Source organism: Collinsella sp. BG-O-102, assembly GCF_023656745.1.
In the GTDB taxonomy this organism is placed as follows: Bacteria; Actinomycetota; Coriobacteriia; order Coriobacteriales; family Coriobacteriaceae; genus Collinsella.
Window position 1 is genome coordinate 1 of record NZ_JAMOKO010000017.1, and the last position, 43,930, is coordinate 43,930.

General features: G+C 60.3%; 30 protein-coding genes and 1 CRISPR repeat array. Of the genes, 15 read left to right on the forward strand and 15 right to left on the reverse strand.

What is annotated here, in order from left to right; translation table 11 throughout:
• Window positions 1-306 precede the first annotated feature (306 nt).
• Window positions 307-2,010 (forward strand): OPT/YSL family transporter, encoded by a 1,704-nt coding sequence (locus tag NBH09_RS08400; protein WP_250787690.1) that lies wholly within the window; start codon window positions 307-309, stop codon window positions 2,008-2,010.
• Window positions 2,011-2,211: 201 nt separating this feature from the next.
• Here NBH09_RS08400 and NBH09_RS08405 read toward each other — a convergent pair whose 3' ends face one another.
• Window positions 2,212-5,721 (reverse strand): CAP domain-containing protein, encoded by a 3,510-nt coding sequence (locus tag NBH09_RS08405; RefSeq protein WP_250787691.1) that lies wholly within the window; start codon window positions 5,719-5,721, stop codon window positions 2,212-2,214.
• A gap of 307 nt (window positions 5,722-6,028) precedes the next feature.
• On the opposite strand from NBH09_RS08405, the gene NBH09_RS08410 reads away from it, so the two are divergent.
• Complete coding sequence (locus NBH09_RS08410; RefSeq protein ID WP_250787692.1) at window positions 6,029-7,168, forward strand: DUF389 domain-containing protein; 1,140 nt, start codon at window positions 6,029-6,031, stop codon at window positions 7,166-7,168.
• A 125-nt stretch (window positions 7,169-7,293) separates the two neighbouring features.
• On the opposite strand, the gene NBH09_RS08415 is transcribed toward NBH09_RS08410, so the two are convergent.
• From NBH09_RS08415 to NBH09_RS08445, 6 genes are all read right to left on the reverse strand, one after another.
• Window positions 7,294-7,743 carry a hypothetical protein gene (locus tag NBH09_RS08415; RefSeq protein WP_250787693.1) on the reverse strand — a complete coding sequence of 150 codons (450 nt, stop codon included), beginning with the start codon at window positions 7,741-7,743 and terminating at the stop codon, window positions 7,294-7,296.
• Between the two features lie 496 nt (window positions 7,744-8,239).
• Entirely contained in the window at window positions 8,240-13,030 is a 4,791-nt protein-coding gene (locus tag NBH09_RS08420; RefSeq protein WP_250787694.1) for a 2-hydroxyacyl-CoA dehydratase, read from the reverse strand.
• An 11-nt stretch (window positions 13,031-13,041) separates the two neighbouring features.
• Window positions 13,042-13,752 carry a TetR/AcrR family transcriptional regulator gene (locus NBH09_RS08425; protein ID WP_250787695.1) on the reverse strand — a complete coding sequence of 237 codons (711 nt, stop codon included), beginning with the start codon at window positions 13,750-13,752 and terminating at the stop codon, window positions 13,042-13,044.
• A gap of 121 nt (window positions 13,753-13,873) precedes the next feature.
• Window positions 13,874-14,731 (reverse strand): HAD-IIB family hydrolase, encoded by an 858-nt coding sequence (locus tag NBH09_RS08430; protein WP_250787696.1) that lies wholly within the window; start codon window positions 14,729-14,731, stop codon window positions 13,874-13,876.
• A gap of 260 nt (window positions 14,732-14,991) precedes the next feature.
• Complete coding sequence (locus NBH09_RS08440) at window positions 14,992-16,011, reverse strand: putative ABC transporter permease (protein WP_250787697.1); 1,020 nt, start codon at window positions 16,009-16,011, stop codon at window positions 14,992-14,994.
• Between the two features lie 3 nt (window positions 16,012-16,014).
• Complete coding sequence (locus tag NBH09_RS08445; protein ID WP_250787698.1) at window positions 16,015-16,572, reverse strand: HD domain-containing protein; 558 nt, start codon at window positions 16,570-16,572, stop codon at window positions 16,015-16,017.
• A 228-nt stretch (window positions 16,573-16,800) separates the two neighbouring features.
• Between NBH09_RS08445 and NBH09_RS08450 the strand changes: the two genes are divergently transcribed.
• The 6 genes from NBH09_RS08450 to NBH09_RS08475 all read left to right on the forward strand — a co-directional run bounded on the left by NBH09_RS08450 (window position 16,801) and on the right by NBH09_RS08475 (window position 23,396).
• Window positions 16,801-18,582, forward strand: coding sequence for a 1-deoxy-D-xylulose-5-phosphate synthase (locus NBH09_RS08450; protein WP_250787699.1), 1,782 nt, complete (start codon window positions 16,801-16,803; stop codon window positions 18,580-18,582).
• A 492-nt stretch (window positions 18,583-19,074) separates the two neighbouring features.
• Complete coding sequence (locus tag NBH09_RS08455; protein WP_250787700.1) at window positions 19,075-20,070, forward strand: glutamate ABC transporter substrate-binding protein; 996 nt, start codon at window positions 19,075-19,077, stop codon at window positions 20,068-20,070.
• A gap of 138 nt (window positions 20,071-20,208) precedes the next feature.
• Window positions 20,209-20,868, forward strand: coding sequence for an amino acid ABC transporter permease (locus NBH09_RS08460; RefSeq protein ID WP_022094657.1), 660 nt, complete (start codon window positions 20,209-20,211; stop codon window positions 20,866-20,868).
• On the forward strand, window positions 20,865-21,698 hold the full coding sequence (locus tag NBH09_RS08465) for an amino acid ABC transporter permease (protein WP_117629933.1): 834 nt from the start codon (window positions 20,865-20,867) through the stop codon (window positions 21,696-21,698). The genes NBH09_RS08460 and NBH09_RS08465 overlap by 4 nt, the downstream gene beginning before the upstream one ends.
• Window positions 21,699-21,734: 36 nt before the next feature.
• The gene (locus NBH09_RS08470; RefSeq protein WP_284703140.1) at window positions 21,735-22,499 is read left to right on the forward strand and encodes an amino acid ABC transporter ATP-binding protein; all 765 of its coding nucleotides are present in this window, start codon (window positions 21,735-21,737) and stop codon (window positions 22,497-22,499) included.
• An 87-nt stretch (window positions 22,500-22,586) separates the two neighbouring features.
• Window positions 22,587-23,396 carry a gamma-glutamyl-gamma-aminobutyrate hydrolase family protein gene (locus NBH09_RS08475; RefSeq protein ID WP_250787701.1) on the forward strand — a complete coding sequence of 270 codons (810 nt, stop codon included), beginning with the start codon at window positions 22,587-22,589 and terminating at the stop codon, window positions 23,394-23,396.
• 105 nt (window positions 23,397-23,501) lie between these two features.
• Here the strand turns inward: NBH09_RS08475 and NBH09_RS08480 are convergent, their stop codons facing one another.
• The 3 genes from NBH09_RS08480 to NBH09_RS08490 form a co-directional block, all read right to left on the reverse strand.
• Window positions 23,502-23,858, reverse strand: a complete 357-nt coding sequence (locus NBH09_RS08480) for an Hpt domain-containing protein (protein ID WP_238022585.1) — start codon at window positions 23,856-23,858, stop codon at window positions 23,502-23,504.
• Between the two features lie 23 nt (window positions 23,859-23,881).
• A complete protein-coding gene (locus NBH09_RS08485) occupies window positions 23,882-25,762 on the reverse strand; it encodes a diguanylate cyclase (protein WP_250787702.1) in 1,881 nt (626 codons plus the stop codon).
• 211 nt (window positions 25,763-25,973) lie between these two features.
• Window positions 25,974-26,771 (reverse strand): alpha/beta fold hydrolase, encoded by a 798-nt coding sequence (locus tag NBH09_RS08490; protein WP_250787703.1) that lies wholly within the window; start codon window positions 26,769-26,771, stop codon window positions 25,974-25,976.
• A 225-nt stretch (window positions 26,772-26,996) separates the two neighbouring features.
• Between NBH09_RS08490 and NBH09_RS08495 the strand changes: the two genes are divergently transcribed.
• The 3 genes from NBH09_RS08495 (at window position 26,997) to NBH09_RS08505 (ending at window position 29,886) form a co-directional block, all read left to right on the forward strand.
• Window positions 26,997-27,773 carry a radical SAM protein gene (locus tag NBH09_RS08495; protein ID WP_250787704.1) on the forward strand — a complete coding sequence of 259 codons (777 nt, stop codon included), beginning with the start codon at window positions 26,997-26,999 and terminating at the stop codon, window positions 27,771-27,773.
• Between the two features lie 160 nt (window positions 27,774-27,933).
• Window positions 27,934-28,821 carry a type I methionyl aminopeptidase gene (gene map / locus NBH09_RS08500; RefSeq protein WP_055286839.1) on the forward strand — a complete coding sequence of 296 codons (888 nt, stop codon included), beginning with the start codon at window positions 27,934-27,936 and terminating at the stop codon, window positions 28,819-28,821.
• Window positions 28,822-28,950: 129 nt separating this feature from the next.
• Window positions 28,951-29,886 carry a D-2-hydroxyacid dehydrogenase gene (locus NBH09_RS08505; RefSeq protein WP_250787705.1) on the forward strand — a complete coding sequence of 312 codons (936 nt, stop codon included), beginning with the start codon at window positions 28,951-28,953 and terminating at the stop codon, window positions 29,884-29,886.
• A 235-nt stretch (window positions 29,887-30,121) separates the two neighbouring features.
• Here the strand turns inward: NBH09_RS08505 and NBH09_RS08510 are convergent, their stop codons facing one another.
• The 3 genes from NBH09_RS08510 to NBH09_RS08520 all read right to left on the reverse strand — a co-directional run bounded on the left by NBH09_RS08510 (window position 30,122) and on the right by NBH09_RS08520 (window position 32,588).
• Window positions 30,122-30,589 (reverse strand): type II toxin-antitoxin system VapC family toxin, encoded by a 468-nt coding sequence (locus tag NBH09_RS08510; protein WP_195624967.1) that lies wholly within the window; start codon window positions 30,587-30,589, stop codon window positions 30,122-30,124.
• Between the two features lie 16 nt (window positions 30,590-30,605).
• A complete protein-coding gene (locus NBH09_RS08515; protein ID WP_195624968.1) occupies window positions 30,606-30,986 on the reverse strand; it encodes a translation repressor RelB in 381 nt (126 codons plus the stop codon).
• A gap of 216 nt (window positions 30,987-31,202) precedes the next feature.
• Window positions 31,203-32,588, reverse strand: coding sequence for a M18 family aminopeptidase (locus NBH09_RS08520; RefSeq protein WP_250787706.1), 1,386 nt, complete (start codon window positions 32,586-32,588; stop codon window positions 31,203-31,205).
• Window positions 32,589-32,749: 161 nt separating this feature from the next.
• Here NBH09_RS08520 and NBH09_RS08525 point away from each other — a divergent pair, with 161 nt between their 5' ends.
• Both NBH09_RS08525 and NBH09_RS08530 read left to right on the forward strand, forming a co-directional pair.
• On the forward strand, window positions 32,750-33,832 hold the full coding sequence (locus tag NBH09_RS08525) for a carcinine hydrolase/isopenicillin-N N-acyltransferase family protein (RefSeq protein WP_250787707.1): 1,083 nt from the start codon (window positions 32,750-32,752) through the stop codon (window positions 33,830-33,832).
• A gap of 139 nt (window positions 33,833-33,971) precedes the next feature.
• Window positions 33,972-35,051 (forward strand): 6-phosphofructokinase, encoded by a 1,080-nt coding sequence (locus NBH09_RS08530; protein ID WP_089572334.1) that lies wholly within the window; start codon window positions 33,972-33,974, stop codon window positions 35,049-35,051.
• Window positions 35,052-35,590: 539 nt separating this feature from the next.
• Here NBH09_RS08530 and NBH09_RS08535 read toward each other — a convergent pair.
• Entirely contained in the window at window positions 35,591-38,356 is a 2,766-nt protein-coding gene (locus tag NBH09_RS08535) for an ABC transporter permease (RefSeq protein ID WP_250787708.1), read from the reverse strand.
• A 5-nt stretch (window positions 38,357-38,361) separates the two neighbouring features.
• A complete protein-coding gene (locus NBH09_RS08540) occupies window positions 38,362-39,063 on the reverse strand; it encodes an ABC transporter ATP-binding protein (RefSeq protein WP_117743716.1) in 702 nt (233 codons plus the stop codon).
• A gap of 271 nt (window positions 39,064-39,334) precedes the next feature.
• On the opposite strand from NBH09_RS08540, the gene NBH09_RS08545 reads away from it, so the two are divergent.
• Complete coding sequence (locus tag NBH09_RS08545) at window positions 39,335-39,973, forward strand: GyrI-like domain-containing protein (protein WP_250787709.1); 639 nt, start codon at window positions 39,335-39,337, stop codon at window positions 39,971-39,973.
• Between the two features lie 196 nt (window positions 39,974-40,169).
• Entirely contained in the window at window positions 40,170-43,181 is a 3,012-nt protein-coding gene (gene cas9, locus NBH09_RS08550; protein WP_250787710.1) for a type II CRISPR RNA-guided endonuclease Cas9, read from the forward strand.
• 121 nt (window positions 43,182-43,302) lie between these two features.
• A CRISPR array of direct repeats spans window positions 43,303-43,866; the repeat unit is 36 nt; unit sequence GTCTTGAGCACGCGCCCTTCCCCAAGGTGATACGCT.
• Window positions 43,867-43,930: the final 64 nt, after the last annotated feature.

The following is a 43,930-nucleotide window of genomic DNA, read 5'->3' on the forward strand; positions in this document are numbered from 1 at the left end:
CGGCCTAGCGGGCGGCGGGATCAACCGAAGAGGAAACCAAGCGGGGGCGCCAGGCGCCCGGATGCGTCATGCCGAAATGGCGCGAAGCACGCGGTTGACAAAACTATAGAGACACGTCCCAGAATAATCATCCTTTGGCCGAGCCTGGGTCAGCTAAAAAAGCCCCGTCCCAAATGAGCTGCCTTGCGGCTATACTGGTGCGCGGTCGCGCGCGAGCTCACGCGGCGGCCCTTGGTAACCCGACTTCCCGCGCCGTATCCGTAGCGGCGCTCCCGGGGGAAGCGGATATACGCAAAGGAGTTCTATATGAGCAATCCCTCGAACCGCGCTTCGATGCGCGGGCAACTCACGCTGCGCGGCGTCGTCATCGGCGTCCTTGGCTGCGTGATTATCACGGCAAGCTCGGCCTACACCGCCCTCAAGATGGGCGCACTCCCCTGGCCGATCGTCTTCGCTGCCGTCATCTCGCTGTTCTTCCTTAAGCTCATGGGCAATGCCAGCCTCAACGAGGCCAACGTCACCCACACCATCATGTCCGCGGGCGCCATGGTCGCCGGCGGCCTGGCGTTTACCATCCCGGGCGCCTGGATGCTGGGCTATGCCGACCAGATCAGCTGGCTCGACATGTTTATCGTGGCACTCGCCGGCACCATCCTGGGCCTGCTGGCCACGGCACTCATCCACCGTCACTTTATCGTGGACGCCGCGCTTGAGTTCCCCACCGGCAACGCCGCGGCTCAGACCTTGCGCGCGACCGAGGCTGGCGGCAAAACCGGCAAGCAGCTCTTTGGTTCCATGGCCATCGCCGGCATCTATAGCGTGCTGCGCGACGCCCTGGGCGTGGTGCCCAGCATGCTGTGCACGCTCAACATCCCCGGCGTGACCTTTGGCATCTACAACTCGCCCATGCTGCTCTCCGTCGGCTTCCTCGTGGGCTTCGCCCCGGTCGCCTTCTGGTTTGCCGGCGCGCTGCTGGGCAATTTTGGCATCATTGTCGGCGGCACCGCTGCCGGTCTGTTTGACGTTGTGACTGCGCAGGGCATCGTCAAGTCCCTGGGCATGGGCCTCATGATGGGCTTTGGCGTCGCTGTCGTCCTCAAGGACATCCTGCCACAGGTCGCCGGCATCGTCCGCGGTCTAGCCGCCGACAGCTCCACCGACACCGACGAGCAGTCGCTCATCTCGGGCTCCCTTAAGCTCGACGCCGGCATCATCGGCCTAGGCGCTGCCGCCATCGCCGTGATCATCGCCATCGTGCTCGACCTTGGCCCCGTTCCGGCCGTCATCGTGACGCTGTTCACCTTTGTCACCACCATCATGAGCGCGCAGAGCTGCGGCCAGACGGGCATCGACCCCATGGAGATCTTCGGCCTCATCGTCATGCTCATCGTTGCCGCCTTCGCGCAGCTCGCTCAGGTCAAGCTGTTCTTTATCGCCGGCATCGTAGCCGTGGCGTGCGGCCTTGCGGGCGACGTCATGAACGACTTTAAGGCCGGTGCCGTGCTGGGCACCAACCCGCGCGCACAGTGGATCGGCCAGGCCATCGGCGGCATCGTGGGCGCCTTGGTCGCCGCCGCCGTCATGGTCGCGCTCGTCACCGCCTATGGTCCGGACGCCTTTGGTCCCGACAAGAGCTTCGTTGCCGCGCAGGCAAGTGTGGTCGCCACCATGGTCTCGGGTATCCCGAGCGTGCCGTGGTTCGCAGGCGGCTTTATCGCCGGCATCGTCATGTACTGGCTCGGCATTCCGGCCATGATGATCGGCCTGGGCGTGTACCTGCCGTTCTACATGTCACTCACGGCATTCCTGGGCTCCTGCGTCAAGCTCGCCTACGACAAGTGGTCTGCCCACCGCGACGCCACCGCTGGTCTTTCTGACGAGGAGAGGGCTGCCAAGGACGCCGCCTTCCAGGAACAGGGCCTGGTTGTCGCCAGCGGCCTGCTCGGCGGCGAGTCCATCGTCGGCGTTATCCTGGCGTTTGTCTCCGTGGGTCTGAGCCTGCTGGGCTAAGTCGAGCAGCTGCTCGACAGCAACCATATTGCCTACGATTTGCCCGGTCGGTAGCTTTCGCGGCTACCGACCGGGCTTTTTGATATCGAAACAAAGAAAGGCCGGCGCGCTGCGTTTAACAGCGAGCCGGCCTTATCGGTTAAGCTATCGAAGCGTTCCTGCTATGAACTGAAGTTCGTTGCAGAATCTACGCTCGAAACGCTACATCTGCTTGCGACGACGATCGCTCAGCGTCACACCAGCGGCCACGAGGGTGATACCGCCGATGACGAACACCTCGCCCGCAAGAGCGGAGTCATCACCGGTCTGGGCGAGCGCGGCAGGCGCAGCCTGTTTCTTGGCAACGGGGGCCTTTGCAGCAGCCTGCGCAACCTGAGGCTTGGCCTGCGGCTCAGCCTTGGGATGATACTTGTCGTACTCGGCCTGCGCGGCAGCCAAGGCATCCTTGGCATCGTCAAGCTCGGCAAGCGCGTCGGCATAGGCGTCGTTGGCGTCGGACAGCTTGGCATCGGCATCGCTCAGGGCAGCCTTGAGACCAGCGGCAGCATCGACGGCAGCCTTGTAGCGAGCGTAGGCAGCGTTCAGCTTGACCAGCTTCTCGTTGCCCGTCGTGCCCGCGGCAAGGGATGCCTTGTGGTCGACAGCCTCAAGATCGGCCTTGAGTGCCTCATCGTTGGCAAGCTCGGCCTTGGCCTTGAAGATATCGAGGTTCGCATCGACGACGGCTTCGTTGGCGGCCTCGAGCTGCTTCTGGGCATCGGCGACACCGGCGACGGCAGCGTCATAGGCGGCCTTGGCGTCGTCGACCGCCTTCTGGGCACCGGCGAAGCGCTCGAAGGCCTTGTTTGCGGTGGCAAGCTCGTCCTCGGCGGCCTTGGCCTTCGCCTGTGCGTCGGACAGGGTCTGCGTCTTGGCGGCAACTGCCTGCTTGGCGCCCGAAAGAGCGGTCGCGGCGTGCACATCTGCGGCCTGAGCCTTGTCAACGCCAGCCTGGGCAGTGTCGTCGGCCTTCTTGGCATCGTCAAGCGTGCCCTGCTTGTTCGCAAGATCCGTCTTGGCGGCATCGCACTTGGCGGCAAGGTCCTTGACCGAAGCGGTAGCGTTGTCATACGCCTCGTTGGCCTGATCGGACTTTACCTTGGCGGCGTCGCGGGCGCTGCGAGCCTTCGCCTTGTGAGCAGCGGCCTCGGCTGCCTTCGTCTTGCTGTCAGCAAGCGTGGCGTTTGCCTTATCGAGAGCTGCCTGGGCAGTAGCGGCCTCGCCCTTGGCGGCGTCGAGCTTGGTCTGGGGCGTCTTGACGTCGACACCCTTGAGTTTGGCTTCGGCGGCGTCGTATGCCGTCTTCGCGGCGGCGGTGCCGGACTTAGCCTTCTCGTACTCGCCCTTGGCGGTGTTCACGTTCGTGTCAGCCGCGGTATAGGCGTCTTGTGCGTCTTTCTGATTATTGAGAGCAGCGAGATATGCCGTATCGGCCGTGCCCAGCGTCTTCTGCGCCTCTGCCAGCTTGTTCTGAAGCTGCTTCAGCTGCTCCTTCTGCTCCTGCGTGCCGCCTGCATTGTAGGCGGAATCGATGTAGTCGTTCAGGAGCTTCTTGAACTCGGAGACTGTGAAATCAGCCTGAGTGTCATCAGCGCTGTAATCGAAGATGGTTACCTCGGAATCGGTGTTTTTACCGCTACCCGTCGCGATGCCGATAGCCACCGTAGCGGAATCGATAATGTTGAGATAGTGCCCGCAGCCGTCTCCTCTTTCCTTACCGTTCTCATCTTTTGTACCGGAATAGACATCGCGATAGTTTTGGTAGATATAGTACGAATCATAGCGATGAGCCATGAGATCTTTGCCAACCTCGCTATCCGCACCGTTCTTTTTAATCCAATTCTCGTAATTAACCTTCTCCTGAGTGTAGAGACCAGTATAGGGCCAGCCTAGGGTGTCCTCAGTCTCGCCGCCGGTATATGCACCGCCACCGCCAGCAAGATTTTCACCGTTATCCGAGTAGCAGTTCGAGTGTCCCCAGTGGTTCGACGAATATGATGCATTAAGGGCGGCGGCCACAGTCATGCGGAGGCTGACGCTGAGCGCCGACTGGCCGTTCGCCTTGCGGAGGTTGTTCTGGGTGTCGAGATATGTCAGGGCGTTTCGCATCTGCTCCAAGGAAAGCGGGTTGGTGTCGCGAGACATGTCCTGATCGACGTAATCGTCATACCACTCGGCCTTGTCATCGGCGCCGGTCAACGTCGATACGGCATCCTGGGCGTTCTTTTTCTGCGTGGCTGTGAACTGGCTGCCGCCGATGATGTAGTTCATGAAGCCGAACATACCCTGACTGATGACTTCCTGGTCAACGGTCATGTTGGACTTTAGGTCTGCAATCTGCTGCTCAAGAGCCTCAACCTGGGCATTAGCAGCGTCATAAGCCTTTTCCGCGGCGTTCGAAGCGGCGCATGCCGTCTCCCACTCGCCGCGTTTCTGCTTGCGAACTTCGACAAGCTTATCGTACGCGGTCTTCTTGTCTGCTTCGGTCTGCTGCGCCTTCTCGTATGCGGCCTTGGCGGCGTCGCGCTCGCTGGCGGCGGCGTTGTACTCCTTGTTTGCCGCATCGTATGCGGACTGGGCAGATGCCACGGCAGCGTTGGCGGCGTTGGCCTTCTCCTGCGCGGCGGTGGCGGTATTCTGGGCCGCCAGCAGGTTCGCCTGGGCGGTAGCGTCGGCATCCGTCGCGGCGTTGAGCTCCGTCTGCGCGGTCTTGAGCTCACCAGCAGCAGCGTTCATGGCGGCCTCAAGCGCACTCAGGTCAACACCCGTACCCGAGACGGCAGCATTTAGCGCGGCCTGCGCCTGGTTGAACTTCTGCTGGGCGTTATCGCGCGCGGTGGTTGCGGCTGCGAGAGCAGCGGCAGTCTCCTGCTTCTTGGCCTGGGCAGTCGTCAAAGCTGCCTCGGTATTCTGCTTTTCCTGCTGGGCGCTGGCCTCGGCAGCCTTGGCCTGGTCCAGATTGGCCTGTGCAGTAGTAACGGCCTTATTGGCGTCATCGAGCTTTGTCTGCGCGTCCTCGACGGCCTTCTTGGCGGCCTCGTACTCGTCCATACCCATGGCCTCGAGCTTGGCCTGTGCATCGTCGAGGGCCTTCTTGGCCTCATCCTGCTTTGCCTTGGCGTCCTTGAGCGCCTGGGTCTTATCCTCGACACTCTTGTTGGCCTGATCGAGCTGATCGTTGAGGTCGCCCAGCTTCTTCTGCTGCTGCTCGGTCTTTTCGACGGCCGCCTTGAGCTCGTCGATCTTCTCCTGGAGCGCGGCGACTTCTGCTGCGTTCTGCTCGATTTCGTTGTCGCTTACTGCCTGCGAGGCCTGATCCTTTTGCTGCTGCGCCTGCTTTTGAGACTGGCCCGCCGCGTCGGCCTTCTTCTGGGCGGCATCGTAGGCGGCCTGAGCGTCCTTGAGCTGCTTTGCCGACTCCTCGGCCAGCTGGGCAGCCGTCTTTACGACCGCTTGGTTACCGGCGGCAACGGTATTCTCTACAGAACTACCCCCCCCCTGAACAGAATCGCCGTTATCGGTTGACGGTGCGGCGATTGCCGCCAGCGGCGACATGAGCGGCTGAGCGATGAGGCCCGCCGTCAAAACGGTTGCGACGGCGCGGTTGGCAACGCCCTTGACGTTGACGGCCTTGGCCCTAGGCTCAAAGTGTTGTGGACTGTAGTTTGCCATGGCTTTCTCCCTTTGACACGGATGTATCCATACGCTTCAAAATGTAAGAGCTGATTTTTGAATTCTGTTGCGCAACATTGGTCACCGGCGGATTTTTTGAAATTCACGCTCTCGTGCTTCACAATTTCGTCACATATGTAGGAGCTGGTGCATCATATTTTCGCGGGATGGAATTGAGCCTGTGATTTGCATTTGCTCCCGCGTCATCCGTCCTATCGGATCCCGCGTCCAACAGGCACCCCGCCCGCCACGGTGTAGAGTTAGAACAACGGGTGCGTTGCGCGGACCGCCCTGGAACGAGGTGGACATGGAACTCGACAAACAACAGATCAAGCGACTACGCGAACGCCATCACCGGCGCCACGGCATCCGCCCTGCCCATAGCGAGGCAGCTGAGCAGGCAGGTCGCTTTCTAAAGAGGGCGTTCAACATTCGCGAGGGTCGCGCGCCCTACCACGTGATCCGCAAGCGTTTTGTAAACGGGGCGCGTCTGACTGGCTCCCACCTATGCATCCTCATCATCGCCATGCTCATCGCGAGCATCGGCCTCGATATCGACTCGGATATCGCCATTGTAGGCGCCATGCTCATCTGCCCGCTCATGGGCTCGGTCCTTGCCATGGCATACGGCATCGCCACGCTCGACCGCGAGATTACCGTCGAGGCCATCGCGAGCTTGGCTCTACAGATGGCCTTTTGCCTGGTCACGTCCACGTTGTACTTTAAGCTCTCACCCCTTGGCACCACCACGGCCGCCATCATCGACAATTCGACACCGACCGTGTGGGACCTTGCCGTCGCGCTCGCGGGCGGCTTTGCGGGTGGCCTGGGCAACTCGCGCGACCAGGAACCCGCCACGCTTATCGCCGGCGTGGCCGTTGCGACCGCGCTCATGCCGCCCCTGTGCGCGGCGGGCTATGGCATCGCCATCGCAAGCGGGCCACTGTTTCTCTCGGCGCTCTACGAGTTTGGCATCAACGTCGTCTTTATCGCGCTGGCTGCCGAAGCTGTGCTGCTTCTTTTGCGCGTACCGCTCAAGCGCGACCTCAACGGCGACGGTATTGTGACTGCAGAAGAAAACGCCGAGGTCGACGAGCTATCGCGCAAGGTGCGCCGCCGCATCATCGTGGGCACGGTAGTCTTTGCTATCCCCTGCATCGTTATGACGGCGGGGTCTATTGGCTCGGCGCAGGCCGGCGTGCAGGACGGCTACGGCGTCACCGAAACCACGCGCGAGCTTGCGGCGGTGCTGCCAGGCTTTAAGGATTACACCGTCGCCGTCGAGACCTCGGCCACCGAAGGCGACGAGGAGGGTATCGTCGAGCGCGAGATTGTCGCCCATGTGACGACAAGCGAGGCGCTTGGGGCGCACGACCGTCACGTCGCCCGCAAGCTCATCGACCTCAATGTGCCCGAACTCGATCGCGTGGAGTTTGACGTGAAGTGATGCCGGCGCGGGATGAACGCTCGCACGGATGCAAGCTACGACGAGGCGCAGACGCGATACGGACACGAGCAAATAGCGGGGTGCAGTTCACACCCGCGCCCCGCTCGCTGTTTTATTGCCGTGAATCAACTGTCCAGATCGACATCGCCCGACTCCACCGTAAACGCAGGTTTGGTGCTCACCAGATAAAATCGGGTCACTTTGCTATTTCTAAATAGATAGAGCTGGCCCTGCTCGCGTCGGCGTGACACATACGCCACGTGGACCGTACCGAATTCTTCGCCGTTTTCCTTCTTTAATATCAGGATGTTGGGGTCATCCGTACGCTTAAACTGCCCGTCTACGCAGCTGCCGTCTTTGTCGACCAGTTGCCACCGATGGTTATCCTCTTCAAGAAAGGCCAGGGTTTCCAGACTCGTCTTGTCGTCCCGATAGTAACCGTCAATGGCAAACCCTTCGGAAGCGCATTCCTGCATATAGGACGTTTCTCGACTTATAGCAAACAGCCCTGTAGCGCCCAGGAGCACAGCCAGGCAGACCACTGCAAGGGTTATCGAAATAGTACGGCGACCCATGTTAGCCCAACCGATAGTTGTTTAACGGAGCGTGAAACATACCTGGAACCTCCGATATCAGGGGGAACGTCGCCAGCAGGCTGGCGACAACTATATGTTTCTGACATCAAACCATATGGCTGCCACTCGCGGAGGGGGCATCGGCGAACGGCGTGTTTTCATACTCCATTGGTCAAACCTAAGCGCAGCGCTACAGCTCGTACTTGTACACGCGGTAGATGTACTTCTCGGCTTCCATCTCGTAGGTGGCGATGGGCAGTCCATAGCGATCGTCTCGTCGTTTGGCAGATAGGTCACACCGTGCTGGCCTGCGTTGAGCGAAAAATCGCCTTGGGCCTGCAGTAACTTGTCCTCAAAGCCCAAACCGGCCCAGAAATCGGGCGAGCCCACGGAAGGCTGTAGCAAGGTCATTTGCGCAACATATGTCCAGCAAAAACGGGTGGTAGCCGGTACGGCCACCACCCGTTTGTCTCATATCTAGCCCATAGCAGGCAAGCTACTTCTTAATGCCGCGTCCCAGACGCTTGGCGACCGATGCAACGGCCTCCTCGCTGGCCGGCCCGCAGCTCACGCAGCCATCATGGGCACGCATCTGGCCGGTGACCTCGTCCATTGCGAGCGGCGCCACCTTCTCGAGCTTAAAGCCCTTGCCGGCGCGCATGTTCTCCTTCGCCACGCTAATCATAAGCTTAATCCGGTTGAGCTGGTTGACCTCGGACGCGCCAGGGTCGTAGTCCACCGCGACAATGTTGCTCTCGGGATGCTGGCGGCGCAGCTCCTTGATCACGGCCTTGCCCACCACGTGGTTAGGCAGGCACGCGAAGGGCTGCGTGCAGATGATGTTGGGCGCACCATGGTCGATCAGGTCGAGCATCTCGGCCGTGAGCAGCCAGCCCTCGCCCATGTTGTTGCACACCGAAAGCACCGTGCGGGCCTTGTCGGCCATGGTGCCGATGCGCTCGGGCGCCTCAAAGCGGCGGGACTTTTCGAGCATCTCCTCCACCGGCGTACGCATCCAGTCCACCAGCTTAATGAGTGCCTGCATGCTAGCGCGCGCCGTGGCAGAGCTTCCCAGCTCGTCTTTTTGCAGCTCGGCATTGCTCATGGAGTACAGGAAGAAATCGAGCAGGCCCGGCACCACAGCCTCGCAGCCCTCGCGCTCGATGACATCGACCACGTGGTTGTTGGCTGTGGGGTGGAACTTGACCAAGATCTCGCCGACCACGCCCACGCGCGGCTTGGCGCCCTCGCCCACAAGCGGCATGGTGTCGAACGCGCGGATGGCTTCGCGGCACAGCTTGGTGTAGTTATGCCTGTTGAACTTGGGCGCCAGCTTGCGAGCGCGCGCCATGTACTCCTCGTAGAGTGCGTTGGCAGCGCCGGGAGTGGCCTCGTACGGACGGCAACGATAGAGCATCTGCATCATCACGTCGCCAAAGAGCACCGCGTAGACCGCCTGCTTGAGCAGCGCCGGCGTAATCTTAAAGCCGGGGTTGTCCTCGCCGAGCGCCACAGCAGAAAGCGAGATCACCGGGATCTCGGGGTGGCCACTCTCGCGCAGGGCCTTGCGGATAAGTGCGATGTAGTTGGTGGCACGGCAGCCGCCGCCGGTCTGGCTGATAACCACGGCCGTCTTGGACAGGTCGTACCGACCGCTCTCGATGGCCTCCATGATCTGGCCCGTTACCAGGATCGACGGATAGCAAATGTCATTGTTCACATAGCGCAGGCCGGCCTCGACGGCGTCGTGGTCGGTCGAGGGCAGCAGCTCCAAGTTGTAGCCGGCACCACGGAATACCTCTTTGACCAGGTCAAAGTGGATCGGCGCCATCTGCGGGCACAGGATGGTGTAGCCCTCCTCGCGCATCTGCTCGGTAAAGGGGACCTTGGGCCACGCGGTCGAAGCACTCTCGCGCTGCGCCTCGAACGTGTACTTGCGGCTCGCGAATGCGGGGGCATCCGTGGAGGGCGCCACCGGCGCGGCATCGCCCTGCTCGTAGGCCTCGCCCGCGGCCGTGGCCTCGGCCAGGCGCTCGGCCTCCTGGTCCTTAAGCGCGGCCATGAGCGAGCGGATGCGAATGCGCGCGGCACCCAGGTTGGACACCTCGTCGATCTTGAGCACGGTGTAGATCTTGCCGCTGGCCTCTAGGATTTCCTGTACCTGATCGGTGGTCAGGGCATCCAGGCCGCAGCCGAAGGAGTTGAGCTGGATCAGGTCCAGATCGTTGCGCATCGTCACAAAACGGGCGACGGCGTACAGGCGGCTGTGGTACATCCACTGGTCGACGACGCGGATGGGGCGCTCGGGCTTCACGAGATGCGCGAGCGAATCCTCGGTAAAGACCGCAAAGCCAAAGCTCGAAATAAGCTCGGGCAGGGCGTGGTTGATCTCGGGGTCGTTATGGTAAGGACGGCCGGCGAGTACGATGCCATGGCCGCCGTGGTCCTCGACCCACTTAAGAGCCTCCTCGCCCATAGTCTGGATGTCCTCGTGGAAACGCGCATCGGCCTCAAAGGCAGCGTTGACGGCGGCATCGACCTCGGAGCGCGTGATTTTAGGACCGCGCACGCGACCGCGACCGGCCTCAGCATCGGCCACACGGTCGACGGCGAGCACCTGGTACAGGCGGCGCTTGAGCTCGGTCTTGTCGTGATACGGCACAAACGGATACAGGAACTCGATGTTCTGCTCGCGGATCTCGTCAATATTGAGCGCCAGCGCCGTGGGGTAGCTCATGACGATGGGGCAGTTATAGCAGTTGCCAGCCGTCGGATCCTCCTTGCGCTCCCAACGCACGCACGGCATCCAGATGAAGTCGACATCGCGGTCGATAAGGTTCATCACATGGCCGTGGCTCATCTTTGCCGGGTAGCACACGCTCTCGGACGGCATGGACTCGATGCCCGCCTGGTAGGTCTTTTTGCTCGACTGGTCGGACAGCTGCACGCTAAAGCCCAGGCGCGTAAAGAATGCATGCCAGAAGGGGTAGTTCTCGTACATGTTGAGCGCGCGCGGGATGCCGACGGTGCCGCGCGGGGCCTCGTCGGGGCTCAGCACCTCGCGGTTAAACAGCAACTCGTTTTTCTTTTTGAAGAGGTTGGGGGCCTCGGTCTTTTGCTTTTTGTGGCCGGCGCCCTTCTCGCAGCGGTTGCCGGTAATGAAGCGCCTGCCGCCGCCAAAGTCGTTGACGGTAAGCTGGCAGTTGTTAGAGCAACGGCCGCAGCGGACATGCTTTTGCGTCACGGTGAGGTGTGCGATGTCCTCGGCCGAGAGGATGGTCGAGGTGCCGTCGGCGCCGGCGCGATCGCGGGCGAGCAAGGCCGCACCGTAGGCGCCCATGCAGCCGGCGATGTCGGGACGCACGGCATGAACGCCGGTGAGCTGCTCAAACGCGCGCAGCGTCGCATCGGACATAAAGGTGCCGCCCTGGACGATCACCTGGCTGCCGATCTCCTTGGGGTCGCGTAGCTTAATGACCTTGAACAGGGCATTCTTGATGACGGAATAGGACAGGCCGGCCGCGATGTCGCCCACCGTGGCGCCTTCCTTTTGCGCCTGCTTGACGCGCGAGTTCATAAAGACCGTGCAGCGGCTGCCCAGGTCGACCGGGGCCTTGGCATGGATGGCGGCGTCGGCGAACGCGCACACGTCCATGTTCATAGAGACGGCGAAGCTCTCGATAAAGCTACCGCAACCCGACGAGCAGGCCTCGTTGAGCATGATGTGCTCGATGACGCCGTCCTTGACGCGCAGACACTTCATGTCCTGGCCGCCAATGTCCAGAATGAACTCGACGCCGGGCAGGAACGCCTTGGCGCCGCGCAGGTGCGCGACGGTCTCGATCTCGCCGGAGTCGGCCTTGAGGGCCTCGATGAGCAGCGCCTCGCCGTAGCCCGTGGTGGTCACGTGGCCGATGGTGCAGCCGGCGGGGATGTGGTTGTAGAAATCGGCCATGATGACCTTGGCCGTGCCCAGGATGTCACCGTTGTTGTTGCCGTACCAGGTGTGCAACAGCTGGCCGTCCTCGCCCACGAGTGCGGCTTTCATGGTGGTGGAGCCGGCGTCGATGCCGATGAACACGCGGCCGGCATAGCCGTCGAGCTTGCCCTTGGGGACGACCTCGGTGTCGTGGCGGGTCTTGAACTCGGCAAAGTCCTCGTCGGTGGCAAAGAGCGGGTCCAGGCGCTCGACCTCGGCACCCTGCGTGTCACCCAGGGCATCAATGGCCTCGATGAGCTGCGGGAACGTGCTGAGCTTGTTGGACTCGTGCGCCATGGCGGCGCCGCTCGCCACAAACAGGTGAGCGTTTTGGGGCACGATACGGTGCTCCTCGTCCAGGCTGAGCGTGAGGTAGAAGCGGTGGCGCAGCTCGAAGAGATACTGCAGCGGGCCGCCCAGGAAGGCGACGTTGCCGCGGATGGGACGGCCGCACGCCAGACCCGAGATGGTCTGGGTCACGACGGCCTGGAAGATGGAGGCGGCCACGTCCTCGGGGCGGGCGCCCTCGTTGAGCAGCGGCTGCACGTCGGTCTTGGCAAAGACGCCGCAGCGGCTGGCGATGGGATAGATGGTGGTGGCGTTGGCCGCGAGCTCGTTGAGGCCGCTGGCATCGGTGTGCAGCAGGGTGGCCATCTGATCGATGAACGCGCCCGTGCCGCCGGCGCAGGTGCCGTTCATGCGCTGCTCGATGCCGTTGTCGAAGTAGATGATCTTGGCATCCTCGCCGCCCAGCTCAATGGCGACATCGGTTGCCGGGATGAGGGTCTCGACGGCGCGTTTGCTGGCGATGACCTCCTGGACAAACTCCAGGTCGAGCCACTGGGACAGCAGCAGGCCGCCCGAACCGGTGATGGCGCAGGTCATTTGGGCAGCCGGCAGCACGGTCGCAGCGCCCTCGAACAGGTCGCGGGCGCAGGCACGGACGTCGGTGTGGTGGCGCTGGTACTTGGCGTAGACGATCTGGTTGTCGTCGTTGAGCACGGCGAGCTTAACGGTGGTGGAGCCCACGTCGATGCCCAGGTGCAGGTTGCCGTGGGCGTTGCCGGGGTTGAAGATCGCGCCTTCGGGGGCGTGGGCGGCGGTGGCGGCTACGGGCTCGGCGACGACGGACGTGGCTGCGTCGGCGGCAAGCGTCTCTCCCGCCGCATTCTTGGCCTCGGCAACAGCCTCGGCAACCTTTTCGGCAGCCGCGGTCGCTGCCTTCTGCGCGGCGTCCACCACAGCGGGCGCGGCCTCGCGTGCGGCAGCGACCATGCGATCCTTGATGCCCTCGACGAGTTTGCTCATTGTCTCTCCTCTTACTTGTTGGACTCGACGGTTGCGGCGGTGTCGACCGCATCCTCGAGCTGCAAATTCAATAACTTCATGCCGTATTCCGGCACGTTGATATCGATGGGTTGGCCATACAGGTCACCGGGGCGCACAAAAGCGAGCACCGTCATAATGCGCGCCATGGCCTCGGGCGATTCGGTGAGCCCACGCTCAAACCAGCGCTGAATCATGCCGACCTCGGCACTCACGACGTAGGTGACGTAGTAGTCAAAGAACGTGCCCAGCGCCAGGCCCAAAATGCCCGTCTGTGCACGCGGCACCACAGCCTCACGTGCGGTGTCGATAATCCTTTTAATGAAGGCCTGGTCGCCGCCCGGACCCAGCAGCGCACCGATTAAGTCGCGGTTGGCCGCAAGATAACGCAGCAGCTCAACCGAACCGGGCGCCGGCTCGAGCTCATCGATGTTGTGATAGAGATCGGGCAGCTGAGCTGCAGTGATGAGCTCAATGCGCTCACGAATCTCGGCCAGCAAGCCGTCCTCGATTTGATTGATAAAGTCGGGGATATCGCGGTAGTGCGAATAGAACGTGCGACGCGTAAGGCCAGCGCGCTCGGTGAGCGACGCGACATTAATGCGCGAAAGGTCGCCGCTTTCGGCAAGCTCGCTGGCAAGTGCCTGGCGAAGGGCACGCTGCGAGCGAAGGGACCGGCGATCGCATTTCTCGAGCTGGGACAAGCGTCCTCCTTGTTACTCAGCCTGTGCGCTATTGCACAGTGCGAGTATTATTGCACACCGTGTGCATCAACACGTAAAGGCAATATTTGGGATGTGACGAAGGGGCAATCCTTTTGTCGCATTATTCGATGATGGTGCAGGAGTTCTGCTTATGCATGGTGGCGAGCATGTGTTTGGGGACGGCGTGAACCATGCAACTGCCGATGGTCGCACTAGCGGCGGCCTTAGCTGCATCGCTTGCGTTTTTGGTCGCGTAGCTGTGGCGGAAGCGCTTGAGCATGGCAATGTCGTTGCCGCCGTCGCCGTAAACCGCGACCTCGTCCTCGGCAATACCGTAGTAGCCCGCCAGCCAGGCCACGCTCTCGCCCTTGTTGCACGCCACGTCCGTGATCTCAAACATCACCGGATCGAACGGTGCGTTGACCACGCGGTCCGATCGCTCGGCCAGATATGCCTTAAGGTCGCGCTCCAGCTCGGACGAGATCACGCGACAGTTAATCTTGCACACGTCATGGCGCAGGATGTCACCGATCGACTGATCGAAATATTGCTCCTCGTGATACCCCCCACGTGCACGCATGCCGCGCATCACGATGCGCTTGATAGGACTGTCCTTTTTAAAGCCCGCCTGGTGCATCTCGAACGAACCGCTCGAGAACATGCCATCGGGCGTGGAGCAATCAAAGCAAATGTCCGGGAACGCCTTGAGCAGCTCCTCGGTAATCTGCGGATCGATGGTCCAGGTCTTGAGCACCTCGCCATGGCTGTCGCGCACGATGGACCCGTTGGAGCAGCAGGCGTCAAGCGCCAGGCCCGTAAAGCCATGCTCGCCGATCGGCAGCGTCGAGCGTCCGGTCGCGGGAACCACATGCAAGCCAGCCTCGGTCAGCTCGCGAATGGCACGGCGGATGGTCCCATCCGCCTCATGCAGGGCGTTCAGCAGCGTTCCGTCTAAGTCACTCGCAAACATCTTGATCATGGGCATGCCTCTCCTTCGTCTGCACGATATTGTAGACGAGAACGGGCGCGCCCCAAGAGAGGCACGCCCGTCAGGCGAAAGATTGTCCTACACCGCAGAGGGGCCATGTTCGCCGGTGCGGATGCGGATAACCTCCTCGACCGGCTCGACCCAAATCTTGCCGTCTCCAACGGCACCGCAATCTTGGAAACGGCGCGGCAACGGGCGCGAAACCAACGGGAAATACGCGAGCAAGGAAGCCGCGAGCGCGCCCGTCCCGGCTAGCGCCGGAACAGCTCGCGGGCTCGGTCGCGGAGGTCGGTAGCTCGGATGACGCCCTCGTAGCGGTTGATACGCAAGCGCGGGAAGGCATTGAAGAAGCGCAGGTCGCGGCGGCTGAGTGACACGCTCGGCACCGGACGGCTTATGCCCTTGCCGGCAAGGCGACGACTGAGCGACGGACGCGGCATGCTCGGCGCGGCATCGGCCACGCGGCGGGCAGCAAGTGCCAGGCCGCGAGCACCATCCGCGATAAACGTCGGCATCGAAGCCTTCTCGCACAGGGCATCGAGCGCGGCGTCACCCAGCTCGGCCAGCCACGCGTTAACGGCACGGCTGCGGATATGCGTCTGCGCCACCGAGTCGATCGCCGAATCGGGAATACGTTCAAGCATGGAATCAGACGCATCGGCAAGCGACTCGTTGATGCGGTCGGCAAGGTCGGCCCGGACGCGCTCCAACTGATCAGACAGGCGGCGCCAGCTGGCCAAAGAGCACACTGCGTCGACCATCATCGCGACCGCGACGATAAAGGCGGACAGCCGCACAATCAGCACCGGCAGATGGCCAAGCAGCCCCAGCAATGCCGGCTCCACTAAACGGCAAATGCACAACGCACCCAAGCCAAACGCGCAGGCCCAGTACAGACAGATGCGTCCGTGCAGGTTAAACGGCAGGTGCGAATAGTCCCAAAAGCGAGCGCCCGTTGTTTTTTCCAGCAGCACGCCTACGCTGTACTCAATCACGCTGCATACGAGCGCTGCAGCGACAAACTGGCTCGGGGCATCCGGAATCCCGCGCAACAGCAGCCAGCAGGCAATGCCGCCCACACCATAGATAGGACAACACGGCCCCAGCAAAAAGCCGCTGTTGGCAAATCGTCCGTGATTGAGCATGGCGCAGACCGTCGACTCCCACGCCCAGCCGCAAAACCCGTAAAAGGCAAACGAGAGCACCAGTGCCGAAAGCGGGCAGACGGCAAGCGTCGCGCCGCCAAACGCCATGTCAATCGCGGTCCCCACCGTCTACTCTCTCCTCTTTTCGCTCGAATCTTTGCTCGAGCCGTCACTCGAGCCCTCGTTCGAATCGTTCGCGCCGCCTTTGCGCGGTAGACGGCAGGCGACCGTCTCGCGCAGAGCACACCATTTATCCGCCAGGCACACAATCCATGCCTCACGACACGTCGGCGGCACTGGCACCAGCGGAAACATATGGCGCACGATAATATTCCGCTCGCGCGACGTCAGTTCAAAATCTTCCTCGGCACGCGCCAGGGCAAAAAACGGGTGGCGAAAGCCATGCAGCCGATGGCTTGGATCGGGATCGTGCCAGTCATAGAGAAAGTAATCGTGCAGCAGGGCTCCGCGCAGCAACGAAGCACGGTCGACCGAAATGCCAGCACGGCCCAAGCACTCGGCAAAGGACAGGCTCGCCCGCGCTACCGAAGTCACATGTGCATAGACCGTCACGTCGCCATGTTGGATAAACTCGCGCGTCAAGTCCAGACGGCCCGCCTGTGCCAGTTGACGGGCAGCATGGTCTACTTCGCACGCGATGTTCTCGGCACGAACGACATCGGACATGCTGCCTCCTTCCAGCGACTCACAGCGGCAAGCCACGGCTTGTGCACAATCGATAAAAACATCATGGAACACATCAGTATGGCATCGGACAAAACGTTTTGCCCCGCCAGTTGGCGAATTACCGCGCCGCCGTCACATATCAAACGCCAAAATGTGCGAGACTGTCTTGTGCAATTGTGTCGGCCGAGGGAGCGCCGGCGCTCGATTCGCATGGAGTAACCCACAACGATGCTGCTTACGCAAACGACAACGCCCGAGGACGTCAAGGCTCTTAATCGCGCCGAGCTCCCGCAGCTCTGCGGCGAGATCCGCCAGGCAATCCTCGAAAGCTCCGCCGCCGTCGGCGGGCACGTTGCCCCCAACCTGGGCGTCGTTGAGCTTACGGTTGCGCTTCATCGCGTGTTTAACTCTCCCACCGACAAGATTGTCTTTGACGTGTCGCACCAGACCTACGCTCACAAGGCGCTGACCGGGCGCGCGTACACCTATATCGATCCGGAACGTTATGGTGAGGCTTCTGGCTTTGCCAATCCCGACGAGTCCGAGCACGACCTGTTCGCCATGGGCCATACCTCGACCTCGGTGAGCCTGGGCTGCGGCCTGGCGCACGCTCGCGACCTGGCGGGCGATACGTACAACGTCATTACCGTTATTGGCGACGGCTCGCTTTCGGGCGGCCTGGCGTTTGAGGGCTTTAACAATGCCGCCGAACTCGATAGCAACCTGATCATCATCGTCAATGACAACGACCAGTCCATTGCCGAGAACCATGGCGGCCTGTATCGCAATCTGGCCGAGCTGCGCGCCAGCAACGGCACCTGCGAGCGCAACGTTTTCCGCGCGATGGGGCTCGACTACCGCTATCTGGACGCCGGTAACGATGTGTTGGCCCTCGTCGACGCGCTGCAGGAACTGCGCAATATCGATCATCCCATCGTGCTGCACGTCTCCACCGCCAAGGGCAAGGGCTTTGAGCCAGCCCAAAGCGACCCCGAGCGCTGGCACCACGTGGGTCCGTTTGACATGGCGACCGGGCGCAAGCTCTGCCCGGGCCATCCGAGCGAGCCCGCGCCGCGCACCTATGCTGACATTACGGGCGAGGCGCTCAGCGCCGCCATCGAGCGCGATCCACAGGTCGTTGGCATCACGGCCGCCACGCCCTACATTATGGGCTTTACACCCGAGCTTCGCGCTGCCGCCGGCAAACAGTTCGTCGATGTGGGCATTGCCGAGGAGCACGCCGTGACCTTTGCCACCGCGCTTGCGCGCTCGGGCGCCAAGCCAGTCTTTGGTGTGTACGGCACGTTTTTGCAGCGCGCCTACGACGAGCTGTGGCACGACCTGTGCCTCAACGACGCCCCCGCAACCATTTTGGTGTTTGGTGCGTCAATCTTTGGCACCACGTCCGAGACGCACCTCTCGTTCTTTGATATTTCCATGCTGGGCGGTCTTCCCAACATGCACTACTTGGCGCCGGCCTGCATGGAGGAATATCTGTCCATGCTGAGCTGGTCGCTCGACCACCGCGAGCATCCCGTGGCAATCCGCGTACCGGGCATCGGCCTGGTGAGCCGTCCCGACCTTGCGCCCGCCGAAGACACCGACTACAGCGCCGTTCGCTATAACGTGGTGCGTCAGGGCCGCGACGTTGCCGTGCTTGCGCTCGGCGACTTCTTTGAGTTGGGCGAGCGCGTGGCAAACCGCTTGGCCGCCGAGTACGGCATCGAGGCCACGCTCGTCAACCCGCGCTTTGCAACCGAGCTCGATCGCGAGTTCCTCGACAGCCTTGTCGCCGAGCATCGCGTTGTCGTCACCCTCGAGGACGGCATCTTGGACGGCGGCTGGGGCGAGCGCGTGGCGTGCTACCTGGCCTGCACGCCCGTGCGCACGCGCACCTTCGGCATCGCCAAGGGCTTCCCCGACCGCTACGACCCCAACGAACTGCTCGCGCAGAACGGCATGACGGTCGAGAACATGGCCGCCGAAGCCGCAAGACTACTCAACGAGTAAGAAAACCTCCGCAAGGAAAGCACCCCCCTGCGGAGGTTTTTGTTTTCGCGACGCGATTATCTCAATCTGTAACATCTAGGGCCCGAATTCCCGTCTAACTGTTACAGATCTAGACAAGACGTCTTAGTCCCTGACCTTTGTCTCAATCTGTAACAGATAGAGACCTTTTGTCCGTCCAGATGTTACAGATCGAGACATTCGAATTCCCCTGAAGAGAAAATCTCGATCTGCAACAGTTAGAACCCATTTCCTCGTCTACCTGTTACTGATTGAGACAAAACAGCGAGGCGGGCCGTCCGAAAAGCACTATCTCAGCAGCAACAACCGACGTTTGCCCAGATAAAACCTGCCAAAATAAACCTGTCCCTTTTTGGTAGGTAGAATAACCCATAAGACAAGTATGTTTCTGAGTTATTTCGTGTTGACCCATTTGAGCGCAATAGGGTATAACTCTACTCAACCACTAGGATTTTTTGAGAAAGGTGTTCTCCTATGAGCAAGAACCTCTCCCAGCAGGTCGTTCTCGACCGCCGCGGCTTCGTTGCCGCCACCTTCGCAACCGTCGCCGGCCTTGGTCTTGCCGGCTGCTCCGACACCAGCGCCGAGGCCGACAAGGGTTCCGCCGCCGGCTCCTCCAAGGGCTCCGAGGATACCGAGGTTTCCGCTACGCTCGATGCCAAGGCATTCGACAAGCTCGTCGACAACGGCCCCAAAGCCGACGACGATGCCATCGCCGCCAGCACCTGGGCCACGGCCGTCAAGGACGCCGGCGTCTTTAAGATCGGTGGCGTTCAGACCTCCACGCTCTTCTCCCTCCTCAACGAGAAAGACGGTCAGACCCGCGGCTTCGATGCCGGTATCGCACAGCTCCTGTCCAACTACATTCTGGGCGAGAACAAGGTCGAGATCACCCAGGTGACCTCGGACACGCGCGAGTCTGTCCTGCAGAACGGCCAGGTCGACGCCGTCTTTGCCACCTACACCATCACTGACGAGCGCAAGAAGCTCGTCTCCTTCGCCGGCCCCTACTACTACACGCAGCAGGCCATCCTGGTGCTCGCCGATAACGACGACATCAAGAGCGTCGACGACCTGGCCGACAAGAACGTCGCCGTCCAGTCCGGCTCCAACGGCCCCGCCATCCTGGAGGAGTTCGTTCCCAAGGCCAGCCAGCAGGAGTTCAAGACCGACGAGGAGGCCCGCCAGGCACTCCAGCAGGGTCGCGTTGACGCCTATGTCATCGACAACAACATGCAGCAAAGCGCCCTGGTCCGCGAGCCCGGTAAGTACAAGATCGCCGGCAAGCCCTTCGGCAGCAAGGAGCCCTACGGCATCGGCCTGCCGCTCGATTCCGACGGCGTCGCCTTTGTCAACGACTTCCTTAAGAAGATTGAGGACGACGGCACCTGGACCGAGCTGTGGCAGATCTGCATCGGTGACCGCACGGGTGACACCAATGTTCCCGAGCTGCCCGAGATCGGCGCCTAGGCAACGCGCCTAGTAACGGCCGCAACGAAACCATACGGAAACGCACGGTGCGCTTTATTGCGCTAAACTGTTTCCTTACTGAGTTGTCGGGGCTTCCGTACACACGGGAGCCCCTTTCCTTATCGGCGGGAGGTCCGCATGAGTCTCTCCGAGCTCTGGTCGCTCTATGGCCAGAACTACATTGACGCGCTGCTAGCAACCTGGGGCATGACGCTTGAGTCGTTTGCCATCGCCATGGTGCTGGCCGTCGCCGTCACCGTGATGCGCGTGTCGCCGCTCAAGCCGCTGCGCGTCTTTGGCGACCTGTATGTCCAGGTCTTCCGTAACATCCCCGGCATCGCGCTGCTCATTATCGTCGTCTACGCATTGCCGCCGCTCAAGGTCGTCCTGCCCTACCGCACCTGCGTTATCGTCGCCACGGTGTTGCTGGGCTCGGCCTTTGGCTCCGAGAACTTTATGAGCGGCATCAACACCGTCGGCGTCGGCCAGGTGGAAGCCGCCCGCTCGCTGGGCATGAGCTTCAGCCGTATCCTCGCCAAGATCGTGATTCCGCAGGCGCTGCGCTCGAGCGTGCTGCCCATGACCAACCTCTTTATCGCCGTCATGCTCACCACCGCGCTCGGCAGTCAGGTGCCGCTTAAACCGCAGGAGCTCACCGGCGTGGTGAGCTACATCAACACACGCTCGCTCGGCGGCGTCGCCGCGTTCTTTATCTCGGCGCTCGGCTACCTGGGCACGGCCTTTGTGGTGAGCCACATTGGCAACTATATCGATAAGAAGGTGAGGATCCTCCGATGAGCAAGCACTCCACCTCCGCGCTCACCATGCGCGATGCGCTCTACGAGGCTCCCGGCCCCAAGATGCGCGCCAAGATTCGCGTCGGCACCGCCATCTCACTTGTTGCCGTGGCCGCGCTCATCGCTCTGGTACTGCAGCGCTTTTATGTGACCGGCCAGCTTTCGGTCCATTACTGGTACTTCTTTACGCACCTCACCACCTGGAAGTTCCTGCTTGCCGGTTTTGAGGGCACGGTAAAGGTCGCGCTCACCGCCGGCGCCATCGCGCTGGTACTGGGCTTAGCCCTCATGCTCGGCCGTACCAGCGACATCAAGCCGCTGCAGCTGGTCTGCCGCGTGCTCACCGATTTCTTCCGTGGCGTGCCGAGCCTGCTGTTCATCTACTTCTTCTTTTTGGTGCTGCCTCAGTACAAGATTTCACTGCCGTCGTTTTGGATGCTCACGCTTCCCGTCGCGCTCGCCGCGGCCGGCGTACTCGCCGAGATCTTCCGCGCCGGCGTCAATGCCGTGCCGCGCGGCCAGGTCGAGGCCGCCCAGGCACTCGGTCTCTCCAAGGCTAAAATCACTTTTAAAATCGTGCTGCCGCAGGCCATTCGGTTTATCATTCCGTCGTTGATTTCGCAGCTTGTGGTCGTCGTCAAAGACACCACCGTCGCCTACGTGGTGAGCTACCCCGACCTTATGCAAAACGCCCGCGTGCTCATTACCAACTACGACGCCCTCGTGTCGGTCTACCTGGTGATCGCGGTCATCTATATCCTCATCAACGTCGCGATCAACAAGGCCGCTGTCTACGTTTCGCACAAGACCGGCGCGACCATCATTCGCTAACGCTTTACCATTTCGAGTCATAAGGAGCCGAGCACCATGGCACAGAGCACTTCTCCTACCGGCAATCAGCCGCTGATCGAGCTCAAGCACGTCGATAAGCACTATGGCGATCTGCACGTCCTCAACGACATCAATCTCTCGGTCGACCGCGGCGAAGTCGTCGTCGTGATCGGCCCCTCGGGCTCGGGCAAGTCGACCATGTGCCGAACCATCAACCGCCTGGAAACCATCGACTCGGGCGAGATCCTCATCGAGGGCGAGCCTCTGCCGCAGGAAGGCAAGGATCTTGCCCGCATGCGCGCCGAACTGGGCATGGTGTTTCAGCAGTTCAACCTGTTCGCACATATGACCGTGCTGCAGAACGTCATGCTGGGGCCGGTCGACGTGCTGGGCGTGTCCAAGGAGGAAGCTCGTGAGCGCGCCATGGACCTGCTGAGCCGCGTGGGCGTTGCCGAACAGGCCGACAAGGTGCCCGCTCAGCTCTCGGGCGGCCAGCAGCAGCGCGTGGCCATTGCCCGCTCGCTCGCCATGCAGCCCAAGGCCATGCTCTTCGACGAGCCCACGAGTGCCCTTGACCCCGAGATGATCAACGAGGTGCTCGAGGTCATGGTCCGCCTGGCCCAGCAGGGCATGACGATGATTGTCATTACGCACGAGATGAACTTCGCCCGCCGCGTTGCCGACCGCGTCGTGTTTATGGCCGACGGCCAGATCGTGGAAACCGGCACGCCCGACGAGTTCTTCGACCACCCCCAGACCAAGCGCGCCCAGGACTTCCTCAACTCCATCAAGGGCCACTAACCCAATTGCCACGCGGGCAAATTCATCAGTAACGTTTGCCCCGCGCCACCCATGCACCATGTCCACCCGGATTCGAAAGCAACACCTATGATCGGAACCCATACCTCCTCGTCCTATACCCCGCACGTCGACGTTGCCCCCGCCGACCGTCCACTCATCCTGGTGGCGCCGCGTTGGGAAGGGGCAAAGCCGTTTTTAAGCGAAACGCTCTCCCCCAACGAAGAAATCGCAAGTGTCTTTGTCGATGCCATCCTTGCCGCCGGCGGCCTGCCGCTGCAGATGTCCATCACCGAGGACATTGAGGTCATCCGTCATTACGTCGATATCGCCGACGGCATCGCCATTCCCGGTGGCCCGGATGTCAATCCCAAACGTTGGGGCGATGATCGACCCTACGACCCCACCCTCTGCTGCGAGATCCGTGATAGTTTTGAGTTCAAGCTGGTCGACGAGGTGCTCCGCGCCAAAAAGCCGCTCTTTACCACCTGCCGCGGCACGCAGCTGCTCAACGTCGCCACCGGCGGCACCCTGTGCATGGACGTGCCGAGCCTGGGCGCTCGCGAGGGCCGCACGCAGTGGCGCCATACCCACGTGCTCAACGACCCTGTGCATCCCGTCGAGGTCGTGCCGGGCTCGCTGCTGGAGCGCGCGGTTGGCGGGCACAGGCTGATCCAGACCAACTCGGCACATCACTGCTGCGTCGATCGTCTGGGTAAAAGCACGCGCTTGGTCGCCAAGGCAACCGACGGCGTTCCCGAGTGCATCGAAGTCGAAGGCCAGCCTTTCTGCCTGGGCGTGCAATGGCACCCTGAGTACACGTGGAAGACGCTCGAGACCGACTTTAACCTGTGGAAGTCGTTTGTCGAGGCAGCGGCCAAGGTAAAGCAGGCCCGCTAGCTCGCGAACCGCATAACAGATAAGGGCGCCCCGCCGGCCACATGGTCCGGCGGGGCGCCCTATTACCTATATGCTGCCGGCACACAGTCCAAGGCTCGCAAGCTCTTATTCAGCCGCCTCGCGCAGGGCCGACATCGTAGCCGCATATTGCTGCTGCAGTGCATGCATTCCCTCGCGTGCGCCGTCAACGGCATCGGCGCCGCGCAGCGCATCGGTCACCACAACCGCCGGCTCGTACAGATTATCGAATCCCAGGTTCTGGCTCACGCCCTTGAGCGTATGCACTGCCATAAACGCACCTTCGGCGTCTCCTGCCGCCATGGCGGCCTCCAGTTTGTCCATGCTCTCGTCATCCAAAAACTTGAGGGCAAAGCGAGCAAGCATTTCCTCGCCCATCAGCCGAGCGCACGCGTCATCATAATTAGCGCCGATCTTCTCATACGCCTCACGCATGGAAATCATGGATTAAAACTCCTTTGGTCAAACTAAATCGTGGGAAACGCAACAACGTCGGCGGGGCGTGCCAACGTCTCAGCAATACGGTCTTGCACCTCGAGCAGGCAGTCGAGCAACAGTGGGTTAAAGGTGCCGCACTTACCGTCCAGAATCATCTGGATCGCCTCCTTGTGCGGGATAGCGTCCTTGTACACGCGCACGCTCGTCAGCGCATCATACACGTCGGCCACCGAGACCACCTGCGCGGCAATGGGAATCTCGGCGCCCTTAAGGCCATCGGGATAGCCCTTGCCGTCCCAGCGCTCGTGATGCCAACGCGCAATCTGGTACGCATATTCCATAAGCGCATTGCCAACGTGATGGCTACCCAGCTCACGCAGCATGTCGGCGCCCATCGTGGTATGCGTCTTCATAATCTCGAACTCCTCGGGCGTAAGGCGCCCGGGTTTGTTGAGAATCGCATCGTCAATCGACATCTTGCCGATATCGTGCAGCGCCGAAGCCAGGGCAATCGTGGAGCGTTCCTCATTGTCGAGGGAGATCGTGTCGCTACGCTGGACCAGACAGTCAAGCAGCAGCTCGGTCAGCTTCTCGATGTTCGTAACGTGCCTGCCGCTCTCACCATTGCGAAGCTCCATGACACCGGCCATGATGTCGATGAGCATGCGACTGTTCTTGACGCGCTCGTTGTACTGCTGGGACAGCAGACTCGTCAGGCGGCGCTGTTTGGCGTATAGGCGGATGGTGTTGCTTACACGGCGGCGCACGACACGGGAGTCAAACGGGCGGTTGATATAGTCCGAGGCGCCCAGCTCGTACGCGCGCAGAACCATATCATCGGAATCTTCGCTCGAAATCATGATGAAAGGCAGATTGTCGATACCCGATCGGCGTGACAGATCGGCCAGCACCTCAAAGCCGCTTATGCCCGGCATGACAATATCCAGCAGCACGAGCGACAACTCATCGCCATAGCGGTCGACCATGTCGAGCGCCGTACGACCGTTGGCGGCCTCGAGGATGCAATACTCGTCCTTGAGCATCTCGTTGAGAATGGCTCGGTTCATCTCGGAGTCATCGACAATAAGCACCAAAGGCTTTTCGCTTTGGAAGGCTTCGATGGAATCGGCATCGGTCACGACCGTACCGGCTTTTGCCTTAGCGCGGCTCAATAACTGGACAGCGCGGCCAACGCCCTCATCGACCGTCTCGCCATGAATGCGAACGCCACCAACACATGCCGTCAAGCTCACGTACTCATGGCCCGGAACAATCGTGGCATGAACGGCATCGGACACCTGATGCAGGCGACGGGTGAAGTCATCGGAGGGAATATTGGGCATGACGACCACAAACTTGTCGCAGCCGTAGCGCACAAGCTCGTCAGTCGAACGAATTCCGCTGCGTATGGCCGTCGCCACAGCACCGAGCGCAAGGTCGCCGGCATGACGGCCACACGTATCGTTAAAGACCCTAAAATCATCAAGGTCGATCACCGCAACGCCGGCATTCATGCGGGCGCTACGGAGCTTTTCCTCGTAATATCGGCGATTGCGCACACCCGTCAGCACGTCGGTGTAGACGAGGTCCTCTTCTGCAGCCTCTTGCTCATCGATCGGACGCACCATCAGCAGGACGTGAGGCTCGCCCTCGACCTTCAGAGGGCGCAGGCGAGCGCGGTACTCGGTACCATCATTGAGCAGCTGCTCCGATACATCATCGGAACCTGCCAAGGCCTCAAGACTTGACTGACGCAGACAAGGGCACCGATTGCCGGCGAGCAGGCAGTTAGGCTCGTTCTTAATCTGATCGGCCGACAGCAAACGCACCACGGGGTAGGTCTTCGCGACGCGGGCGACCTCGGCGGCAGCCTCCTCGTCGGTTAGATTGACCTCGTGATTATTGAGCATATGGGGCCCTTTCTATCGTTACGCACGGCAACGGTGCATATCAATTGGTACAAGGGTAACATCTAACAGCTGAAGGCAAACGCGCGATTATCGTTGCATTTTTATGACCTGGCAAACGGCGGTAATGGAGCCGCGGGCGCGCGGTTATGGGCGCATTCGTTAACAATGACGAAACGCTAACAGCCCCTCTCCCCGCAGGTCATCGAGCGTGCTAACGCTCCAAGACATCGCGAACGGCGTTTGCCGCCGTAACGGGGCGATCGCGCAGACCGTTATGCGCGCCCGGGATCGTCACAAGGGGGCAATCGAGATATTCGGCAGCCGCTCGCGTGCCAGCCTCGCGGGGTGTATCGACCGAAAGCTCGCCCAAAAACACGGCCGGCACCGCCTTTGACGCGCGGACGCGCTCCCAGTCGGGAGCATATGTCATATTTGTTCCGTATTCATTAGCCATAAAGCAACGACCATTGCGCAGGGCATGTTTGGCTTCCGCTTCGGTCGTCCCGGGAGCTTCGGGGTCCAAGTCGCCGAGGGCTCCCAAGAAAAGCCGGAGCGCCCTTGAAACCTTTCCAGCCGCAATCATATCGAGCAAAACCGGAGCTGCGCCCATGCCGACGCCTTCGGCCGACACAGCCGGCTCATGCAGAATCGCACGGGCGACGAGATGGGGTTCGGCGCGAAGAAGCTCCAGCGCCACCAACGTACCGGCGCTATGCGCAAGCACATTTGTCGGAGCGCCAACGTGTTCGATCACGGCTTGCAGGTCGGCGGCCTGAGCGGCAAGATCATAGCTGCCGTCTGCCGCATCGCTGCTGCCACCGCAGCCGCGGCGGTCGTAGGCAATTACGCGGTAGTTGCGGCTGAGCTCACAAGCGATACCGTCGAAAAATGTGCCGTCGACACAAGCGCCGTGCACGCACACCAAGGCAGGAGCATCAGGCGACACATCTGGGCCGGCATATTCGCGACAGGCAATCGTGGTGCCCGCATTCTCGACCGTAAAATTCATGTTGTGCCCCCATCATCAATGCTCATCCAGTTGCACGTCAGCGCGGTTGGATGGACCCACATTGCCTTACACCTTGTTAACAGATTAACTTTACCCGACCCGAGGCTTTTCATGGCGCGGCATCATGGGCGACGTGAAAAAACGAAACTTGTAAAGCAAGAGCCCGCACCTTGCTTTGGAGCCGATGCTATGCTTAGGCACAATTGTCTTGAGGAGCATATGCCTATGTCTACGTTTTTGAATGCCAGCCCCATCTTTGGGCCCGTTCGCAGCCGTCGCCTTGGTCTCTCGCTCGGCGTCAACATGATGCCGGCCAGCGGCAAAATCTGCACGTTCGACTGCATTTACTGCGAAAACGGCCTCAACGCCGAGCGCCCCTGCCATGAGCCGTACAACACAGCTGCCGTGGTACTCGACGCGCTCGAGGCAAAGCTGCGCGAGATGGCAGCCGAGGGCGAGCTCCCCGATGTGATCACCTTCGCAGGAAACGGCGAGCCCACCGCCGCACCGGAGTTTCCCCAGGCGATTGCCGGCGCCGTCGCGCTGCGCGATCAGCTGGCCCCAAACTCCAAAATCGCCGTGCTCTCCAACGGTACGCGCGCCGACCGCCCCGAGGTGCACGATGCGCTCATGATGGTCGACGACAACATCCTCAAGCTCGATACGGTCGACCCGGCGTTTATCCAGCTGCTTGACCAGCCTGTTGGCCCCTACGACGTCGAGCACCAGATCGAGACGTTCGCAAGCTTTGACGGTCACGTTATTATCCAGACGATCTTTTTGACCGGCGAGTATCAGGGCAAGCTCATCGACAACACCGGCGAGGAGTACGTTGCCCCCTGGCTCGCGGCGCTTGAGCGTATTCGCCCACAAGAAGCGACCATCTACACGGTGGCGCGCGAGACACCGGTCGCCGGCCTTGCCAAAGCGGCGCCCGAGGTGCTCGACACGATTGCCGCACGCGTACGCGCCCTCGGCATTCCCTGCCAGGTGAGCTACTAGCAAAACCACGCAGCAGCTAGTGCCCGCCACCCCGCTCCATCAGTTGCGGTGATATAGTTCCTGTTTATGCTGTTAAACCGCTTAAATCGGAACTATATCACCGCAACTTTTATGGACGCGTGAGTGGGCTATACTAGCTGCGGATGAAAGGAAGTTAGCCATGTATGACAAAGGACCCGTACCCGGCCGCAACGACGCCTGCTGGTGCGGCAGCGGCAAAAAATATAAGAAATGTCACAGCGCCTTCGACGAGCGCCTCGAGCGCCTGTGGGAGGAGGGCTGGGAGGTTCTGCCCCGTACGCTCTACAAGACGCCCGCCGATATCGAGGGCATCAAGCGCTCCGCCGCCATCAACGTGGGCGTGCTCGACTACGTAGGCGAGCACATCGCCGCGGGCATGACCACCAACCAGATTGACCAGATGATCTACGACTACACCGTCGAGCACGGTGGCACGCCGGCCGATCTCAACTACGAGGGCTACCCCAAAAGCGTGTGCACCTCGATCAATGATGTGGTCTGCCACGGTATCCCCTGTGATACGGACGTGCTGCACGAGGGCGACATCATCAACGTGGACTGTTCCACGATCCTAGACGGCTACTTTAGCGACTCGAGCCGCATGTTCTGCATCGGCGAGGTCTCGGCCGAGCGTCAGCGCCTGGTCGACGTCACTCGCGCCAGCGTGGAGGCGGGTCTGGCCGCCGTCAAGCCGTGGCTACCGCTGTCCGTGATGGCCGAGGCCGTGCAAAAGACGGTCGAGGACGCCGGTTTTAGCGTGGTGCGCGAGTACGGCGGACACGGCATCGGTAAGGAGTTCCACGAGGACCCGTTTGTGGGCTTTACCACCGAGGCGCCCGATGTGGACACCATTATGGCTCCGGGCATGGTCTTTACCATCGAGCCCATGGTCAATGCCGGAGCGCCCGACATTAAGATCAGCAAGGGCGACGGCTGGTGTGTGCGCACCAAGGACGGTAGCGATTCGGCCCAGTGCGAGGTACAGCTCGTGGTGACCGAGGACGGTTACGAGCTGCTCAGCTGGTAGCTGTGGATGCGCCGGATGCCGACGGGCACGCCCGTCTTGCATCCGGCGTTTTATTTGAGCGTTTTGCCTGATAAAACCTGCCAAAATTAACCTGTCCCTTTTTGGCAGGTCGAGCGGAGAGGACTGCTTGTGAACATTCTGGTTTTGTTGCCCGTCAACGACCGTCATCGCGCAATTCTTGAGTCGAGCGCTCCGGGCGAGGACTTTATCTACACGAGCGCCGACGCCGCCACGCACGAGCAGGTCGCCGATGCCGACGTGATCCTGGGCAACATCGACCCTGCCCTGCTTACCGCGTGCAAGCACCTCCAGCTGTTGCAATTGCAGACCGCCGGCTATGACGACTACTTGGCCGCCGGCACCGTGCCAGCCGACGCTAAGCTTTCCTGCTCGGTGGGCGCCTACGGCCAGGCCGTAAGCGAGCACATGTTTGCCATGGTTCTTTCTATGATGAAGCGCCTGCCCGGCTATCACGACTTGCAGCGCGAGCATCGCTGGGAGGATTTGGGGCCGGTTACCTCGCTCAAAAATGCCAACGTGCTGGTGCTGGGCGCAGGCGATATCGGCGGCCACTTTGCCACGCTCTGCCGCAGCATGGGCGCACACGTCCGCGGCATCAAGCGCCATCCGCTCGTCTACCCCATTGTATTTGAGGACATGGACGGCATGGATGCCCTGTCTGAGCGCCTGGCCGAGGCCGATGTCGTCGCATCCTTTATGCCCAGCACACCCGAGACCCGCGGCCTGGCGAACGCCGAGTTCTTCGCCGCGATGAAGCCGGGCGCCTTCTTTGCCAACGGCGGTCGCGGCGATCTTGTGGTCGCCGAGGACTTGGTTGCCGCTCTGGAGTCGGGACATCTCGCCGGCGCCGCGGTCGACGTCACCGACCCCGAGCCGCTGCCCGCCGCAAGCCCGCTGTGGGATGCGCCCAACATGCTCATCACGCCGCACGTCTCCGGTTGGTTCCACTTGGAGGCTACGCTCAACAATGTGGTCGACATTGCCGCAGAGAATCTGCGTCACTTGCAGGCCGGCGAGACCCTGCGCTGCTGGATCGAACACTGATTGTTCCGGCGTTTTCCAAACGCCGGAACCCCTCGACGCTGCGAGCCCGCCAGAGCGGCAATCTGCCTTTCAATCGTCGGGCATGACCAGAAGGTCAATGCCCTCCTCTTTCAAGGCACCTTGCTCACTCTGGCGGGTTCTCGCTGACTTTTGTTCAACCTGCGGCGCTTTGCTGGCGCGGCCCTACCTGTGGGCTCTCGCTGACTTTTATTCGACCTGCAGGGTCTTCAAATTGCTAGAGCGTTGCTAAGTAATTCTTTGCGTCTTCTGCGCTCATTGCTGCGACGGGTGCGTGTGAACAGAGTTTGGCATCGTTGGTGACCAGAAGGTCTGCCTTTGCGCGCATTGCTGCCGCAATGATTAAATCGTCTTCGTAATCGCTATGGAGCTTACGCTGCTTGCTCGCCATCCATATGTCACTCAGGTCGCAGGGTACCGGCGTGGCAAGTTGCGACAACACGTCGAGGCAATCCCATGCAAGTGATGTCGCCGCCACGGCGGCATCTTGGGATAGCGAGCCATGCTCGCGCCGATACCACGCCTTATGTTCGCTCGAAATCAAATAGAACAGATCTTTGGACGATGTCGCCGCATACAGCAAATCCACCTGCGCCGTGCATGCATCGCGTAAAAACTCAATCGCCACCGAACGACCACGTCGTGAGGGAATGAAGTAATCGAGCCACACGTTGGTGTCAACCAAGATGCGCCTTGGAGCCTCACTCATAGAGCCAGCTCATCTCCTCGCCGTAGCGATCCGCGTAGGCGTTCCGTTTGAGTTCTTCATCGCCCGAGGGCTGAGCCTTGACCATATCGATTCCCGACTCACGGCAAGCGGCAGCGAACAGCTTCGACCCCTGATCCATGAGCTCGAGCTTACGTTTAGCGGCCTTTTCGCGCTCGCGCTGTTCCGCCCGGACACGACTGGGCAGCAGGATATCCTCGAGCGCACCGGGGCGATCGGCCAGCGACGCTGCAAGCTGCCAGAGCGCTCGCACCGCTTGGCTCGGCGTCATACCGGCCCTGGAGAGAGCGGCGTCCCCGCTCCTTTTAAGATCGGCATCGAGACGTACGTTGATCTGAGCGGCTGTTGTGGTCATGACCCCTCCTTAATACTTTAAAATCATCATAAAACTCTATGGTAGATACGTAAAGCACGTATAGTATTTATTAGCATTAGCCGCACTCTGTGCACAAAAAGCCGCCGAGGTGCACTGCACCTCGGCGGCCACGTACCACCGATCTAGCTCGGTTTCACCTTTGGCATTTGCCCAGATAAAACCTGCCAAAATAAACCTGTCCCTTTTTGGCAGGTTTTAGAGCTCCACGCTTTCGGCTCCGTTGATGGTTAGGTTGCGCTCGTAGAAGGCGGTGAGGGCGCGGATGGCGTACATCACGTCGCGCACGCCGCCGGTCTCGTAGCTCGAGTGCATGGCAAGTTGCGGCAGGCCCACGTCTACGGCATGCATGCTCGCCTGCATGTTCGACAGGTTGCCCAGGGTAGAACCGCCGGCCATATCGCTCTTGTTGGCAAAGGCCTGCGTGGGCACGTCGGCGTCATCGCAAATGGCCTGGAACACCGCGCGGCTAAAGGCATCGGTGCAGTAGTGCTGGTTGGCGGCTTCCTTGATGACGATGCCGCCGTTAAGCACCACCTGGTTGCGGGCGTCGCACTTCTCGGCGTGGTTGGGGTGCACGGCATGCGCGTTGTCGCAGCTCACGAGCATCGATGCGGCAAGGGCGCGATGGTACGACTCGTCGTCAAAGCCCAGCGATCCGTTAATGCGGCGCAGCGCGTCGGCCAAGAACGTCGACATGGCGCCCTGCTTGGTCTCGGAGCCAACCTCCTCGTTATCGAAGCAGCAGAAGACCGAAACGTCGTGCGCGTTCTCGGAACCCAAAAATGCCTGCAGCGAGGTATAGGCACAGGCCAGGTCGTCGAGCTTGGGCGTCGAGATAAACTCATCGGCCCAGCCCCAGATGCGCGCATCCTGACGATTGACCAGGAACAGATCGCGGCCCAGGATCTGCTCGGGCTCAACGTCCAGTTCGTCAGCGATCAGGGCGTCAAAATCTCCCTGCTTAAGGTCACCGGCGCTGATGAGCGGGCACAGATCAATGGCTCGGTTGGGCGCAAAGCCCTCGTTAACGCCGCGGTTCATGTGGATGGCAAGGCTCGGGATAATAGCGACCTCGCGCTCGGTGGCAAGCAGGCGGCTCTCAATACGGTCGCCCTCGCGCACCAGCACGCGGCCCGCGAGCGCCAGTGGGCGATCGAACCAGGTGTAGTCGATCATGCCGCCGTAAGCCTCGGTGTTCAGGCGCAGCGTCTCGCCCGCGCCGTCGAGCTCGGGCACGGCCTTGACCTTAAACGTCGGCGAATCGCTGTGCGACGCCGTCAGTTGAAAATGGTAGTCGCCGGCAACGCCGTCCTCGCCCCACGTAGCAGCCAAGTCCTCGCCCACCTTAAAGGCGATAACGCTCGAGGTGTTGCGCTGCGTGTAATAGCGACCGCCCGGCTCGATATCCCACGCAGCGTTCTCGGGCAGGTAGGTAAAGCCCGCCTCGTCGAGTTCGGCCATAATGGTCGCCGCCGTATGGAACATGCTGGGGCATGCCTCGATAAAGTCGATAAGGTCGTTCGCGGCCTCGATATCGTCGGCCGTCACATGCGCGCGCTCGGGCGTTTCCTGATCCGTCATGCTCTCCCCTTTCGCTGGGTTGATGGTCCCCTCCAGCATACCCCGCCACGCCAGCGCCGCACTCTTCATTCCGTGTTTAATCCCGCGCCGCTCGCCAAGTTGAGCCATCATGCCCGTGCACCTTTTGCGACAATTACGCTAACAGGACGAGAGGAGCCGTCATGAAGCCACGTAACATTGCCATCGCCTGCGGTGTCGCAGGAGTCGCCGTCGGCCTTGCCGCCGCCGGCATCGTTTACCGCAAGCAAATCAAGTCCGCCGCGTCGCTCAAACGCTTGACTGGCTACGCAGACGGCTATGACCTGTACGCAATCGACATCGCCTACGACTACGATCTTGATCGCATCATCGCCGCTGGCGTGCGCGACGACCAGGCCTACATCGATGCCGTGGTGGCGCAGGTGCTGCCCGGTGTGCCGGTACATGTCCAGGCGCCCCAGTTTGCCTGCAGCGCTTTTGTCGCCGTAGATGCCGAAGGCCGCGTGCGCACCGGCCGCAATTACGACTTTAAGGACGACACCTCGGCGCTGCTGGTGCACAATCACCCACGCGACGGCTATGCCTCCATCGGGTTTGCCGCCCTTAACAACCTGGGCGATAACACTCCGCTTGACTCCGTCGGCGGACGCGCCGCCGCACTCATGGGCCCGTTTGCCCAGCTCGACGGTGTTAACGAATGCGGCGTGTCCATTGCCGTACTCACCCTGGATTCCAAGCCCTGTGACCAGGACACGCAACGCCCCGTCATCAACACTTCGCTCGCCATCCGTCTGGTGCTCGACCGCGCGGCTACCACGCAAGAGGCCGTCGACCTGCTTTCCGCCTACGACATGCACGCCATGGCAGGACGCGATTACCACTTCTTTATCAACGACGCCGCCGGTGACGCGCGCGTAGTAGAGTGGGATCCGCGCGATCCGGACCGTGCTTTCAAAGCGACTCCTGTACGCCAGGTTACGAACTTCTACGCCTGCTATGGCGACGAAGTGCTGCCCAACCAAAAGAATGGCGAGCTGGGCCATGGTAAAGAGCGCGCCGTCGCAATCGCCGATGTCCTTGACGCCCACGCCGGTGCCCAGGACGAGGCAGTCGCTTGGAAGGCCCTTCGCGCCGCAGCCCAAGAGCCCAATCCGGAAGACATCACCAGCAATACGCAATGGTCGGTCGTCTTTGACAATACCGAACCCGCCGCCGCTATTACGCTGCGCCGCCACTGGGGCAACGTCGATGCCTTCGCACTGTAAGGAACCAGGCCCGTCGACCTTACGTTCCCTGACGTTGCTTACATTTCCATACGCTTGGGCTAACACGTTTTACCCCCGTATCAACAGTGTGCGGGGGTAAACTTATGCGCATGTTATAACTTGCCCGGAAGGATTCATCATGCTCAGGATCGGTCTTCTTACCAGTGGCGGCGACTGTCAGGCGCTCAACGCCACCATGCGCGGCATCGTCAAAACGCTTATGACCAATAGCGAAGAACCTATCGAGATCTATGGTTTTGAGGACGGCTACCAGGGCCTTATCTACAGCAGATTCCGCGTCATGACGCCCGCCGATTTTAGCGGCATCCTCACCCGCGGCGGCACCATCCTGGGCACGAGTCGCACGCCGTTCAAGCGTCTGGATACCCCCGAGGCCGATGGTGTCGAGAAGGTGCCGGCGATGGTCCACACCTATCATAAGCTGCAGCTCGATTGCCTGTTTATGCTGGGCGGCAACGGCTCCACCAAGACCGCCAACCGCCTACGCGAAGAGGGCCTCAACGTTATCGCCCTGCCCAAGACCATCGATAACGACACCTGGGGCACCGAGCTGACGTTTGGCTTTACGAGCGCCATCGACGTCGCCACCAAGTGCATCGACGACATCCACACCACCGCTTCGAGCCACGGCCGCGTGTTCGTTATCGAGATCATGGGCCACAAGGTTGGCTGGATTCCGCTGTACGCCGGCGTCGCGGGCGGCGCGGATGTCATCTTGATTCCCGAGATCCCCTACGACATGGATAACGTCATCAAGACCATCGAGCATCGCATGGAAACCGGCAGCCGCTTTACCATCGTGGCCGTCGCCGAGGGTGCTATCTCCAAGGAGGACGCGGCGCTGTCCAAGAAGGAGTACAAGAAGAAGCTCGCCGAGCGCACGAGCCCGTCGATCGTCTACGACATCGCCAAGGAGATCGAGGCCAAGACCGGTCGCGAGACCCGCGTCGCCATCCCCGGCCACACGCAGCGCGGCGGTCAGCCCGACGCCCAGGACCGCATCTTTGCGACCCAGTGCGGCGTCGAGGCCGCGCTGGGCTGCCTACGCGGCGAGTTTGGCTACATGATTGCCCTGCGTGACGGCAAGATGTGCCACATGCCGCTCGAGGAGGTCGCTGGCAAGCTCAAGTACGTCGACCCCCAGAGCGATCTAGTGCGCGAGGCCAAGGCGTTGGGCATCAGCTTCGGCGACGAATAGCCTCGGCTGGAACCGCCCCCATCGGAGGCCCCCAGGGCTTACCTCCCAAATCGTCCTCGGACATGTCAGGACCCCGCCGTGCGCTTCGCGCGGCGGGGTCCTTCCGTCCTGCGGAAAGATTTGGGAGGTAAGCCCTGGGGCCTCCTGCGGTAACCGGGGAGGCCGAGGCTATTCGTCTTCTTGCTGCAAGTGCTTGGGGTAGGATGCGGCGTGCATTTTTGGGAGTATTCAGCAGCCGAGGGTGCCTGCATACTGGATTTTGGGCGAGAGACAGGCGCCGCGGGCCGCATTCTGCAAAAAAAATGAGCGGTCCTCGAGGCGCCGGAGCTCAAAGTCAGGCTTTCAATGCGCTTTTGTGCGCCCGCTCCCGCACCCGCGGGCTCCGGGATGCTGAATACTCCGGAATTTGCACGTCGCCCCCTGGGGTACCCGCGGGCAAAAAGCAACCGCCCCGCCGAAATATGCAATCGGCGGGGCGGTTTATGCAAAAATGCGGTTGTGGTACATTACAGCTCGCTACAGCTTGAATCCCAGGCAGGTTACTCGGCGCTTTTGAGGGCGCCGACCATGTCGATCTTGTTGAGGGTATGATTGGTAGCGAGGTTAACGATAAACGTAAAGCCGAAGGAAAGCACCACGGCAAGCACGTAGCTCAGCGGCTCGACTTCGACGTCAAAGTACAGCGACGGCATCTGCAAAATGTACGTAAAACTCTCGGCCAGTGCACCGCCCAGCGGAACACCCAGCGCGGCACCAATCGCCGTGAGGATCAACGTCTCCTTGTTGACGTAGTGGTGCACCTCGCCGCGACGGAAGCCCAGCACCTTAATGGTTGCCAGTTCGCGCTCGCGCTCCGAAATGTTGGTGTTGGACAGCGTAAACACCACCACAAACGACAGGCACGCCGCCATAAAGGTCACGAGCACCACCACGGAATTGATAATCGCAAAGTTCGCCTCGTAGTTCTGCCAATGTTCGGCCGTGCTCGAGATGGTGAGCCAACCGTCGCTCTTAAGCTTCTTGCTAAACGCAATCTGGTCGGCCGACGAACCCTTAAGCAGCACAAAGACGCCGTTGAGTCGAGCACTGCGACCAAAAACTTGCTCATAGGTACTCTGCGTCATGTAAAGCGTGTTGCCCAGATAGTTGAGCGAAATGTCGCTAACCTTGACCTTGGCGACGTTGAGCGACGAATCCTGGACGTGAGCCGTATCGCCCGGCTGAATCCCCAACACCAGCTGTGAACTTTTGCTCAGATACACGTCTCCGTCACGCAAAGGCAGAGGTTCTTTGGACTCATCCTCCAGGCGCACGTAATCGCCCAAGTCACCCGCGCGGTCATCGGGAATCACGATGAGCTGCACGGTCTCGCTCTTGCCGCCAAACGTAAAGGTGACGTTGTCGGTCATAATCGGCAGGGTCGAGGTCACCGTCACGTTGGAATCATTGGCCGCGCTTCGCTCGTCGAGCGCCGCGCACGTCTGCGAAAAATCGTCGGGATTGGCAACCGCCAGCAGGTCATAGCGCGTGATATGCCCGTACTGCTTGGGCGAAAGCGCCACCGACGTATCACGAATGCCCATTCCGCAGATCACGAGCGCCGTGCAACCGGCGATACCGAAGATGGTCATAAAGGCGCGCTTTTTGTAGCGGAACAGGTTACGCGCCGCCACCTTGTTTAAGAAGCCCATGCGGCGCCAGATAAAGCCGATGCGCTCAAGCAAGATGCGCGAGCCGGCACGCGGGGCCTTGGGACGCATAAGCGAGGCTGGGGTCTCGGACATCTCGTGGCGGCAGGCGATAATCGTAGCGCCCACCACGCCCACGGCAAACAGCGCCACCGACACGAGCGACGACACGATGTCGTACGAAAGCAGCATCTGGGGCAGCGAGTACATGTCGTCGAACACCGTAAACAGGAACAGCGGCAGGCCCACAAATCCGATGATGTTGCCGAGCACGCCGCCGATCAGACACGCCCACAGCGAGTAGTCCACGTATTTGGACAGAATACGCCCACGTGAATAGCCGAGCGCCTTGTACAGGCCAATAAGAGTGCGCTCCTCCTCGACCATGCGCGTAGCGGTGGTAAGGCTGATGAGCACGGCGACGATAAAGAAGATAAACGGGAACACCGTGGCGATGGCCTCAATTGACGAGCTATCGCTTTCCACGCTCGAGTAGCTTGCGATGTTGCCGCGATCCTGGATGTACCAGGTGCATTCGCCCAAGTCAGAGAGCTCGGCGCGGGCATCGGCGAACTGCTGGTCGGCAGCGGCGCGACGCTGGTCCAAATCGGCCTGCGCCTGGGCGCGCTCTTCGCTGCCTTCGGCCATGCGATCGATGTTTCTCTGCTCAACCCCAAAGAGCATCTCCGCCTGGCGCTCGGCCGCGTCAAGGCTCGCCGGCGTGTCGACCGTCAGCTCCTGAGCGCGCGCCTTCTCACGCTCCTCGCGGATCTTCTCGATATTGCCTTTAACCTCGTTGATCTTTGTCGTGTAGGCATCTGAATAGGAGTTAAGACTCTTGGCTCCCTCGACGATCACGTGGACCGCAGAGTAGGAAGAAGATGTCGCGGCGTCCTCGCTCACATAGAACTTATAGTCCGCCGCCGAAGCAGCGCGAAAGGCGTTGACGGTCGAGTCGGAGCTCACGTCGGTAGGATCGAGGACCTCGGCCGTAATGGTGTAATCGCCCGCGGCAAACTGATCCTTGGCACTTTGGTTGGACGAGCTCGCGTCATTGGCGGCAAAACTCACTGTATCGCCGAGCTTTTTGCCCGAAGCCTTCAGGAACTTCGAAGTCACCGCGACTTCATCGGCGCTCTCGGGCAAATCGCCGCTCACCAACACCGGTTGATCGATGTTCTCCTTGGAGAGACTCTGCACGACCACGCGTTCGCGCGTTGTGCCCACGGCGGTGTAGGCGGTCTCGGTGTAGATGCCCTCGGCCGTCTCGACGCCGTCGACCTCTTGGATAGCCGCAAGATCGTCGCGCGTAAGGCCATAGGTCGACTGCACGTTGATGTCATAGACATTCTGCTGATCAAAATAGGCGTCGACCGAATCGCACAGGTCCTCGCAGCCCGCCTTGAGGCCGCACATCACGCTCACGCCGAGCGCGGTGATCACGACGATAGACAAGAAACGTTTGAGGCTGCCGCGAATCGTGCGGTAGATGCCACGGCGAAAAACCGTCGGCACCATATCGTTTGAGCTTTGGGCAGTACGGTAGGTCGCGAACTCCCGATCGCGACCCGTGTGCTCCGTATCGTGGTTTTGGCTGTTTTGGCGATCCTGGTCCATGGGCGCTACCACTCGATCGTCTCGATAGGCACGGGATTTTGCTGGACCGTCTCGCTCTCCACGCGGCCGCTCTTAAAGCGGATCAGGCGATCGGCCATGGGCGCCAGTGCGGAGTTGTGGGTGATGATAATGACCGTAATGCCCTGCTTGCGGCAAGTGTCCTGCAGCAACTGCAAGATCTGCTTGCCGGTTTTGTAGTCGAGCGCACCCGTAGGCTCGTCGCACAAAAGCAGCTTGGGGTTCTTAGCCAGTGCGCGGGCGATGGACACGCGCTGCTGCTCGCCACCCGAAAGCTGTGCCGGAAAGTTGGCAAGGCGCTCGCCCAGGCCAACCTGGCAAAGCGTTTGCTCGGCATCGAGCGAGTCGGGGCAAATTTGCGCCGCGAGCTCGACGTTTTCGAGGGCCGTCAGGTTGGGGACCAGATTGTAGAACTGGAAGACAAAGCCGACATCGGCGCGGCGGTATTCCACGAGCTGTGCCTCGTTGGCGGAGCTCACGTCGCGCCCGTCCACCGTCACGGTACCGGAGGTCGCCGTATCCATGCCGCCCAGAATGTTGAGCGCCGTGGTCTTGCCGGCGCCCGAAGCACCCAGAATGATGGCGAGCTCACCGCGCTCGACCGTAAAGCTCGCGCCGTCGAGCGCATGAATGCGGGCGTCGCCCTCGCCGTATGCTTTGATGACGTCTTTGAATTCGATATAGGCCATCGATTAATTCCCATCTGGTCGGATAACTCTTTAGTATTACCCATTTCCCACCGACCAAAAAGGGACAGGTTTATTTTGGCAGGTTTTATATGGGGAAACGGCAGCTATAGATGAGACGCCGAGGAGGCAGGGAAATCATCGACGGGGTCAGGCCGACCGCCAAACACAACGCACGCATCTCAATCTGTCAGCCAAATCATTCGAACAGCTGTTCGTTTCTATGATATGATTCCGCTATCTAAGCAGGCCAATACGCAGAAAGGCGGCCAACATGGCGTTCGACTTTAAAAAGGAATGCAAGGAGCTCTACAAACCTGCAAGCAAGCCGAGTATCGTAACTGTCCCGCCTATGAGCTACGTTGCCGTTCGCGGAAAGGGCGACCCAAATACCGAAGGCGGCGAATATCAAAACGCCCTGCCGCTGCTTTACGGCATCGCCTATACCGTCAAGATGTCGAAGAAAGACTCAAGGAGTATCGAGGGCTATTTCGACTTTGTGGTACCGCCGCTCGAGGGATTCTGGTGGCAAGACTCCCCGAACGGCGACATCGATTATGTACGCAAGGACGATTTCAACTTTATCTCGTGCATCCGCCTGCCCGATTTCGTCACCCAAGATGACTTTGACTGGGCAGTCGCGGAAGCCACGACCAAAAAGAAACTGGACTTTTCTGCCGTCGAGCTGCTTAAAGTTGACGAAGGTCTCTGCGTTCAATGCATGCACACCGGGCCCTACGACAACGAATCGGCGACCGTAAACGCTATGCATGAATTAATGACCGAGCAGGGCTATGTCCCCGACTTCTCAGACTCCCGTTTACATCACGAAATCTATCTCTCCGATCCACGCAAATGTGCACCGGAGAAACTTAAGACTGTGGTTCGTCATCCTATCAAGCGCGCTGAATAGCGTTGGGCGCCGTTCCGCCATTCAATCTCAGGGCGAGATTCAATTTCAACAAACGGCATCATCCGGCAACCGATATGTAAGGCTGTATAAATCGTTTCCGTTTGCCTAACAAAATGACCGCTCGGCTAACAAGCTCGACCCATGTCCTCACGCGATGGTACTGTTCTCTCGAGTTCTTATTAGAGAGGGGTGCTCCATGGAGATCACCATCAATCGCGAAATTGGGAAGCTCGGACTTCCCAGGCATCTTGTGCTTGGCATGGATCCAGGAATTGCAAGCTGCGGATTCGCACTTATCGACACAGCCAATCATGAAATCCTGGATTTGGGCGTCAGATTATTTGACTCTCCAACTCATCCTAAAACGGGCCAAAGTCTTGCGGTTATTCGCAGGGGCTTCCGCTCTACCCGTCGAAACATTGACCGTACCCAGGCGCGCTTGAAGCACTGTCTCCAAATCCTCAAGGCTTATGGCCTCATCCCCCAAGACGCCACCAAAGAGTACTTCCACACCACAAAAGGCGACAAGCAGCCGCTCAAGCTTCGCGTTGATGGCCTTGACCGCCTGCTCAATGATCGCGAGTGGGCGCTAGTCCTATACTCCCTCTGCAAGCGCCGTGGATACATCCCCCACGGAGAAGGCAATCAGGATAAATCAAGCGAAGGCGGCAAGGTTCTATCCGCCCTTGCGGCCAACAAGGAAGCAATTGCGGAGACCTCGTGCCGCACCGTTGGCGAATGGCTCGCTCAGCAGCCTCAAAGTCGCAATCGTGGCGGCAATTACGACAAGTGTGTAACGCACGCCCAGCTTATCGAAGAAACTCATATCCTATTTGATGCTCAACGCTCCTTTGGCTCCAAATACGCTTCGCCGGAATTTGAGGCCGCATATATCGAGGTTTGCGATTGGGAGCGTTCGCGCAAAGACTTCGACCGCCGCACGTACGACCTCGTTGGCCACTGCTCATACTTCCCAACAGAAAAACGAGCCGCACGCTGCACGCTTACGAGCGAACTTGTTTCAGCCTATGGAGCACTCGGCAACATCACCATCATCCACGAAAACGGGACCTCTCGCGCCCTGAGCGCTACGGAGCGCGATGAGTGCATTGCGATCCTGTTCTCGTGCGAGCCAATTCGAGGCAACAAAGATTGTGCTGTTAAATTCGGCGCCCTCCGAAAAGCGCTCGACCTTAGTTCCGGCGATTACTTTAAGGGAGTTCCAGCTGCCGACGAAAAAACGCGCGAGGTGTACAAGCCCAAGGGATGGCGCGTGCTCCGCAATACCCTCAATACGGCCAACCCCATTCTCCTGCAGCGTTTGCGCGATGACCGCAATCTCGCCGATGCCGTTATGGAGGCGGTGGCATACTCTTCAGCTCTCCCCGTACTCCAAGAGCAGCTTCAGGGGCTGCCGCTTTCGGAAGCGGAGATTGAGGCGCTCTGTAGGCTTCCCTATTCATCCAAAGCTCTTAACGGCTATGGCAACCGTTCCAAAAAAGCACTCGACCTGCTGCTCGATTGCCTCGAGGAGCCCGAGGTCCTCAACCTTACGCAGGCCGAAAATGACTGCGGCCTGCTGGGACTTCGCATCGCTGGCGCCCAGCTCGAGCGCTCCGATCGCCTGATGCCCTATGAGACCTGGATCGAACGTACCGGTCGGACAAATAACAATCCCGTCGTCATTCGCGCCATGTCGCAAATGCGAAAAGTGGTCAACGCCATCTGCCGCAAGTGGGGCGTGCCAAACGAAATCCACGTTGAGCTTGATCGAGAGCTCAGGTTGCCTCAGCGCGCAAAAGACGAGATTGCCAAGGCCAATAAGAAGAACGAGAAAAATCGCGAGCGCATTGCCGGGCAAATCGCTGAGCTGCGTGGCTGCACGGCAGATGAGGTCACGGGCAAACAGATAGAGAAGTACCGCCTGTGGGAAGAGCAGGAATGCTTCGACCTTTACACGGGCGCTAAAATCGAAGTCGATCGCCTAATTAGCGACGACACCTACACGCAGATTGACCACATCCTGCCGTTCTCTCGTACGGGAGAAAACTCGCGCAACAACAAAGTCCTGGTCCTCGCCAAAAGCAATCAGGATAAACGCGAACAGACACCTTACGAATGGATGTCCCACGACGGTGCGCCTTCATGGGATGCTTTTGAGCGTCGCGTTCAGGAAAACCAGAAACTCAGCCGTCGCAAAAAGAACTTCCTGCTGGAAAAAGACCTTGATTCCAAGGAAGGCGAATTCTTAGCACGCAGCTTCACCGACACCGCCTATATGTCGCGAGAAGTATGCGCTTACCTCGCCGACTGCCTACTGTTCCCCGATGATGGCGCAAAAGCACATGTTGTTCCTACCACTGGCAGAGCGACCGCATGGCTGCGTCGCAGGTGGGGGCTTAACTTTGGTTCGAATGGCGAAAAAGACCGCTCGGACGATCGTCACCATGCCACCGATGCTTGTGTGATTGCAGCATGTAGTCGAAGCCTCGTGATTAAAACCGCTCGAATCAACCAAGAGACACACTGGAGCATAACCAGAGGCATGAACGAGACCCAGCGCCGCGATGCCATCATGAAGGCTCGCGAAAGTGTTATGCCCTGGGAAACCTTTGCGAACGAAGTACGCGCGGCGCACGATTTCGTCGTACCCACCCGCTTTGTTCCGCGTAAGGGAAAGGGAGAGCTATTTGAGCAGACGGTCTATCGCTATGCCGGCGTCAACGCACAGGGTAAAGACATTGCTCGCAAGGCGAGCTCCGATAAGGACATCGTCATGGGCAACGCCGTTGTGTCGGCAGACGAGAAGTCGGTCATCAAGGTGAGCGAAATGCTGTGTCTGAGGCTCTGGCATGACCCGGAGGCCAAGAAGGGGCAGGGCGCTTGGTACGCAGACCCCGTCTATAAGGCGGATATTCCTGCACTTAAAGATGGGACGTATGTGCCTAGAATTGCTAAGGCGCATACTGGCCGAAAAGCCTGGAAGCCCGTGCCCGAAAGCGCTATGAAGAAACCGCCGCTGGAGATATATCTGGGCGATCTAGTACAGATAGGCGATTTTGTTGGGCGGTTTAGCGGATTTGACATCAACGGTGCAAATTGGTCTTTTTCTGACAGACTTACCAAGAAAAAACTGCGTTCACCAACCGTAAACAAGCTTGGCAACGATCCATTGCCGCTCATTATCCGTGAGTCACCTGTTCGTTAAGGCGTTGATGCGCGCCACCGCTGTCCAGATGAGGGCGCCGGCGCGCATTAACATATGCAGGCTCTGCCCGCACATTCTTAAAGCAATGCGTTTCAAAATCAGCGTTGCCCCTGTTCCTCAAATCTTGAGCACGCGCCCTTCCCCAAGGTGATACGCTGATGAGCGTGAGCCAGAACGTCTTGTTCTTGTCTTGAGCACGCGCCCTTCCCCAAGGTGATACGCTCAAAAACGACGGCTCGACGAGTCCCATTTAGTCTTGAGCACGCGCCCTTCCCCAAGGTGATACGCTAGACGCGCGCGCCTCCTAGCTCCTCCTCAAGTCTTGAGCACGCGCCCTTCCCCAAGGTGATACGCTCGGTCATGCCGCTATCACCGATGCAGAGGGGTCTTGAGCACGCGCCCTTCCCCAAGGTGATACGCTGCAAAAAACAGCCGACCCCGCCGCCGCTCGGTCTTGAGCACGCGCCCTTCCCCAAGGTGATACGCTCGAACGGCCCAGATGTCAGCCGGCGTCCTCGTCTTGAGCACGCGCCCTTCCCCAAGGTGATACGCTTCGACGCCCTCGACAGACGATTTGCGGTAAGTCTTGAGCACGCGCCCTTCCCCAAGGTGATACGCTTTCCGGCATGCCTATTGGTGTTGCTGCCGTGTCTTGAGCACGCGCCCTTCCCCAAGGTGATACGCTCGGTCATGCCGCTATCACCGATGCAGAGGCGTCTTGAGCACGCGCCCTTCCCCAAGGTGATACG

Excerpts from the sequence above, each read along its gene's own strand:
- NBH09_RS08520 (WP_250787706.1), bottom strand. The coding sequence starts at position 32,588 with ATGACGGATCAGGAAACGCCCGAGCGCGCGCATGTGACGGCCGACGAT.
- NBH09_RS08475 (WP_250787701.1), top strand. The coding sequence starts at position 22,587 with ATGATCGGAACCCATACCTCCTCGTCCTATACCCCGCACGTCGACGTT.
- NBH09_RS08515 (WP_195624968.1), bottom strand. The coding sequence starts at position 30,986 with ATGACCACAACAGCCGCTCAGATCAACGTACGTCTCGATGCCGATCTT.
- NBH09_RS08540 (WP_117743716.1), bottom strand. The coding sequence starts at position 39,063 with ATGGCCTATATCGAATTCAAAGACGTCATCAAAGCATACGGCGAGGGC.
- NBH09_RS08430 (WP_250787696.1), bottom strand. The coding sequence starts at position 14,731 with ATGATCAAGATGTTTGCGAGTGACTTAGACGGAACGCTGCTGAACGCC.
- NBH09_RS08445 (WP_250787698.1), bottom strand. The coding sequence starts at position 16,572 with ATGTCCGATGTCGTTCGTGCCGAGAACATCGCGTGCGAAGTAGACCAT.
- NBH09_RS08490 (WP_250787703.1), bottom strand. The coding sequence starts at position 26,771 with ATGAATTTTACGGTCGAGAATGCGGGCACCACGATTGCCTGTCGCGAA.
- cas9 (WP_250787710.1), top strand. The coding sequence starts at position 40,170 with ATGGAGATCACCATCAATCGCGAAATTGGGAAGCTCGGACTTCCCAGG.
- NBH09_RS08405 (WP_250787691.1), bottom strand. The coding sequence starts at position 5,721 with ATGGCAAACTACAGTCCACAACACTTTGAGCCTAGGGCCAAGGCCGTC.
- NBH09_RS08460 (WP_022094657.1), top strand. The coding sequence starts at position 20,209 with ATGAGTCTCTCCGAGCTCTGGTCGCTCTATGGCCAGAACTACATTGAC.
- NBH09_RS08410 (WP_250787692.1), top strand. The coding sequence starts at position 6,029 with ATGGAACTCGACAAACAACAGATCAAGCGACTACGCGAACGCCATCAC.
- NBH09_RS08535 (WP_250787708.1), bottom strand. The coding sequence starts at position 38,356 with ATGGACCAGGATCGCCAAAACAGCCAAAACCACGATACGGAGCACACG.
- NBH09_RS08530 (WP_089572334.1), top strand. The coding sequence starts at position 33,972 with ATGCTCAGGATCGGTCTTCTTACCAGTGGCGGCGACTGTCAGGCGCTC.
- NBH09_RS08415 (WP_250787693.1), bottom strand. The coding sequence starts at position 7,743 with ATGGGTCGCCGTACTATTTCGATAACCCTTGCAGTGGTCTGCCTGGCT.
- NBH09_RS08525 (WP_250787707.1), top strand. The coding sequence starts at position 32,750 with ATGAAGCCACGTAACATTGCCATCGCCTGCGGTGTCGCAGGAGTCGCC.
- NBH09_RS08480 (WP_238022585.1), bottom strand. The coding sequence starts at position 23,858 with ATGATTTCCATGCGTGAGGCGTATGAGAAGATCGGCGCTAATTATGAT.
- NBH09_RS08455 (WP_250787700.1), top strand. The coding sequence starts at position 19,075 with ATGAGCAAGAACCTCTCCCAGCAGGTCGTTCTCGACCGCCGCGGCTTC.
- map (WP_055286839.1), top strand. The coding sequence starts at position 27,934 with ATGTATGACAAAGGACCCGTACCCGGCCGCAACGACGCCTGCTGGTGC.
- NBH09_RS08420 (WP_250787694.1), bottom strand. The coding sequence starts at position 13,030 with ATGAGCAAACTCGTCGAGGGCATCAAGGATCGCATGGTCGCTGCCGCA.
- NBH09_RS08400 (WP_250787690.1), top strand. The coding sequence starts at position 307 with ATGAGCAATCCCTCGAACCGCGCTTCGATGCGCGGGCAACTCACGCTG.
- NBH09_RS08450 (WP_250787699.1), top strand. The coding sequence starts at position 16,801 with ATGCTGCTTACGCAAACGACAACGCCCGAGGACGTCAAGGCTCTTAAT.
- NBH09_RS08545 (WP_250787709.1), top strand. The coding sequence starts at position 39,335 with ATGGCGTTCGACTTTAAAAAGGAATGCAAGGAGCTCTACAAACCTGCA.
- NBH09_RS08470 (WP_284703140.1), top strand. The coding sequence starts at position 21,735 with ATGGCACAGAGCACTTCTCCTACCGGCAATCAGCCGCTGATCGAGCTC.
- NBH09_RS08485 (WP_250787702.1), bottom strand. The coding sequence starts at position 25,762 with ATGCTCAATAATCACGAGGTCAATCTAACCGACGAGGAGGCTGCCGCC.
- NBH09_RS08495 (WP_250787704.1), top strand. The coding sequence starts at position 26,997 with ATGTCTACGTTTTTGAATGCCAGCCCCATCTTTGGGCCCGTTCGCAGC.
- NBH09_RS08465 (WP_117629933.1), top strand. The coding sequence starts at position 20,865 with ATGAGCAAGCACTCCACCTCCGCGCTCACCATGCGCGATGCGCTCTAC.